Source organism: Pseudomonas purpurea (assembly GCF_039908635.1).
GTDB lineage: Bacteria > Pseudomonadota > Gammaproteobacteria > Pseudomonadales > Pseudomonadaceae > Aquipseudomonas > Aquipseudomonas purpurea.
In genome coordinates this window covers 5861341-5918408 of record NZ_CP150918.1, presented here as the reverse complement: position 1 = coordinate 5918408, position 57068 = coordinate 5861341, and the positions used below count along the sequence as shown (strand labels likewise).

The window sequence follows — 57068 nt, the reverse complement described above, 5'->3', positions numbered from 1 at the left end:
AGCGCGCATCCCGCGTATCCGAAGAGTACGTAGAGAAGTTCACCAACGGCGCAGTGACCGGCAAAACCGGTTCCCTGACCGCACTGCCGATCATCGAAACCCAGGCTGGCGACGTTTCCGCGTTCGTTCCGACCAACGTGATTTCCATCACCGACGGTCAGATCTTCCTGGAATCGGCCATGTTCAACTCCGGGATCCGTCCTGCAGTGAACGCCGGTGTTTCGGTATCCCGTGTGGGTGGTGCCGCTCAGACCAAGATCATCAAGAAGCTCTCCGGTGGTATCCGTACCGCTCTGGCTCAGTACCGTGAACTGGCAGCATTTGCCCAGTTCGCTTCTGACCTGGACGAAGCGACCCGTAAGCAACTTGAGCATGGTCAGCGCGTTACCGAGCTGATGAAGCAGAAGCAATACGCACCAATGTCGATCGCTGACATGGCGCTGTCGCTGTATGCCGCTGAGCGTGGGTTCCTGACTGACGTTGAAATCGCCAAGATCGGCAGCTTCGAACAAGCGCTGATTGCTTTCTTCAACCGCGATCACGCCGATTTGATGGCGAAGATCAACGTGAAGGGTGACTTCAATGACGAAATCGACGCTGGCATGAAAGCCGGTATCGAGAAGTTCAAGGCCACCCAAACCTGGTAAGCCGCAGCGGGAGCCGCAAGGCTCCCGCTTGCTAACCTGATAGGTGTTACATGGCAGGCGCAAAAGAGATTCGCAGTAAGATTGCGAGCATCAAAAGCACGCAAAAGATTACCAGCGCCATGGAAAAAGTGGCGGTCAGCAAAATGCGCAAGGCACAAATGCGCATGGCTGCTAGCCGTCCTTACGCGGAGCGCATCCGCCAGGTTATTGGTCATCTGGCCAACGCCAACCCGGAATATCGCCACCCTTTCATGATCGACCGCGCTATCAAGCGCGTTGGTTACGTTGTGGTGAGCAGTGACCGTGGTCTGTGTGGTGGCTTGAACACCAACCTGTTCAAGGCCCTGGTCAAGGACATGGCGGTAAACCGCGAAAACGGCGTCGAGATCGATCTGTGTGTAGTGGGTAGCAAGGGTGCGGCTTTCTTCCGCAACTTCGGCGGTAACGTCGTTGCAGCTATCAGCCACCTGGGTGAAGAACCGTCGATCAATGATTTGATCGGCAGCGTCAAGGTGATGCTGGATGCCTACCTGGACGGGCGTATTGACCGCCTGAACGTGGTGTCCAACAAGTTCATCAACACCATGACGCAACAGCCTACCGTGGAGCAGTTGATTCCATTGGTGGCGACCCCGGATCAAGAGCTCAAGCACCACTGGGACTACCTCTACGAACCGGATGCCAAAGAGCTGCTTGACGGCTTGATGGTCCGCTACGTGGAGTCGCAGGTCTACCAGGCGGTGGTCGAGAACAACGCGGCTGAACAAGCTGCGCGGATGATCGCGATGAAGAACGCTACCGACAACGCCGGTGATTTGATCAGCGATTTGCAGCTGATCTACAACAAGGCGCGTCAGGCTGCGATCACCCAAGAGATCTCGGAAATCGTCGGCGGCGCTGCCGCGGTTTAACGGTTCAAATATTCAGAGGATCCAGCTATGAGTAGCGGACGTATCGTTCAAATCATCGGCGCCGTTATCGACGTGGAATTTCCACGCGACAGCGTACCGAGCATCTACAACGCGCTGACAGTACAAAGCGCGGCCGCAACCACTCTGGAAGTTCAGCAGCAGCTGGGCGACGGCGTGGTTCGTACCATTGCGATGGGCTCCACCGAGGGCTTGAAGCGTGGTCTGGACGTCGTCGACTCCGGCGCAGCCATCTCCGTACCAGTCGGTAAAGCGACCCTGGGCCGGATCATGGACGTACTGGGTAACCCGATCGACGAAGCTGGCCCGATCGACACCGAAGAGCGTTGGGGCATTCACCGTCCTGCGCCATCTTTCGCAGAACAAGCAGGCGGCAACGACCTGCTGGAAACCGGCATCAAGGTTATCGACCTGGTTTGCCCGTTCGCGAAGGGCGGTAAAGTCGGTCTGTTCGGTGGTGCCGGTGTAGGCAAAACCGTAAACATGATGGAACTGATCCGTAACATCGCCATCGAGCACAGCGGTTATTCCGTGTTCGCAGGTGTGGGTGAGCGTACTCGTGAGGGTAACGACTTCTACCACGAGATGAAGGATTCCAACGTTCTGGACAAAGTGGCACTGGTTTACGGTCAGATGAACGAGCCGCCGGGTAACCGTCTGCGCGTAGCACTGACCGGCCTGACCATGGCCGAGAAGTTCCGTGACGAAGGTAACGACGTTCTGCTGTTCGTCGACAACATCTATCGTTACACACTGGCCGGTACTGAAGTATCCGCACTGCTGGGCCGTATGCCTTCGGCAGTAGGTTACCAGCCGACCCTGGCTGAAGAGATGGGCACTCTGCAAGAGCGCATCACTTCCACCAAAAACGGTTCGATCACTTCGATCCAAGCGGTATACGTACCTGCGGATGACTTGACTGACCCGTCGCCAGCGACCACTTTCGCCCACTTGGACGCCACCGTCGTTCTGTCCCGTGACATCGCTTCCCTGGGTATCTACCCGGCAGTAGATCCACTGGATTCGACTTCGCGCCAGCTGGACCCGAACGTGATCGGTCAGGACCACTACGACACCGCTCGCGGCGTTCAGTACGTTCTGCAGCGTTACAAAGAACTGAAGGACATCATCGCGATCCTGGGTATGGACGAGCTGTCGGAAGCCGACAAGCAGTTGGTTAACCGTGCTCGTAAGATCCAGCGTTTCTTGTCGCAGCCGTTCTTCGTGGCTGAAGTCTTCACCGGTGCATCGGGTAAATACGTTTCCCTGAAAGACACCATTGCTGGCTTCAAAGGCATCCTCAACGGTGACTACGACCACCTGCCAGAACAAGCGTTCTACATGGTCGGCGGCATCGAAGAAGCGATCGAGAAAGCCAAGAAACTGTAATCCCGGCGCCCGGAAACGGGCGCTAATCAGGTTGAGGCAAGCAGATGGCTATGACAGTCCATTGCGATATCGTCAGCGCGGAAGGAGAAATCTTTTCCGGTCTGGTCGAGATGGTGATTGCGCACGGCAGCCTGGGTGATCTTGGTATCGCTCTGGGTCACGCTCCGCTGATCACTGAACTCAAACCAGGTCCGATCCGCCTGATCAAGCAGGGTGGGGAAACCGAGGTGTTTTACATCTCCGGTGGTTACCTCGAGGTTCAGCCGAACATGGTCAAGGTTCTTGCCGACACCGTGCAACGTGCTGCCGACCTGGACGAAGCCTCCGCTCAGCAAGCCGTCCAGGCTGCCGAGAAGGCCTTGCACGAAAGAGGCGCCGAGTTCGACTACGGTTCCGCTGCTGCACGTCTGGCCGAGGCGACAGCTCAGCTGCGCACCGTCCAGCAGATCCGCAAGAAGTTCGGCGGTTAAGTACCGTCGGTTTGTTGTGTGATTGATTAAAAAGGGTAGCCTCGGCTACCCTTTTTCTTTTTCTGCATTTCTCTATTGGTCGCAGCCGCTGACCACCCAGGATTGGTAGCCAGTCATGTCTCTTGAAATCGTTATCCTCGCTGCCGGTCAAGGCACTCGCATGCGTTCTGCCCTGCCGAAGGTTCTGCACCCGATTGCCGGCAACTCCATGCTCGGCCATGTTATCCACAGCGCCCGGCAACTCGATCCTCAGCGCATTCACGTGGTGATCGGCCATGGCGCCGAGCTGGTACGCGAGCAGTTGGCCGCCGATGACCTGAACTTCGTGTTGCAGGAAAAACAACTCGGTACGGGCCACGCGGTGGCTCAGGCCGTGCCGTTCATTACCGCCGACACCGTACTGATCCTTTACGGCGACGTACCGCTGATTGAAGTCAAAACCTTGCAGCGCCTGCTCAAGCTTGTCGTGCCACAGCAGATGGGGTTGTTGACCGTCGAACTCGACGACCCGACAGGTTACGGCCGTATCGTGCGCAACGCCGATGGCCGGGTCACTGCTATCGTCGAGCACAAGGATGCCAGCGAGGCCGAGCGTACGATCACGGAAGGCAACACCGGCATTATGGCGGTGCCGGCCGATCGTCTGGGCGACTGGATGAGCCGGCTCTCCAACAACAATGCCCAAGGCGAGTACTACCTGACCGACGTAATCGCCATGGCGGTCAGCGACGGCTTGGTGGTGGACACCGAACAGCCTCACGACGCGATGGAAGTGCAGGGCGCCAACGACCGTAAACAGCTGTCTGAGCTGGAGCGTCACTACCAGTTGCGCGAAGGTCGCCGTTTGATGGCCGAAGGCGTGACGTTGCGCGACCCGGCCCGTTTCGATGTGCGCGGTGACGTGACCGTTGGTCGCGATGTGCTGATCGACATCAACGTGATTCTCGAAGGCAAGGTCGTCATCGAGGACAACGTGGTGATCGGCCCGAACTGCGTGATCAAGGACAGCACCTTGCGCAAAGGCGTGGTGATCAAGGCCAACAGCCACATCGAAGGCGCAGTGTTGGGCGAGGGCAGTGATGCTGGTCCGTTCGCGCGTCTGCGTCCAGGGACCGTGCTTGAGGCTCGCGCCCATGTGGGTAACTTTGTCGAACTGAAAAACGCCCACCTGGGTCAAGGCGCCAAGGCCGGTCATCTGACTTACCTGGGCGACGCCGAGATTGGCGCACGGACCAACATCGGCGCGGGCACCATCACCTGCAACTATGATGGCGCGAACAAGTGGAAAACCGTGTTGGGCGAGGATGTGTTTATCGGTTCCAACAACTCGTTGGTGGCGCCTGTGGATATTTCTTCGGGTGCGACCACGGCAGCCGGTTCGACCATTACCCAGAATGTGGATAACCGTCAGTTGGCCGTAGGTCGTGCACGGCAGAAGAACATCGACGGCTGGAAGCGGCCGGAGAAGATCAAGAAGGCCTGAGTTATCCACAGCAGTTTTGTCAGGCTGAGTTATTCACAGCCTGATTTATTGCCTTCGCGAGCAAGCTCGCTCCCACATTCGATTTTTTGTGGACACAAGTTTTGTGTTCGACAACGATCCAGTGTGGGAGCGGGCTTGCTCGCGAAGGGGTTAACCACAGATCTTTTTTCTTGAGCTGGCTTGACGAAGTTTCGCCAATAGGTTTTGATTGCTTCCGTTATCTTTCGAATCGAAACTTGCCAGCCCATGTCGAAGCGCAATACACCCCAACGTCGCCATAACATCCTCGCCTTGCTCAACGAGCAGGGCGAAGTCAGTGTGGATGAACTGGCCAAGCGCTTCGAAACCTCGGAAGTCACGGTTCGCAAGGACCTGGCGGCCCTTGAAAGCAATGGTCTGTTGTTGCGCCGCTATGGCGGCGCAATCACCATGCCTCAGGAGTTGGTGGCGGATCCTGCCCAGCCTGTTTCCGCGCACAAGCAAGCCATTGCCCGCGCCGCAGTGGCGCGGATTCGCGAGCATGCACGGATCATCATCGACAGCGGCAGCACCACCGCCGCGATGATTCCGCAACTGGGTCAACAGCCGGGGCTGGTGGTCATGACCAATTCCCTGCATGTCGCCAATGCGCTGAGCGAGCTGGAACATGAGCCGGTGCTGCTGATGACCGGCGGCACCTGGGACCCGCATTCCGAGTCCTTCCAGGGTCAGGTCGCCGAGCAGGTACTGCGCTCCTACGACTTTGACCAATTGTTCATCGGTGCCGATGGCATCGATCTGGTGCGTGGCACCACGACCTTCAACGAACTGCTCGGCCTCAGCCGGGTGATGGCCGAAGTGGCCCGTGAAGTGATCGTGATGGTCGAATCCGACAAGATCGGCCGCAAGATTCCCAACCTGGAACTGCCCTGGAGCAGTGTCCATACCCTTATTACCGATGATCGCCTGCCACTTGAGGCTCGCGACCAGATTCAGGCCCGGGGCATTAACGTGATATGCGCGGCTGTCAGCCAGGAGAAATAGCATGTGTGGAATTGTTGGCGCCGTTGCAGAACGTAACATCACCGCCATTTTGCTCGAAGGCCTCAAGCGCCTGGAATACCGTGGCTACGACAGCGCCGGTGTGGCGGTCTTTACCAATGACGAAAAGCTTGCGCGCATGCGTCGTCCGGGCAAGGTCGGCGAGCTGGAGCAAGCCCTGACCGCAGAGCCGCTGGTCGGGCGCCTGGGCATCGCCCACACCCGCTGGGCCACCCACGGTGCGCCGTGCGAGCGTAACGCGCACCCGCATTTCTCCGGCGACCTGGCGGTGGTGCACAACGGCATCATCGAAAACCACGAAGCCCTGCGTGAGCAACTCAAGGCTCTGGGTTACGTGTTCACCTCGGACACTGACACTGAAGTCATCGCGCACTTGCTGAACCACAAACTCAAGGACCTGAGCGATCTGACCGTGGCCCTCAAGGCCACCGTTAAAGAGCTGCACGGTGCTTATGGCCTGGCGGTGATCAGCGCCGATCAGCCGGATCGTCTGGTTGCGGCCCGCAGCGGCAGCCCATTGGTGATCGGCCTCGGTCTGGGCGAGAACTTCCTGGCGTCCGACCAACTGGCGCTGCGTCAGGTCACCGACCGTTTCATGTACCTGGAAGAAGGCGATATTGCCGAGATTCGCCGCGACAGCGTGCAGATCTGGGATGTCGACGGCAAAGTGGTTGAACGCGAAGCCGTGCAATACCGCGACAGCGCCGAGTCTGCCGAGAAGGGTGAATTCCGCCACTTCATGCTCAAGGAAATCCACGAGCAACCGTCCGTGGTGCAACGCACCCTGGAAGGTCGCCTGAGCCAGAACCAGGTGCTGGTGCAAGCCTTCGGCCCACAAGCGGCTGAACTGTTCGCCAAGGTTCGCAATGTGCAGATCGTTGCCTGCGGCACCAGTTATCACGCGGGCATGGTTGCCCGTTACTGGCTCGAAGAACTGGCTGGTATCCCGTGCCAGGTCGAAGTCGCCAGTGAGTTCCGCTACCGCAAGGTGGTGGTGCAGCCCGACAGCCTGTTTGTGACCATCTCCCAGTCTGGCGAAACCGCCGACACCCTGGCCGCGCTGCGCAATGCCAAGGAACTGGGTTTCCTTGCCAGCCTGGCGATCTGCAACGTCGGCATCAGCTCGCTGGTGCGTGAATCGGACCTGACCCTGCTGACCCAGGCCGGCCGTGAAATCGGCGTGGCATCCACCAAGGCGTTTACCACTCAGTTGGTCGGTCTGCTGTTGCTGACCTTGTCCCTGGGTCAGGTTCGCGGCACCTTGGCCAAAGGCGTCGAGGCTCAACTGGTAGAAGAACTGCGTCGCTTGCCGACCCGCCTGGGCGAAGCCCTGGCCATGGACGGCACCGTCGAGAAAATCGCCGAGCTGTTCGCCGACAAGAACCACACCCTGTTCCTGGGACGCGGTGCGCAGTACCCGGTGGCGATGGAAGGCGCGCTCAAGCTCAAGGAAATCTCCTACATCCACGCCGAAGCCTACCCGGCCGGCGAGCTCAAGCACGGTCCGTTGGCGCTGGTCGACAACGACATGCCGGTGGTCACCGTGGCGCCGAACAACGAGTTGCTGGAGAAGTTGAAGTCCAACCTTCAGGAAGTGCGCGCCCGTGGCGGCCAACTGATCGTCTTTGCTGACGAACAGGCCGGCATGACCAACGGCGAAGGCACTCACGTCATCAACATGCCGCATATCCACGACGTTCTGTCGCCGATCCTCTACACCATCCCGTTGCAGTTGCTGTCGTACTACGTCGCCGTGCTCAAAGGCACCGATGTGGATCAGCCGCGCAACCTGGCGAAGTCGGTCACGGTGGAGTAAGCCACCGGCCGAACCCGGCCAGACCGGTTTGCACCCGTAGCGTCAGACGCACTGCCCAAGCCCCCGATGATCGGGGGCTTTTGTTTTTCCGAAAGCGCCTCGGAAAACGGCCGTACCCGGCTCAGCTGTCGAGCCACCAATACAGCAAGGTTTCGTCATCGTCATCGTCGAGATTTTTGTAAATGTTGGCGTAGTACCACTGGATGCCTGTTCTTTCGCGGAACCGGTCGAAGAACTTATTGATGGCGTCCATGCCGTTTTTTGCCGGGACGGCCAGCGACAGGTTCCCTTCGAAGACACCATCCAGGGTGCCATTGAGTTCACGAATCACATCGTTTTCGAGGGTTTCTATTTCGTGTTCGGGAATGCTGTCGGCGTAGATCTGAATGCAGAAGTTACCCCCGCGTTTCACAACCACGGCCGGGGCATTCTTGTCCTTGATTGAAACAACATCTCCCCGCGCCAGGTTCAATATCAGGCCAGGGGAAGAGAGTAACTCGTAGGTGTCATCTCCCAACGGGCGAGCAGGCAGCTCCTCAAGAAACGGCCCGTCTTTTTCTGCGGCGTATAGCTGAATCAGCAGCGGCGTGTGTGTATCGTCCATGTGTTGCTCCGTAACCATTATTCCTTGCACCAAGCTTACACAATGAACCCTCAAGGTCTAAGGGCTGGGCCGTTATTTGGTTGGCTTCAACGACCAGCCAATGTTGGGTGTTTTACGGGTACTATCGGTGCCTTCGTCCAGCTCATCCAGGGAACAGGAGCCTTTAAATGCTCATTACACAGGGCCAGCGCGTACCGTTGGCGACCCTCATCCAGGGCGACTCGCTGACGCTGTCGATCAAGATCGATTCGCGCGATGTCATCGACTACGTCTGCTTTGGGGTGGATGCTCAGGGCAAGCTCTCTGACGACCGCTACATGATTTTCTTCAACCAGCCGGCGTCACCGTGCAACAGCCTGAAGCTGTCCGATGGCGGCGACTTCCAGATCAACCTGGCAGGCTTGCCGGCAACGATTGATCGCATGGTGTTCACCGCGTCGATCGACGGTGGCGGGGCGATGCGCGACATTCAGTCGAGCCGTTTCAGCATCCAGGCCAACGGCCACGAAGTAGCCAGTTGCGGCTTCAACGGTGCGACGTTTGACGGTGAGAAGGCGATCATGGTCGCGGACATCTACCGCAAGAATGGTGAGTGGCGGATGCTCTCCAATCTCCAGGGGTTCAATGCCGGCCTGGCTGCGCTGGTCGAGCATTTCGGCGGCTCGGTTGCGGATGAACCGGTCCCGGCCCCAGCGCCCGCGCCACCGCTCGCTACGCCAAAAATCTCCCTTGAGAAGAAAGTCGCGGCGGCGGCACCCGCGCTGGTCAGTCTGGCCAAGAAAGCCCAAATCAGTCTGGAGAAAGCCAAGCTCACTGACGTCAAGGCACGGGTCGGGCTGGTGCTGGATGCCTCGGGTTCGATGACGGGCCAATATTCGGGTGGGCACGTGCAGGAAGTGATCAACCGCCTGTTACCGCTGGCGGTGCATTTCGATGATGACGGTGCGCTCGACTGCTGGGCGTTCGGCGCCAAGCCGTGCCAGTTGTCGTCGGTGACGCTCGGCAACTACCAGGATTACGTCAATCAGGACAATGGCGGCTGGAAAAAATGGAATGTGGGCAGTCGGGTCAACGACGAGCCTAAAGCCATGCGCCAGGTGATCGACTACTACAAGAATTCCGGTGACCGCACGCCGATCTACGTGCTGTTTATCAGTGACGGCGGCGTCCACGAAAATCGGGCCATCACCAAACTGATGAAAGAGGCGGCCAAGTTGCCGATCTTCTGGCAGTTCGTCGGGTTGGGCGGTTCTGGCTACGGCATTCTGGAGAAGCTCGACGACATGGACGGCCGGGTTGTGGATAACTGCAACTTCTTTGCCCTGGATAACCTCAACGACATCAGCGAAGAGCAGTTATATGACCAACTGATGGAGGAGTTCCCGGACTGGCTCAAGGCCGCCAGGGACGCCTTCATTCTGTGTTGATCGGCTGATCGCTGCCAGGTTATCCACAGGTCACCTGGTAGCGCCCGGCATGCGATGACTGAAGCTCAAGGCGTGGTTTGCCCTTCCAGATAAACCCCCAGCGGGGTGAACCGGCGGTCCCGGCACAGCCAGCCCGAGAGCAGCACGAACAGCGACGTGATGGCGGCTATAGCCCGGCGTTTGTTGCGTGCCTCGCGCTGGGTGCGTGACTTGCCGATGATCAGCACGATCATCACGATGAGGTAGGCGCCAATCATGATCATCTTGGCCATGAGCGCCATCAGGAAGTACACCGACACGCCGTTGCTCTTGTAGGTCTGGCGGACCACTTGAACCATCATCAGGCTGAACAGGATGCCCGCAGCGATCAGGGCGTACGGGTGCGGTATCTCAAAGAAGCGGAACACCCAGTACGAAACGATCCCCAGCATCGGCGTGACGCTGGTCCAGGTCGCATCGGTGTAATCGGCGTAAATGGTCAGCGTTCCGCGGTGGTGCAGCCAGATACTCGCCAACACCACGATCAGCATCGCCAGGCCGGCCAGTTTGGCGGGCAGTAACGAGGGGTCTTTGCGCGGTGCCTGCACCGGAGCGGCGGCAGAGGGTGCGGGTGCAGCGGGGTGGGTGGCTTGTGGGGCGACTGTCGGGGCGTGCACCGCAGGTGGCGTGATCACCGGCGCTGGCGCCGCAATGACCGGTGCAGGGGCGGGAACCGGCGCCATGACAGAAGGTGCAGGTGTGAGGCCTGCCCGATAGTCTTGCAGGAACTCGACCCGCTCGCGCAGTTGCTCGCCGACACAGGCGGCGGTGGCGCAGGTGTTGCGGGAGGCCAGCCAGTCGCGCTGATCCTGGCGCAAGGCGGCTTTTTCGTCCGTCAGTTCCATGCTTTGGGTAAACAACGAGCTGATTTTTTCATCGAGCCTGGAAAACGCTTCGTTCGAGCAGATGGCGTTTTCCGAGTAAGTCGTCGCGTTGGCGCAGTTGAAGCTGGCGGCCCAGGCGGTGTTGCAAATGACCAGATAACCGAGGGCGGCCAGGCATAGGCGCGCCTTGAGCAAGAGGTTCATGTTCATCCTTGCTGATAGATCGGCCTGTGCAGGCCGTTGGCAAATACGCTCGATCCATGCCGAGCTCCTTGTTGTTTCGTCCCTTGGCCAGTATCGGCGCCAGTAGAAACAGCGGTATTGCGAGGTTGTGGCAGACAAGAAAAAGCCCCTGCCAATCGGCAGGGGCTTTTGGGGCACCCTTGCGGGTTAGCCGATGCTCACGCCGTGAGCTTCAGCCAGAGGCTTGAGGCCGCCAGCGAAGCCTTGGCCGATGGCCTTGAACTTGAACTCGGCGCCATTGCGATAGAGCTCACCGAAGATCATTGCGGTCTCGGTGGAAGCGTCTTCCGACAGGTCGTAGCGCGCCAGTTCCTTGCCGTCAGCCTTGTTCACAACGCGGATGTAAGCGTTGGAAACCTGGCCGAAGCTTTGCTTGCGGGCTTCAGCGTCGTGGATAGTGACCGCGAACACCAGCTTCTGGACGGCGGCTGCCAGGGAGGTCAGCTTGACCACTGCCTGCTCGTCGTCACCTTCGCCTGCGCCGGAGCGGTTGTCGCCCAGGTGCTCGACGCTGCCATCGGCAGACTTCTTGTTGTTGTAGAAAATGAAGCTGTTGTCATCGAGGACTTTGCCATTTTCGCCAACGATGAAGATCGAAGCGTCCAGGTCGAACTCTTGACCGTCGGTCACGCGCGGATCCCAACCCAGGCCCACGATGACTTCGGTCAGGCCCGGAGCCTCTTTGGACAGGGAAACGTTGCCGCCTTTGCTCAGACTTACCGCCATGATTGATTCCTCTTTTAAATGGGGTGGGACAGCTTAGAAGCTCATGCCGTATTGGTTGGCGGTAGCTTTCAGGCCACCGGCATAACCTTGGCCGACAGCACGGAATTTCCACTCGCCATTGTTGCGGTACAGCTCGGCGAAGATCATTGCGGTTTCAACGCTGGCGTCTTCGGCCAGGTCATAACGAACGATTTCAGCGCCAGTCACTTCGTTGACGATGCGGATGAACGCATTGCCCACTTGGCCGAAGTTCTGCTTGCGTGCTTCAGCGTCGTGGATGGTCACGGTGAAGGCAATTTTGTCGACGTCAGCCGGTACACGGCTCAGGTCGACCTTGACCACTTCGTCGTCACCGTCGCCGGCGCCGGTACGGTTGTCGCCGGTGTGTTCAACCGAGCCATCAGCACTTTTGAGCTGATTGTAGAAAATGAAGTCCGCGTCGCTACGTACCTTGCCGTTGGCGCCAAGCAGAAATGCACTGGCGTCCAAATCGAATTCAGCTCCGTCTGTAGCGCGTGGGTCCCAGCCCAGACCGACCAGAATCTTGGTCAGCGAAGGGTCGGTTTTCGAAAGGGACAGGTTTCCGCCTTTCTGAAGGGTCAGTGCCATTTCTCTGTTACTCCTTTAGGTTTGGACTTAAGCGTTTTCTGCCTCGTCTTCCTTTGCAGGGAAGATCAGGCTGGCGACGATACCGATGGCCAGCACGATCAGCACGACAAACAGGCTGGTGTTGGCATCGATGCTGTAACCGTGGTGAAACAGGTGATCGGTTGCATTGAGGCCCAGTTTGGCGGCAATGAAGAACAGCAGTGCGATGACGGCTTTCTCCAGGTGCACCAGGTAGCGTTTCAGTGCTTCGAGGACGAAGTACATGGTCCGCAGGCCCAGAATCGCGAACAGCATAGCCGAGTACACGATCAACGGTTCACGGCTGACCGCAATAACTGCCGGTACCGAGTCGAAGGCGAACAGCACGTCGGAGATTTCCATCACGAATACGCAAAGGAACAGCGGCGTGGCGAACAGTGCGCCTTTGACCGGCAGGCTGATGCCCTTGTTCTCGGGTTTGTTCAGCTCTTTTTCAAGGACCGAACGACGCACGAAGAAGTTATGGCCATGCAGTTTTGGCCATACCGGGAACAGTTTCGCGGCGAAGCGGTAGGCCATGTGCTTGGAGTAGTCCTCTTCCTCTTCGTCGTCACCGCCCGCTCTGAGCATCATGACCGCGGTCCAGCCGACGATCAGGGCAAAGATCACCTCGACCCACGGGCCGAACATCAGCAGACCGGTACCGATGGCCACGAAGATCAGGCGGAAGACGATCGCGCCGATAATGCCCCAGTACAGAACACGGTGGCGCAGGCCATCCGGGATCTTGAACCAGGCGAAGATCGCCATGAACACAAACAGATTGTCCACGCTCAGGACTTTCTCCAGGGCGTAGCCGGTGATGAACAGGCTGGCCACAGACGGGCCGTGTTCGACATACAGATAACCGGCGAAGCCCAGGGAAATCAGAACCCAGAACACCGACCAGACAGCGGCTTTGGTGAGCGAGACCGGCTTGTCACCCCGGTGGGTCAGCATGTCGAGGACCATGGCCGACAAGGCCAGGCCTACGAAGACCGCGATGGTGAGGGGCGGGAAGCCCAGAGCAGTATTTTCCACAGGTGTTTACCTTAGAGATCGAAGTCAGCGGGGCTCAGGCCCAGCTCATTGCAGATGGAGCGGCAAACAGCACGTTCGCTTTCGTCGAAGGAACCGTCGGCACCCCCGATTGCGCAGCAAACGCGAACCAACAGACGCGCTGCGTCTGGTTTGCTTTTGATTTTTGCGATGACCTTCAACGCTTCGGCACGGCCGATGGCGTTGTCGAATTCAAACTTGCCGCAAATTTCCTGGAACGATTTGATGACATCCTTGGCGTCGAACACCTTGAGCTCTTGCGAGTTCTGGATGTAACCCATCATTTTCTGTTTTTCTTCGGAGCTGATGTCGCCATCGGCTGCCGCGACCAGTGCACAACCGGCGACCACGGCGTCCATGAACTCACGGTTCTTGAACTTGGTGACTTCGCTGGCCAGTTTGTCGCGTGCCGCTGTGGCATTTGTCTTCAACCATTCGAGCATTTTGATTCTCCCAATACGCGGGGCCGGAAGGCCCCGCGGTGCTGATGATTTATTTGGACCCTGCGGACCACTTCATGCCCCAGCCGTAAGCCTTGTCCATGTCGGAGTGCCCACGGAAGAAGTCGACCCGACGGGAGACCTTGACCGCGCCTGCGTCGTTTTCCAGGAGTGCGATTGCACACATGCCCTGGCGTCCACCTTCCTCGCTGACCCGCACTTCAATCGGCGGCTGGCCCGGCACATAGATGGTCACAACCCCATCGGTGGCCTTCCAGTTCGGCGCGCCTTCGTAAATGAAGGCGTACACCAGGATGCGTTTGATGTCTTTCCACTGCTTGCCGTTGATGCGCAGCCATTCGCCGTCGCTGACCGAACCGGTCCGGTCATCGCCCATCAACTGGATGTACGGTTCATTGTTGAAATCACCGAACGAGTTACCCAGGGCCTGCACGGCACCTTTATAACCGTCGGCGAGTTCGAACAGGCAACCGACGTCCAGGTCGATGGCATCGGACTTCAGGCGCGAGAAGAAGCCGCCACCGCCGCCATTGCTGGCACGGTTCCAGTTCAGGTTGATCTTGATCTCGCCGAAATCGCTGCTGCCCTTTTCCAGGCTGATGCTGGAGCGGGTCTTGTCCAGGGTGATCTTGCTCAGGCTGATGCTGGACTTGACCGCTGCCGGCGCTGGCGTCGGAGCAGGTGTTGGCGTTGGAGATGGCGCTGCGACTTCAACACCAAAGTGTTTAGCCAGGGGCTCCAGGCCACCGGCAAACCCTTGGGCGACACAGCGGAACTTCCAGGCACCCTGGCGACGGTAAAACTCGCCGAGGATCAGTGCGGTTTCCTGCATTCCGTTGGTAGGAATACTGGCTTCGATCCCACCGCTGACACTCAACGACAGGTGGGAAACGCTGTCGAACCGCGCCTTGTTTTCGTAGATGGTGGCCGTCAGGGCGACTTTTTCCACGACAGCGTCGATCTTGCTCAGATCCAGGGTGAAAACTGTACGGCCAGCGGCCGTTTCCGTCAGTTGGACGGCCCCGTTATTGACGCTTTTTTGTCCGTAGAAACACATGTCCTGATCGCCGCGGACTTTGCCCGCGTCGTTCAGTACAAACGCCGATACATCAATGTCTGCGCCCGGGAGCTGGGAGAAGCTGACGGTAACCGTCAGCTGGCCCGTGGCTACCGGAGCATTCGCGCCAGGAGCCAGGTTTGTCATGTGCGCACCGCCGCGATTGCCAGGTCAACCAGGTCGTCTGCGGTACGGCCGTTGGTGACTTCGCCCACGGTGGTGAAATCCCAGCCGCCTGCATTGCGGGCCAGATAGGCCATGACGATGCCGGTGTGGCGACCTTTCTCGGACAGGTCGAAACGGCCCAGTTCTTTACGGCCGGCGTCATCGACGATGCGGCAGTAGGCATTGGCGACTTTTTCGAAGTTCTGGCCAGTGAACGAGTTCACGGTGAACACCAGGTACTTGACCGAACCCGGCAGTTTTTCCAGGTCGACGAAGATGGTTTCGTCATCGCCCGCGCCTTCACCGGTGCGGTTGTCGCCGGAGTGGCGGATGGCGCCATCACGGGACATCAGTTGGCGGAACCAGACCAGGTCGACCGGCTTCTTGCTTTCATCCAGCAGAATGCAGGAGGCGTCGAGGTCGATGTCGTTGGTGCTGCCCATCAGCTTGCCGAAGAAACCACCGGCTTTCTCCGGGTCCCAACCCAGGCCCATGCTGACTTTTTTCAACCCGGTTCCAGCGGTCTTTTCCAGCGAGATAGTTTGGTTTTTAGCCAAAGTAAGTGCCATGTTTACTCTCCATGTCGATGCTCAGAATTGGTAGGGGTGCTGCTGTTGCCTTCAACGCGTTGCGCAGTGCTTGTCGTGCTGACGTTGTCGGCATTTTGAAAACGTACTTTACGAAGACGACGCCAGGCCGGGTGAAACACCCGCCAGTGCGGGTCCTGGGCGGCGGCCAGCAGTTCATGATCGCCACGGGTGTCGCCCCATGCACGGATGCGAAACTGCGTCAGTGAACCGTAGACACTTTGCAGGCGCAGGACCTTGAACAGGCTTCGGCAGTTGTTACCGACGATGGTGCCGGTCAAGGTGCCGTCGATGACTTCCAGTTCCGTCGCGATCAGTTTGATCCCCAGGCGCTCGGCGAAGGGTTTGAGTACCAGCGCGGGCGAGGCCGAACAGAGCGTCACGATGGCGCCGGATTCAACTTCGGCAGCCACCGCCACCAGGCCGTTGGGGCGCAGCAGCCGGGTCCAGTACTGCGCGCAGAAGGCTTCGGCCTTGGCGCTGACCCATTGGGCGCTTTCGCCGGTCAGGAACACCCGGATCAGGTGGGCCTTGAGTTCGTCGCGGTTGAGGCCGCCCACCAGATAGCGCAAACCGGGAAACAGCATACGGGTCATGCACAGCGCGAAACGGCCGTTGCCGTAGGCGAACCTCAGGAATGGTACAAAGCTGTCATGGCGGGTCAGGGTGCCGTCAAAGTCGAAAACCGACAGCACCGGGACGGGCGTTTGCTCTTGAATATCCATGGTAATCAGTGCGCAGCCTCGGCGAGCAACAGGGAGTCCATCACCACGGCGGGGGCAGGCACGACGCCGTGCCATTTTGCCCGCTCAATGATGTTGGTCGCCCATTTGAAATGGGTGGCCGGCTCGCACATCGCATCGTTGAACTTGAACACTGCCGGCGCCACCGAGTTGAGGATCATGCGAGCGGAGTTCAAATCATCGAGGTTGACGCGCAAGGCGTTGTGGATGATGTGGATTTGCGACGGATGAATAGCGGTTTTGCCGACCAGCCCGTGGGAAATGTCGATGGCCAGTTCCTCCTCCAGAATGTGCGGCGTTGCCAGTTGTTCGAACACGGGGGCTGTCAGGGCAAACCCCTGGGAGCCCATGACGCCGGCAAGCATCGGGATCACGTAACTCATCGGCGTGCCGTACAGCGTGGTCGCGGGGTTGCGACGCAGGCCCAGGCAACCCATCAGGTCGTTGCCGCCAATGCGCAGCGCGATAATCCGCTCGTTGAAACCCGCCTTCAGGGCCTGGCCCAGTTCAACCATCGCGGCGGGGTTGAACACTTCAGCGGTTTCCAGGGTCGGCATCAACGCCAGTTTTGGATTGGTCACCGCGTCTTCCCAGCTTTTCAGGCTGCTGAGCGAGAGCTTGGGCAGCACGAAGCCGTCGACGTAATCCATCAGCGGCCAATCGTTGAGAATCGCCGCCATGGCCGCGTCACGCGGGCGCACGAACAGCAGCGGGCCGTCGGCGGGGCGCCCGACACGGTCCTTGATGCGGCGCAGCAAGTGGTGAAGGTTGCGCAGCGCGTCTTCGACTTCAACCTCGGCAACGGCGTCTTCCAGGCACACCACCAGCGAACGCAGTTCAGGCAATCGTTCCTTGAAGACGATCTGCAGAATGTCGTTGCGCGTCGCTGGCATGTAGAGCGTGGCGCCCAATGCATAGGGTGAGTACTTGTTGCGCATCAGCTCACGCTCCGGATGATGGTGACCGCACGATAAGGACCGAGCTCGGCGCCCACTTCCTCGATGGCAATGCCGGCCTTTTCGGCGAGGTGCATGAGCAATTGCACATCATGGTCCGTGCGGTCGCGCACCAGCACGTGGTCGGGCACCCGGCGCAACACGGCGCGCGTGGCTTCGGCGATGCCGGGCTTCACACGGTTGAGGTTGGTGATCCCGAAACGCTTGGCCAGTTGCTGCACCACGTCGTCGGCAGCGCCCTGGAGCTGGAGTTTTTGCGCCTCGGACCAAGGCGTGGCGGGCGTGACTGCGCCGAGCTTCTGGCGCTCGGCTTCGATCTGCTCGATGAACGGCCGCGTCACGTCATGTTCATGAAGGTGGTTGTACACCACGCAACCGTGCAGACCGCCGTTCGCGGGCCAGATGGAGCGTGACACCAGCCCCGACACCGTTGCGCCGAGAATGCCTGACGGGATCACCCAGTCTTCGGCAGACGCAGCGAGCCAGGCCCGACCGCAGGGGTCGGCCAACACCACCAGGCGAGGCTCGGGCGGGAAGCGCGAGTCGCCCTTGAGGCTGCGTTTGATTTCGCCGCTGATCGCGCCTTTTCCGGTCCAGCCGTCGACGAACACTATGTTTTCGGCGCCATGCAGCGCAATGATCGCGTCCAGCGCCACGTTGTCGATGCCACGGTCGCGGATGATGCTGATGCCGTAGTGAGACGTCTCGCGACCCATTTGCACCAGCGCCCGGCGCAGCAGCACGCCCAGCGGCAGACCCGCGCGCACGAACGACACCAGCGCGATAGTCGGCCCGTCGCACGCCTGATCCAGCGCCATTGCCAGTGCCTGGACATCGGCGGCCATGCGTGCGCCGTTCTGGCTCAGGGCCCGCTCGTACAGGGCCTGATGCACGTCAGTCGGTGCGTTTTCCTGGCTGATCATTTCCGAATAGTGGCGGGTTTTCGACTGAATCAGCCGTTCCTTCTCCGCAACGTCGGTGACTTCGATTTCCAGCGGCTGGAGCAGGAAATGCACGTCATCGACGGCATAGCTGCCGCTGCCGACGGTGCTCAGGGCGTGGATAGAATTACTCATTGAGGCCGGCTTCCAGTGCTTTGGCCAACTGGCTGCGGGCGGGTGTGCCCCAGAAGTGGCAGGCATCCATGAAGCCCAGGTCGGTGATGCTGTCACCGAACCCCATGACCGGGCGTTCGCCATTGATCGCCTTGTCGCGGCGCAGCCATTCTTCAACCGCCAGACGCTTGGACAAGCCCTGGGGCAGGAAGGCCAGGTTGTTACCGTTGCCGTGCACGCTCATGCCGTCGAGCAGGCCCTGTTCCTTGACCTTGGCCAGGACCTCGTCCAGCACCTGGTCGTTGTTTTCGTTGTGTTTGGTCACGACGTAATTGGCCAGTCCGGCTTCTTCGACAACCCAGCCGCGTAGCGAGTAGCCCAGTTGTTCACCGATCGCCAGGGTCGCCAGGCTCAACTCGGGCAACCGCGCCTGGGCGTTGGCCAGTGTGCGGGTCATGTGCGCGTGCCAGTCGCGGTCCAGGCTGCCATCGGCCGCGAGGATCACGCCACCATGGGCGCAGACGGCGCCAGCGGTGAATGGCAATTGCACGCGGCTGTACGCCTCGACGCTACGGGCGGTCACCGGGACCACGTCGGCGCAGGCCAGCAGCCATTCGATAAAGGCTTTCTGGACGGCGTTCATGTAGCCGTTCGGTTGCCCGTCGACATCCAGGGTAGCCACGTGACGCTCAATGCCTTCGGGCATCTTGCGTGCGGTCTGGAACAGCGTGTCGTCGAGGTCGATCAGGACCAGTGGGCGCTTACTCGGCATCGCAAACAATCTCCGCGTTCAGGGTTTCGATCAGCTCGGCAGGAATCGCCTGGGCGGGTGTTTCGGTGCAGATCAGCACCCGGTCGAACTGACCGGGTTTGACGTTGTAGAGGAAATTGGGAATGCCCAGGCCGTAGTTGTCCGAGAAGGACAGCGCGTGGTCGATGGCATGGCCCAGGGCAATGGGCGAGCGGCTGGTGGAGCTGAAATGAACGTCGGCCCCGGCTTTTTCCAGGCGCTCGGCCAGCAGGAACGGACGCCAGACGAACTCGCTGGTGCCGACCACCAGAATGCGCTCGCCGGGTTTCACTTCAAGGCCTGGCGCCAGCGTATCGGCCACCGACCGAACGCCCAGTCGGCCCCAGTCATTGGCAGCCTTGAGCGGCCAGTCGCCGATGGCCACCGTACCGACTTGCGGCATGTCCGGCAGGGGCGCGCTGCTGTCTTCGGTGAAGCGATAGGAGCCTTGCAGCAACGAAACCTGTTCCGCGGTTTCGCCCATGTGCGCGCGAACCGCGCCGTCCGACCAGTCGGTCAACACGCAGGTCACGACACGTTCGACCTGGCTCAGGCCGGCATCGACCAGCGCCCGGTGCAGGTTGATGAAGGTCTTGCCGGTGGATGCTTCATCGTCCACCAGTACCAGCGAACGGGCCTGCAACATCATGGCCTTGACCTCGGGGTCCTGCGGCAGGTGAATCAGGTGTGCGCTGGCGTGGCTGTGTTCTTCTTCGAAGCGGGCGAACAGTTCGGTGCCCAGTGGGTGCCGGGTACTGACCAGGTAAACGGTGTCCGGGCGGGTCGCGCTGTAGGCGCGGTGTACACCGGCGCCCAGGCCCACGGCGGTTTCGGCCATGCCGATGACCAGCACCGGCCCCGGCAGGTCGGCCGGTATTTTGGTCGCCAGGTGTTCGAAACTCTCGAGCATCCGCGAAGGGCGTACCGGAATGTGGCGGCCCAATACGCGCGAAACGAACAGGAAGGCGCGTTTCGGGTTGCGTCGTTCGGCAAAGCCGAAGAGAGACTCGGGCGCGATGGAGGATGACTCGATATGCACGTCCAGGCGACCGCGAAGCAGGTCGGCATGAAGTGATGTCGGTTCAAGGGTATCTACGCTGCAGTCCATGGAAAGCATTTCCTAAAAGTGTGTACAGGCCGCAGACCAGAGGGCCTCGCTTAAACCTTTGAAAACTGAAAAAAGGGCTAGGTGTTGCTGGCCTCGACGAGCCACAGCGAGGGCTGTGCGGTCTGCGTGATTTCGCTGGTCGTGAACGTCTTGCCCGACGCCTCTCGGGTGGTGGCCACGCGACAGGCATCCAGAAACGCCGTGAGCAGGCCGGCCTTGACGGCAAAGTTCATGTTTTGCGCATCCGGGATCGTCGACGTCACCATGCCGACCACCGCACCGCGGGTATCGAACAACGGGCTGCCGCTGGAGCCTGGCTGAATCGGCGCAGTGAACTGGAACAGGCTTGAGTCGCTGTGCAGGCCAAACAGCCCGGAAACGCCACCTTGGGTGACCTGCAAACCGCCGCCGGAAATGCTCGCCAGCGGAAAGCCCAGCGCCACCACGGTTTCGCCCAGGGCGCAGCCGCTGCCATCGCTGAACGCGACGGACTTGAGGGCGGGTGCTTCATGGACCCGGAGCAGGGCAATGTCGTTTCGCCGGTCGACGACCACGGGTTCAGCCCGGTAGCGGCCTTCGAACGAGGTGATGTACAGGCTGCGCATGTCTTCGATGACATGGGCGCAGGTCATGACGTGGCTGGTGCCGACCGCAAAAGCGGTGCCGGTTGCGGAGTCGCAGCGTCGCCCGCCATCGCTTGCGCGGCGGGTCGGATGGCTGTCATCGACGTCCAGGCCGATGCGCCGGCCAAAGGCCGACAGCCCATAGGCAGAACCTTCGGACAGCGCACGGAATTTCCACTCGGCATTGCGGCGGTAGAACTCGCCGAGAATGATCGAGGATTCGCCGTTGTCGCGCAGGTTCAGTTTGAATTCGATGTCGCTGCCAATGGTCAGCCGCAGACCCTGCATGTCGCTGACCGGACCGGCCGCCGAATAGGTGTAGGCCAGCAACAGGACCCGATCACTGCCGACGGGGAGTTTGTCCAGCTTGAGGGAACAACCGACCTTTTCCGGGCCGTCGCTCCACTCCATCCATGACTGTTCCCGATGCAGCAGGGCAGGCTCACCTTTGGACTGGCGTTTGTCGTCGACCGGGAGCAGCGCCACGGCGGCGAACTCGCCGAAGACCGAAGTCCGTTCACACTCTAGTATCCATGTGCTCTGTGCACCTGGAAGAGGGGTGTTTGCGCCAGGCGCGAGCACCTTCATCCGAATCTCTCCTTGAACAGGCACACAGTGAGATCACTGATGGCAAATTCCAATTATAAAATCAAGCCGTTGCCGAAACGGCAACGGTAATTGCTTTGACACAAACATTATTGCGCCAATTTGTTTCCGGCTCTGTAAGCCCCAGGCGCCGTGTGGCGAAAATCCCGGCCAGGTTCACGCCTGCGTGCCGCGTATAACCCACGCCACCGGAATACCTCGGGTTGATTTCCAGCAGGTGAGGCTGCCCATTGTCGTTGTCGCGGGTCTGTACATTAACCAGACCGTCGCACTTGAAGTGCTCGGCAGCCCGGATTGCCAGACGAACGGCATCGGTATCACGCTCGAATGTCTGGTTCAGCCCTTCTTTGCGACGGCCGACACTGGCGATAACCCGGCCATTCTCGCACACCATGTCCACGGAACACTCGCTTCCAGCCATATAGGGCATGACCAGCATCGGCGGGCGCTCGGCGGCCTGTTGATAAGCGTGCAGGTACGCCTGGAAACTGGTTTGCCGGGCATCCGGGTCGGCGAAGCAACTGAAGGCGTCCGCTTCGGCTTTGAAACGCCAGAAGCCCTGGCCATAGATGCCGACGGTCGGCTTGATGCAAACCTCGCCAGAGGCTGCCAGGGTTTCATAGGCGCTGATCAACTCGGCGGTGTTGGTCGCCGTGATGGCCGGTACGCACGCCAGGCCCGCGGCTTCGCACTCGGCGGTAAAGCGGCTTTTGTCATCGACACAGGCGAACGTCTCCATCGACATGCCGCCCGTGACCAGGGTGATGCCCTGGGCCTCGAACAGCGCCCGCCGCGCTTCGTAGAAACCACCGATGCGCCCTGCCAGGATCACTTTGATCCCGTGTTCCCTGGCGGTTTGCAGGATCCAGTCGATGCGTTCCTCGTTATCCAGCGGCTCTTGCAGGCTGACATCCGCCTGGCTCGTGATCTCCGGGCGCTGGCGGCGGTGCGAGGCGAAAATCCGTACATCGGCAGGCAATGCCTCGCGTGCGCCCATGAGCACGTCACGCTGGCTCGATTGTCCCTCAAGAAACCAGATCACTAGGATCTCCTTAAAAACCGTGTTGCCTGAAAAAGGCTGATAGAGGCCGGCCCGGTGCAAAGGCACCGCAGACGAAAGGGTGTGTATCGGTTGACGTGGCAACCCCGGCAAGTGGCAGGGTACGCAAAACGTACACCGGGACTGTCACCGGTGAAAGTGTGAAAAGTGTTACACAATCAGCGTGCAAAGTGTCCATGGAATCCGGGTCAGTTTCGTCTGGGGTTGCATGAAGACGCCCCGCTGGCAGGCGATGCAGGGCTTGGGTAATTCCTTTTGACAGAGGTGGGTCCTTGGACAGATTTCAGGAAATGCAGGTTTTCGTCGCGGTTGCCCAGGACCAGGGGTTTTCGGTGTCGGCGCGGCGCCTCGGGATGTCGGCGGCCAGTGTCACGCGGGCGGTGGCCGCGCTGGAGGCGCGCATCGGCACGCAGTTGCTCACGCGCACCACCCGCCGCGTGTACCTCAGCGAGGCCGGCCAGCGTTATCTGGAGGATTGCCGGCGCATTCTCGCGGAAATCCAGGAAGCCGAGGCCTCGGCCGCCGGCAGTCATGCCCAGCCCCGGGGGCAACTGACGATCACCGCGCCGGTGTTGTTTGGCGAGTTGTTCGTCACGCCGGTGATGGTCGGTTATCTGGACCGCTTTCCTGATGTCAGCATTAATGCCTTGCTCGTCGACCGTGTGGTCGGGATGGTCGAGGAGGGCGTCGATGTGGCGGTGCGTATTGGTGAGCTGCCGGACAGCGGCCAGCACGCGATCCCGGTCGGCGAAGTACGCCGGGTGATCTGTGCATCGCCGGCGTTTCTCGCGGCCCATGGTCGGCCTCGACACCCCGAGGAATTGCGTCAGGCCCAAGTGGTGGCGCCGTCTTCGATCGGGCAGTTCAAGAGTTGGCAGTTCCTTGAGGACGGCCAAATGCTGAGCGTTCGCCCCGAGCCGCGTTTGGTGGTCACCGCCAATCAGGCCGCGATCACGGCCGCGTGCCTGGGCTGGGGGCTCACGCGGGTGCTGTCCTATCAGGTGGCCAGCAAAGTGGCGGCCGGTGAGTTGGAAATCGTCCTGCAAGACTTCGAACTGCCGCCGTTACCAATCCATGTGGTGTATCAGGGTGGGCGCAAGGCGCCGGCACGGGTTCGCAGTTTTGTGGATTTCGCCGTGAAGGCCTTGCGGGAACACCCGGCGTTGCGGGGCTGAGGCGTTATTGCGCAGGCTGAAATAATGGATTGTGTTTTCTGGCTATTCTGTTGTTTTTCTCGCGGGTAGAAGATGACTCCCAGCCGCGCGGCTCCTTCCCTGGCTGTGCGATCACCCTGCGGAGTCGACCATGCCCCAGCACGCCATCAAGCTCTATCACTTCCCGTTGTCCGGCCACGCCCACCGCGTCGAGCTGATGTTGTCGCTGCTCGGCCTGCCGACCGAAAAGGTGTTCGTCGATCTGGCCCACGGCGCCCAGAAATTACCGGATTTCCTGGCATTGAACCCGTTTGGCCAGGTGCCGGTCATCGACGATCAGGGCATGGTGCTGGCCGACTCCAATGCAATTCTGGTGTATCTGGCGCGCCAGTACGGCAATGGCCGTTGGCTACCCGGCGATCCGGTCGGTGCCGCCAGGGTTCAGCGCTGGTTGTCGGTGGCTGCCGGGCCGATAGCCTCGGGGCCGGCCACTGCACGGTTGATCACCGTGTTCGGCGCGCCCTACAACGCTGAAGACGTGATCGCACGCTCCCACAACTTGCTCAAGGTGATGGATCAGGAACTGGCCAACCGTCGTTTCCTGGTCGGCGACGAACCGACCATCGCCGACATCGCCGCTTACAGTTACATCGCCCATGCACCGGAAGGCAATGTCTCGCTGGCCGACTACGGCAACGTGCGGGCCTGGCTGGTGCGGATCGAAGCCTTGCCGGGGTTTGTCGGCATGCCGCGTACCGTGGCGGGTTTGCAAACCGCCTGATGAGGTGATGGCCCGGGCCGTCGGGCTGACCACACTGCGCCGCGCGCAGAAGGAGAACCGTGATGGACGTGTCACCTTGGCATGCTGGCGAGAAACGGTTGCAAGCGCATGTTGGCGTTGCCGAGCGCATGGAAGCCTTGGGGCCCAGGGTGATTCGACACGAGCTGCCGGATCAGCATCGCCAGTTTTATCGGCAATTGCCGTTCATGCTCTTCGCCAGTGTGGACGTCGACGGCAACCCTTGGGCCAGCCTCCTCGAAGGTCCGCCGGGGTTTGCCCATTCTCCCGATCCTGCGCTGTTGCAACTCGACAGCCTGCCGGCAGCCGATGACCCGGCGCAGGTCCAAGTGGGGGCGGCGATAGGTTTGTTGGGGATCGAATTGCACACGCGTCGACGCAACCGCCTCAACGGCCGGGTCAGTGCCATCGACGGCCAGGGCCTGAGCGTGGCGGTCGAGCAGGCGTTCGGCAATTGCCCGCAGTACATTCAGTTGCGCCAGTTTGAACGGGTGCCGCTGGCCGCCCCTTCGACCCGCCCCGCACAACGCCTGAACACGTTGGATGACGCGGCCACGGCGATGATTCGGCGTGCCGATACCTTCTTTGTCGCCAGTTACGCGGTTGTGGATAACTTGCGCTGGGTGGACGTTTCCCATCGCGGCGGGCAGGCCGGGTTCGTTCGGGTCGATGGCAATTGCCTGACGATCCCCGATTTTGCCGGCAACTTGCACTTCAATACCTTGGGCAACCTGTTGCTTAATCCGCGTGCCGGGTTGCTGTTCATCGATTTCACAACGGGCGATGTGTTGCAGGTCAGCGGTCGCACGGAAATTATCCTCGACGGGCCGCAGGTCGAGGCCTTCCAGGGCGCCGAGCGTTTGTGGACGCTGCACGTCGAGCAGGTGGTTCGGCGGCCGGCTGCATTGGGTTTGCGCTGGCGTTTCGACGGTATGTCGCCCAGCAGCCTGAAGACCGGCACCTGGACTCAGGCGTAGGAAAAGGTTTTTTCCTCCAGCAACTCTTCATACAACTCGGTCCATTTGCGGCCCATTTCGTCGGCGGTGAACAACTGCCGATAGCGCGCCTGGGCCTTGGCGCCCATTTCGGCGGCCCGCACGGGGTTTTCCCACAGGCTGCGCATGGCTTCGCGAAAGGCCTGCGGGTTGCTGGGTGGGACCACCAGGCCGGTTTCGCCGTGGATATTGATGTAGCTGGTACCGGTGCCGATTTCGCTGGAGATCATCGGTTTGCCGTACATCGCGCCTTCCAGCAACGAAATACCAAACGCTTCGGAACGCAGGTGTGAGGGGAAGACCACGGCGTAGCTCAATTCCAGCAACGCGACTTTGTCTTCGTCTCCCAAGCGTCCCAGGAAGTGCAGGTTCTGCAATCCAAGGGCGGTGGCCTGAGCATGCAACTGCGCTTCAACAGGCCCCGCGCCGACGATCACCACCGGGTAGTTCAAGCCCTGCATGGCTTCGAGCAGGATGTGCAGCCCTTTGTAATAGCGCATGACGCCGACGAACAGGAAGAACCGATCGCCCAATCGTTCCCGCCACTGGGCCTGACGCTCGGGCGAGGGCTGTGGATAAAGTGCTTTGTCCAGGCCATAGGTGATCACCCGGGTTTTCTCTCGGTAGGCTTGCAACACGTCACTGGTGTGCAGGTAGTTGGGGGAGGCCGCGACGATTCGGTCGGCGCTGTCCAGGAACCGGCGCATCAGCGGGCGGTAGAGCTTGAGCAGGTTTTTCTGGCGAATGATGTCCGAGTGATAACTCACCACGCAGGGTTTCTTCATTGCGGTACAGAAATGCACCACGTCCATGAACGGCCAGGGAAAGTGGTAGTTGACGATGTCCGCTTCGGCCGCCAGCTCGCGAAACTGTTTGATGACGCTGTAGGAAAACCCGCTGGAGGCCAATTGCAGGTCAAGTCTGGCCTGATGCACCTGATGCTGGCCGATGTGCAGCGGAACGGGCGAGGGGGCCGGGCTCAAGGTCAGGACGTGGCTGTCCACGCCGTGGCGTGCGCTGCTTTCGCACATCTGGAAAATGACCTGTTCGATCCCGCCCATCGAGTCGGGCAGGTACGTTTTGTAAAAGTGCAGGACACGCATTCAACCTCCCATAGCCTGACGGTACGCTTGAGCGGTGACGCTCGCACAGCGTTGCCAGGAAAACAGCTTCGCGCGCTGCAAGCCTGCCTCGCGACAGTGCAGCCAATACACGTGATCGTCGATCAGGCGTGCCATCGCCTGGCTCAACCCGTCGACATCGTCCGGTTCAATGTAAGTGCCGGCATCACCCGCAACCTCCGGCATCGCCGAGCGGCGGGTCAGGATCACGGGTGTTCCGCTGGCCATGGCTTCTAGCACCGGCAGGCCAAAGCCTTCATAGAGCGACGGAAAAACCAGCCCACGGGCACCGGCCACCAGGTGCGCGACCTGTTCGTCCGGCAAGTAACCGAGCAGCCGCACGTGCCCCGAGGCCAGGCTTTTGCGCAACGCGTCACTGAACTGCCCTTGCTCCCAACCGGCCATGCCGATCACCAGCAACGGGAAACGCTGACGCACGGCTTCAGGCAGTTGCCCGTGGGCTCGCAGTGCCAGTGACAGGTTTTTGCGCGGCTCCAGGGTCCCCACGCACACCCAATATTGCTGTGGCTTTACGCCGAGCGGACGCAAGGTCGGCAGCAGGGTTTCATCGCTGCGTGGATGAAAGCGTGCGCCCACCCCGAGCGGTGCGACCACGAAGCGCTCGGAGGGAAGGCTGAAGTGCTGCCGGGCCTCGTCGGCGATGAACTGCGAGTCGGTCAGGATCAGCCGGGCGTGCTGCACGCCATGGCTCAGCCGCCGTTCGATTTCTTTCAAGCGTGCCGGGGGCTGGGTCGCGGGGAAATGCAGGTGGGTCAGGTCATGCAGGGTGATCAGGGTCGGCCCCTTGAACGCCAGCGGCCACAGGCTCGGCTCGTGATAAAGGTCAATCGCCTTCGGCAGGCCGTTGTCGAAACGCCGCTGCTCCAGCCAGCGCCGGGCCTGATAGGCGCCGGGGATCTGGCGCAGCCAGGGCGTCAGGCGCGAGTAACCCGGCATCGCGGCCTCCGGCAGCGCGGCGTTCCAGCCCCAGCCGTGAAACAGCGACAGCTCAAGGTCTGGCTCATGCCGCAGGGCCGTGACCAACTCGGCCAGGTAATGGCCGATGCCGGTGCGCGGTGCCTGGAGCACCCGGGCGTTAAGGGCAATCTGCATGTTGCCTCTGCCCCTTCGGTGTTTTCTTCAGGTGGCGCATCACCCGTTCGACCAGTTGCGCACTGGCCTCGCGCCAACCGAGCCAGTGCCATTGGTCAACGCTGCGAGGCGCCGGGAAGGCGCCCGTGCGCTCCATGTCGAGCACCAGCGTGGTCAGGCTTTGCGGGTCGGTCAGGTCGAAATAGACCATGAACTCGCCGCCAATTTCGCGAAACACCGGAATATCGCTGCCCATCGCCGGCAAACCGCGCTGCATCGCTTCCACCAGCGGCAAGCCAAAACCTTCGACATAGGACGGAAACACCAGTGCTGTGGAGCGGGAATACGCGTGCTCCAGGCTACGGTCCGAGAGGCTGTTGAACATGAACAGGCGCGTGTTCAACTCGGGGTGGCGGCGGATACGTTCAATCAACGCGTCGCACTTCCAGCCAATGCGCCCGGCAATGCACAGGCGTGCGCGTGAACCGCTGGCCCAGGCCCGTTCGAACGCATCAAGCAGGTATGCATGGTTCTTGCGCGGCTCAATGGTGCTGACCATCAGGAACACCGGGTCCGGGCTTTGGAACATCCGCTCAAGGCCTGGATCGACCGCAGCGGTTTCGTCTGTCAGGTCCAGCTCGGAGCCCAGGTGGAAGTAGTCGAACCAGCGTTGCTCGACCTGTTTGGCACCCACCCGGCGTAGCATTTCTTCGCGCACCTGGTCGCGAATGGTCGTGGAAATGGCAACGTAGCCGTCAGCGGTACGGGCGATCCAGTCGAACCAGTCGTTGAACACGCGCACCAGCCCGGCGTCGCAGAACTGCGGATGGGTCAGCGGGATCAGGTCATAGATCACCGACACGATGCCCACGCCGTCACGCTTGAGCTGCTCGGCCAGGGGAAAGAAATCGGCGTGCCACGACGAGTCGAGCAGCACCAGTTGATCCCCTGGCTGATGCTGCAAGGGCGCGCAGCGTGCCGGGATGTCGTCCTTGTTCAGCTGCCGGTCGAGGATGCGCATCGGGATGCTCAGGCACAGCGCCGCCGCCACTCGGCAACCCACGTACAGCAGCCGCCGGGCGAGCCGTGACCGGTGAAATGGCCAGCGTCGCTCAAGGGTGCGCTGGCGCAACCAGAAGGCGTTGGCCCAGTGTTCCAGGCGCACCCGCAGGCTCATCAGGTCAAAGGTCGGCGTGGGCAATGGTGTCAGGCTCAGCACCCGGTACAGCTTGCCGTTGAGCATCACCACGGGAATGCATTCGCATTCACCGTCGGGTTCGGGCAACTCGCGGATGACGTTGCGCACCACGCGCTGAATCCCGGAATTGGCCTGGGGATGCTCGAACACGTAAGTGCATTCGACCAACAGTCGCGTCATGGTGCGATCTCCCGTGTGGCCGGTTCGCGCGGGGCGGGAAGGGCGCGGCTGATGCTGGTTTGCGCATCGAGCCAGGCGCAGCCGACGAAGTCTTCCTGACGGTTGTTGATGACGTGGAACACCAGGCCGTAGTCGCGCCATTCAAAGTTGCGGTCCAGGTGTGAATCCAGCCGCGACAGGCTCAGGGCCACCGAGTAGCTGCCCTTGCCCAGGCGCAGGGTGAAGGCAAACCGGTAGGTCACGTGTTCGCCGGCCTTGAGGTCGGTCAGCGCCTGATCCAGCCGGTGGGTGTTGATGCCGTACATGGGCTGGCCGAGACGGTCCTTGATCATGAAACCAAGCACCAGCCGCTCGATGTCCTGGCGCACCTCGACCTGCACCTCCAGCACCATCGGCTGGCCGACCTCGGCAACTTCCACCGAGCGCTGGCGCTGGTCCAGCAGGCGCACGCTGAGAATGCCGGCCTCGCCGGTGCCGGAGATGGTTTGCACCTGGCCGTTGGCGAGCATTTCCTGGCGAACGGTCTGGCCCTCGCGTTCGGCGAGCATGGCGTTGTAGTAGTCCATCACTTCTTCGGGTTTGCCGCGCAGGGCAACGCGGCCCTGTTCCAGAAGGATCGCGGTGTCGCAGATCGACTGGATCGCCGAGCGGTCGTGGGACACGATCAACAGCGTGGTGCCGTCCCGACGAAAGCTGCGAATGCGTTCGAAGCTCTTGTGCTGAAAGTAGGCATCGCCCACCGACAGCGCTTCGTCGACGATCAGGATGTCCGGGCGCCGCGCGGTGGCGACACTGAATGCCAGGCGCATCTGCATGCCGCTGGAATAGGTGCGCACCGGGTGATCGATGGCTTCGCCGATCTCGGCAAAGGACTCGATGTCCGGCATCAGGGCTTCAATGTCTTCGAGCTGCATGCCCAGCAACTGACCGGCCATGAAGGCGTTCTGGCGTCCGGTGAAATCGGGGTGGAAACCCATGCCCAGCTCCAGCAGCGCGGCGACCCGGCCTTGTAGCTGGATATGCCCGCAGGTGGGTTGGGTGGTGCCGGTGATCATTTTCAGCAAGGTGCTTTTACCGGCGCCATTGACCCCGACGATGCCCACCGCTTCGCCCGGCTGGATCTCGAAGTCGACGTCTTGCAGGATCCAGTGCAAGTGATGCCGTGGTCGGGAGAACGGCACCAGCCATTCGAACAGCCGACTCCAGCGGGTGGGGTATTGCTTGTAGGCCTTGCCCAGGCCCGTGACGCGTATGTGTCCCATCAGAGTTCGTCCACCATTTCACCGACCCGCTGGCGGAAGAGCCGCAGCCCCATCACGCAGAACAGCACGCCGATCACCAGCAGCGGCGTCAACGAACTCCAGACCGGCCACTGGTTGTAGAGAAACAGGTTCTGGTAGCTGTGCATCAATGCGGTCATGGGGTTGAGCGCCAGCAGGCGCTGGATCGGTTCGGGCAGGATGGTCATCGGGTAGACGATCGGCGTCAGCCAGAACCAGAACTGCAGGCAGATCCCGAAGAACTGCCCGACATCGCGAAAGAACACGTTCAGCACCCCGAGAATCATCCCCAGCCCGGCGCAGAAGATCACTTGCAGGAGCAGCAGCGGCACCAGCGCCAGCAATGCCATGCCGGGCAGGCGCCCGGTGATCAGCAGAAAGCCCAGGAACAGCCCGAGAATGATCGCGAAGTTGACGGCCGCATTGAGCAGCACGATCACCGGCAGGCAGATGCGCGGGAAGCTGATTTTTTTCAGCAGGTTGGCGTTTTCCAGAAACATGCTCTGGCTGCGCAGGGTGATTTCGGAAAACAGCCCCCAGGTCAGCAGGCCGGCGCACAGGTAGACGCTGTAGGCCAGGCCGTCATCCACGCCCGGTAAACGGGCGCGCATGATCTGGGAAAACACCACGGTGTAGACGAGGATCATCGACAGCGGGTTGAGCACCGTCCAGAGGGCACCGAACAGCGAGTTACGGTAACGCGACTGGAACTCCCGCTTGACGCTGCCCAGGATGAAACCCCGGTAACTGCGCAGCGAGCGGTACAGGTTGAGCAGCATTCAGACCGTCCTGCCGTACTGGTCTTCGAAGCGCACGATGTCGTCTTCGCCCAGGTATTCACCGCTTTGCACTTCGATGATGACCAGATCGATGACCCCGGGGTTTTCCAGGCGATGCTTGTGGCCGGCGGCAATGAAGGTCGATTCGTTCTTGGCCACCAAATGGGTGCCGGTACCGTTGTTGGTGACCTTGGCCATGCCTTCGACCACCACCCAGTGTTCGTTGCGGTGGTGGTGCATTTGCAGGGACAGCGCGGCACCGGGCTTGACCACCAGGCGCTTGATCTTGAAGCGCAAACCTTCCTCGAGCACGGTGTAGGTGCCCCACGGTCGGCTGACCGTGCGGTGCAGGCGATAGGTTTCGTGCTGTTTGTCCTTGAGCTGCTTGGCCACGCGTCGCACATCCTGCGTGCGGTCGGCATGGGCGATGAGCACGGCGTCGGCGGTGTCGATGACAATCAGGTTATCCACACCTACGGTGGCCACCAGTCGGCCGTCGCTGTGTACGAAGTTGTCATGGCTGTCGATGAACAGCGCATCGCCGCTGGCGCGGTTGTTTTGCGCATCGGCCGGGACCAGCGCCGCAACCGCGCCCCAGGAGCCGATGTCGCTCCAGTCGAAAGCGGCCGGGATCACCACAACCTTTTCGGAGCGCTCCATCAAGGCGTAGTCGATGGAGATGTCCGGCATGTCGGCGAAATGCACCGCCGACAGCTCTTGTTGCAGGCAACCACCGGCCTGCACTGCGGCGCTGGCCGCCATGCATGCACGGGCCTGCTCCAGCAGTTGTGGCGCGTGGATTTCCAGCTCGGCCAGCAAGGTCACGGCCGAGAAGCAGAACATCCCCGAGTTCCACAGGAAGTTGCCGCTTTCCAGGTAATGGGTGGCGGTTTGCAGGTCGGGTTTTTCGACGAAGCGCAGCACGGCAGCCGCGCCGCGTTCGTCCAGGCGTTCGCCGCGCTCGATGTAGCCGAAACCGGTGTCCGGCGCCGTCGGGATCACCCCGAATGTCACCAGGTATCCATCCTTGGCCAGGTTGACGGCGTGTTCGACCGCGCTGTTGAGCGCCTCTTCGTTCTGGATCAGGTGGTCGGCGGGCATCACCACCAAAATGGTGTCGTCACCGTGCAGTTCATGCAATGCCAGGGCAGCGGCTGCGATGGCGGGGGCGGTGTTGCGGCCCATGGGCTCAAGGATGAAATGCCCGCGATGGCGGTCCAGCCGTGCGTCCTGATAGTGATCCTTGCTCTGGAAGTAATAGTCGCGGTTGGTCACCGTGACGATATCGCCACTGCTGCCCTGCAACCCGGCAGCCCGTTGATAGGTTTTACCGAGCAGCGTCTGGCCGTCGGGCAGCATCATGAACGGCTTGGGATGATCTTCGCGCGACACCGGCCAAAGCCTTGTCCCGGCCCCGCCGGAAAGAATCACTGGGATGAGCATGGCCTACTCCTTGGCGACGCGTTTCATGTCCGCATCCATCATCATGCGGATCAGGGTGTCCAGGTCGGTCCTGGGTTTCCAGCCGAGAATTCGCTGGGCCTTGGCCGGGTTGCCCAACAGCACGTCGACTTCGGCCGGGCGGAAAAACGCCGGGTCGATTTTTACGAAGTCACGGTAGTTCAAATCCACGTGTTCGAAGGCAATCCGGCACATTTCGCGCACCGTGGTGGTGACCCCGGTGGCAACCACGAAATCATCGGCCTTGTCCTGTTGCAGCATCAGCCACATGGCTTCGACGTAGTCACCGGCAAAGCCCCAGTCGCGTTTGGTGTCGATGTTGCCCAGGCGCAGTTCCTGCTGCTTGCCCTGCTTGATGCGGGCGGCGGCGTCGGTGACCTTGCGGGTGACGAACTCGATCCCGCGCAGTGGCGATTCGTGGTTGAACAGGATGCCGCTGCTGGCGTGCAGGTTGAAGCTTTCGCGGTAGTTCACGGTGATCCAGTGGCCGTAGAGCTTGGCCACGCCATACGGGCTGCGCGGGTAGAACGGCGTGCTCTCGTCCTGCTGTTCGGCCTGGATCAACCCGAACATTTCACTGGTGGACGCCTGGTAAAAACGGGTGTGCGGGCTGAACTGGCGGATCGCTTCAAGCAAGTGGGTCACACCCAGGCCGTCGACGATGCCGGTCGTGACCGGTTGATCCCAGGACGCCGCGACAAAGCTCTGGGCGGCCAGGTTGTAGATTTCATCCGGCGCCGACTTGATCACCGCACGCTGCACCGAACAGGCGTCGGCCATGTCGCCGTCCAGGTAATGAATATCGCCCTCGACGCCCATTTCACGCAGACGCCAGCGTGAATCGCTGCTGCGCCGGGCCACCAGGCCAAAGACCTGATAACCCTTGTCCAGCAGCAGTTTGGCCAGGTAGGCGCCGTCTTGACCGGTGATCCCTGTGATCAATGCACTTTTTGTCATTCTTGTCGTACCCGTGACGCCCAGTCGGACAGGATCGCCCGCAGGGATTGTTGTGTAGTGACTTCAGGTGCCCATCCGGTGGCGTGTGAAAGCCTGGCGGGGCTGCCACAGACACGACGCTGTTCTGCGCGACGAAGGCGCGCAGGGTCCTGAACCAGTTGCAGATCGACCTGGGCGATGTCGGCCAGTTGTTCGATCAGGCTGCGAATGCTTTGCTCGACCCCCGAGCAGATGTTGTAGACCTGACCCGCTTCGCCGCGCTCGAGCAGCGCCAGGTAGGCCGACACCACGTCACTGACGTCGAGAAAGTCTCGCGTCACGTCGATGTCGCCGACCTCCAGCACCGGCGCTTGCAGGCCTTGTTGGATGCGGCAGATCTGCCGCGCGGCACTGGCAATGGCGAAACTGTCTTTCTGCCCGGCACCGATGTGGTTGAACGGGCGTGCGACCTGCACCGGCCAGCCTTCGCTGAGGCCCCACTGCAACGTCAGGAATTCGGCCGAGAGCTTGCTCACGGCATAGGGATTGCGCGGGCACGGCAGTTGCTGCTCGGTGATCGGCAGGTCGCTCTCGCTGACCTGGCCATAGACATCGCCGGAGCTGACGTACAGGAAGGTGCCGTTGAAGCCACGGGCCTTGAGCGCTTGAAGCAGGTTCAGGGTGCCCAGCAGGTTGACTTGCAGGGTCTTGGCCGGGTCGCGAAAAGCGTCGGGGACGAAGGTTTGGCCGGCCAGGTGAATCACGGCGTCGGGCATCTGCGGCCATAGCCCGTCGAGGCTGTTTCGATCGCACAGATCAAAACGCGAGTTGACGGACAAGAGTTCCCAACCCGAGTCGGGAGTGGTCAGGCGGGATTGGATGTGACGTCCTACGAATCCACTCAGACCCGTAACGAACAGACGCTTTTTCAAGCAGCGACCCCTCATTCAGCAAACTTCGTCCATGCCCATTTTTCATGGCGTTCATCCGCAGAGCGTGAGCCGCTCCTACGGAAAAATCTGACACGCGAAGTCTTTGTTGTAGTTGTTTGGCCGCCAATCTGTGCCAATTACGCGGTAATTTCAACAGGTCCAACCGTGACCGGTCAGTTCTCGTCAGCGTAGCCTGATTTATTCACGACGGGCTGTTCACGAATCCCCAACGGATGTGTTTAGAATGCCCCTCGTCACGACCGCCCAGGGATCCGCGTGGCTGCTTTTTCGCCAGGCGAAACTGACTAATAAAACAAGAACGTAGACGGGCATGAAGACGATGGACGAGCACTGACGACCTCAGGCCCGATCCGTGGCTCGACCGTCATAGAGTGAAGCTGCCGGGATGGCGGCTTCATCGTGGGATGCCATGAATTTCATTCTCTATTCGGACGTCAACGACCACTCGATCAGCCAGAGCCTGGGGCTTCCCGAGTACAGCTATTACTTCGTCCTCAAGGCCTACCGCCCGGTGCTCGAAAGCCTTGGGCAGGTTCACGTGGTCGCGTCCACCGCCGAGGTCGATCCGCTCTATCGGCAACTGCTGCTCCAGGGCCAGGACAGCCTGTTCCTCTCGTTCGCCCCGCCTCACAAAACCCCGACCGACCTGCAATGCCCGACCTTGTGCGTGGTGGCCTGGGAGTTCGACACGATCCCCGACCAGCAATGGGACAACGACCCGAATCAGGACTGGAGCCGGACCCTGGCCCGCCACGCCCGGGTGATTACCCTGTCCAGCCACACCGCCCGCGCCGTGCGGCAAGTGCTGGGCGAAGACTTCCCGGTGCTGGTGCTGCCTACGCCGTTGTGGGAACGCTATGCCGAGGTGCGCAGCCAGTTCGCGAGTATACCGGTCAATCCCGGCACGACCTTGCGGATCAAGGGTTTTATCCTCGATAGCCGACCGCTGGGGTTGTCGGCGGACGGTTTGATTGCGCCACTGCTGGAGCCGACGGAACCTGTGGCCGAGGTCGAACCGCCGCCACTGACCTGGCGTCGGCGCGCCTTTATCGCCCGGCACTACGTGCGTGAAAGCCTGCGTGAGAGCACCGGCCAAACGCTGCCACGCCGTTTGTTCATTGCCCGGCATTACCTGCGCGAAGCCTACCGCGAAGGCTTCCGTGACCTGGTGCCCGAGCGCCTGCAAGCGCTGATCGCGCGGCTGCGCCCGGCGCAGCCAACGCCTGTGATTGCACCGCCACCGGAGCCTGTCGAGGAACACCCGCAAGCCGTGCTGCCCGACACCACGCAGTGGGTCGAAACCCAGGTCGACGGGGTGGTGTACGTCAGCGTGTTCAACCCCGATGACGGGCGCAAGAACTGGCATCAACTGATCAGCGCTTTCTGCTGGGCGATGCGCGATGTCGAGGACGCGACGCTGGTGCTGAAGATGACCCAGAGCGACCTGTCGACCTATTACGTGCACCTGCTGACCCTGCTCTCGCAGTTGTCGCCGTTTGCCTGCCGGGTGGTGGTCATGCACGGCTACCTGGACGACGAACACTATGCGCGGCTGTACGGCGCGGCCAGTTTCTATGTCAACGCCTCGCGTTGTGAAGGCTTGTGCCTGCCGCTGATGGAATTCATGTCGTGCGGCAAACCGGTGATTGCCCCGGCGCATACCGCGATGCTCGATTACATCGACGAGCGCGTGGCTTTCGTCGTCGCATCCAGCCATGAGCCAGCGGTCTGGCCGCAGGACTCGCGCATCCTGTTCCGCACCTTGCGTCATCGCCCCGATTGGGGCTCGCTGAAAACCGCTTATCAGGACAGCTATCGCATGGCCAAGGAACGTCCCGCCGATTATCAGGCGATGGCCTCGGCGGCGAGCGAACGCATGCGTGACTACTGCGGCTTTACTCCGGTGCAGCAAAGTCTGGCCGGATTCCTGCGGCTGGCCCCGTTAACCGAGACAGCCGACGCGCCGAGTGTGGCCGTCGCGGGGAGCGCCTCATGCTGATCATCATTCATTCGGAAACCAACAAAAGCACCATCGCACAGAACCTCGGGCGCCCCGAGTACAGCTACTACTTCGTGCTCAAGGAGTTTCGCCCGGTGCTGGAACGCCTGGGCCAGGTGTTGGAAGTCAGCAACCCGGACGAACTGGTGGACCGCTTGTACGCCGACTGCCAGAGCCGTGGCGAGGCGTGTGTGTTTCTGTCGTTCTCGCCGCCCCATCGCACACCGATGCACTACGCCTGCCCGACGTTGCCGGTGTTCGCCTGGGAGTTCAGCACCATCCCCACCGAAAGCTGGCACGGCGAACCGCGCCACGACTGGCGCCGGGTGTTGGGCGCGTGCGGGGCGGCGATCACCCATTCCAGCTACACCGTCAACGCGGTGCGTGACGCGATGGGCGCGCAGTACCCGATCTGCGCGATCCCCGCGCCGGTCTGGGACCGTTTCGCCACGCTCGGCCGACAACTGGAGCGCAAGCCCCAGGCCGATCAGGTGACCTTGCGTCTGCGCGGGCTGTTGATCGACAGCCGCATGCTGGACCTCGGCGCTTATGGCCCGCAGGCCCTGGTCGACGGTTTCCCGCCCGTGCCCACTGCCAGTCCCGATTGCGAGTTGCTGCTCGACGGCGTGGTCTACAGTGCAGTGTTCAACCCCTACGACGGGCGCAAGAACTGGCAGGACATGATCAGCGCGTTCTGCACCACGTTCCGCGACACCGAGGACGCCACGCTGGTGCTGAAACTGACCCACCATGACATCGATGTCGCCCTCAACGACATGCTGCATCACCTCTACAAGAACCAGTCTTACCGCTGTCGCATCGTGCTGATCCACGGTTACCTGGCCGACGCCGATTACGAGCGGCTGGTGGAAGCCACGTCGTATGTGGTCAACAGCTCCTTCGGCGAAGGCCAGTGCCTGCCGCTGATGGAATTCATGTCGTGCGGCAAACCGGCTGTGGCGCCGTGCAACACGGCGATGGCCGACTACATCGACCACGACAACAGCTTCATCGTCGACTCCACCGATGAACTGACCGCGTGGCCCCACGACCCGCGTGCGGCCTACCGGACCCTGCGTTACATCACGAATTGGGATTCGCTGTGCTCGGCCTATCAGGCCAGTTACGACGTGGCGAAAAACGACACCGCCCGTTACGCGCAGATGTCGGCCAGCGCGGTGGCCAGCCTCGAACATTTCTGCAGTCAGGCCCGTGCCGAGCAACGCCTGGAAGGGTTCCTCGCGCAGGTCTTGCAGCGCCACGCGGGCACCTCGGCATGATTGGCCGGTGGCTGCGGCGCTTGCGCCCATTGTCGCCGCCGATGCCTGCACCCGTGACGCTGGCGCCTCCCAGCGTCGGCTCGCCGCGTGACTGCGGTTTGCAGGACGCAGTGCTCGACGGCTGGTTTCTCGGTGACAGTGGTGAGTTGCTCAAGGGTTTTGCCATCGGCCCCGACGACACCTTGCTCGATGTCGGTTGCGGTGAAGGCGTGGCGACGTTGTTCGCGGTACGGCAGGGCGCCTCGGTGATCTTTACCGACAGTGAGTTCGACAAGGTCCGCGACCTCGCGGGTCAGGTCCAGGCGCAGAGCGCGAAACCGTCGTTGGGCGTGGTCAGCAATAGCCTGCCGTTACCGCTGGCCGAGGGTTGCGCGAGCAAAATCGTTTGTATGGAAGTGCTGGAACACGTCGAGCACCCCGAGCTGTTCATGGCGGAACTGGTGCGCATGGGCCGTCCCGGTGCGCAATATTTGCTCAGCGTCCCGGACGCGGTGGGCGAGCAGTTGCAGCAAGGCATCGCGCCACCGGCCTATTTCCAGGCGCCGAACCACATTCAAATATTCACCCGCGAGCGCTTCACCGAGCTGGTGGAAAGCGTCGGGCTGGTCATCGAGCATCGCCAGGGCAACGGGTTCTTCTGGGTCATGGGGATGATTTTCTTCTGGGCCAGCGAACGGGCGGCCGGACGCGACCTCGGCGGCGCGGTACGTGACCGGATCCAGGCCCCGTATCCGCCGCTGATGGAGAGTTGGGCCAGGACCTGGCAAGACTTGCTGGCGCAGCCTGACGGGCTGGCGATCAAGCAGTTGCTGGACCAGTTCATGCCCAAGAGTCAGGTCATCATTGCCCGCAAACCGGCCCCGGCCGATTCCTCATCCACTGGAGCCACCGCATGCTGAGCCGTTTGAAAAACCTCACGAAGGGCAAAGACCCCGTTCCGGCGCCGGTCGTGGCCCACGTGCCGCCAGCGGCCAAGGTCGATGCCTATGAGCTGGGGCTGATGGACGCTGTGCTCAGCGGCTGGTTCAACCAGGCCACGAACGAGCTGTACACCGGGTTCCGGATTTCCCCGGAAGACACCGTGCTGGACGTTGGCTGCGGTGACGGCGGCAATGTGCATTTCTGTGCCATGCGCGGGGCGAAAATCATTGTCGCCGACATCGACGCCGAGAAAATCGCCGCCACCGCCGAGCGCCTCAAGGACACCCCGGCCCGTGACGTCGAATGCCACGTCACCGACGGCAATCCGCTGCCGCTGGCCGATGCGACGGCCACGCGGGTGGTCTCGACCGAAGTCATCGAGCACGTCGACGACCCGGCGCAGTTCCTGGCTGAACTGGTGCGCGTCGGCAAGCCGGGCGCGTTGTACCTGCTCAGCGTGCCGCACCCCAGTTCTGAAAACCTGCAAAAAGACATTGCTGCGCCGCAGTACTTCCAGAAACCCAACCACATTCGGGTCATCAGCGAGGACCAGTTCAAGCAGATGGTCAGCGACAGTGGCCTGGAGGTGCTGAGCCACAGCCAGTACGGGTTTTACTGGTCGCTGTGGATGCTGTTGTTCTGGGACGCGAAGGTCGATCTGCACAATGCCGATCACCCGTTGCTCAATCATTGGGCCGAAATGTGGCAGATGATTCTCGCCTCGCCCCGTGGGCCGCAGCTCAAACAGGCGCTGGACTCGGCGGTGGCGAAAAGTCAGGTGATCATTGCCCGAAAGCCCTTGGCTGAGTAGGCTGGCGCGTATTGCAACCAGGGCCGTGAAGGCCCTTTTTGCGTTCAGGGATTACGTGTCGGTTCGAAGGGGTTTATGTCCGCGTCTTTTTTTGTTCGTTGTTTGGTTTTGCTCGCGGGCCTGTGGTTGTTGGGCGGGTGCCAGCCTCAGGAGGCGCCGCCGCTGGACCAGCAACTGTACGTGTGGCAGCGCCAATGGACCGAGGCCCATGAGGATGCGCTGGCCCAGACCCGCTCCGACTTTTCGACCTTGCGCGTGTTGGCCTTGCAGGCGTTCCCTGGCGCTGGCTGGAGCCGTGCCCGGATCGATCCGGCGCTGTTGAAACGTGATGGCCGCCCGTTGATCGCGGTGATTCGCCTGGATGGCCAGCTCAAGCAACTGGACCACGCCGAAGTGCGCACACAGATCCTCAACGTACTGACTGACTGGCAGGCTCAGGGCCTGACGCTGGCGGGCGTGGAGATCGACCACGACGCCGGCAATGCGCGGTTGCCGGCCTATCGTGAGTTTCTTGTCGACCTGCGCAGCGTGCTGCCCGCGTCGTTGAAACTGAGCATCACCGCATTGCCGGCCTGGCTCGACAGTTCCACGTTGCCGGCGCTGTTGGCGGTGGTCGACAGCAGCGTGTTGCAGGTGCACGCGGTGAGCGACCCCGAGCAAGGGTTGTTCGACCCTAAACAAGCGAAACAATGGGCCGAACGCTGGAGCCGAATCACCCCCCATCCTTATTACCTGGCCTTGCCGGCCTACGGCGTGGCGTTGCTGCCGAATGCCGATGGCGTCCCGACGGTGGAAAGCGAAGTGCCAATCGAGGGTGCTGGTCTGCGCCGGGAATTGCTCGCCGACCCGCAGCAATTGTCGCGCCTGGCGGCCCAACTACGCGCCGAGCCACCGGCGCATCTGGCCGGGCTGATCTGGTTTCGCCTGCCGCTCAAGGGCGACCGTCGGGCCTGGAGCCTGGCCACCTTGCGCGCCGTGGCGCGGGGCGATGCCTTGAACAGTCAATTGACGCTGAACCTCGCGAACACCGACGGTCTGTACGACATTGCCGTGAACAACACCGGCAACCTCGACAGCGCCTGGCCCGAGCGCGTGACGCTGGCGGTTTCGCACTGTGACGGTGCCGACGCTGTGGGCGGATATACGTTGCAACAAAGCCCCGAACAGCTCACCTTCACTCGCCTCAAAGAAGGCCGTTTGCCGGCAGGTGCGGCGCGTGTTGTAGGTTGGGCACGCTGTACATTTATTGATCAAGGAGGTTCTCATGTTTATCCGTAACGGCCTGCTGTGCCTGACCCTTAGCCTGCCGCTAGGCTCGGCGCTGGCCTGCGGGCCGGACTTCCCCCTGCGTTTGCTCAGTGATCGGGCGCATACCCTGGCCGAGCTGCCGGAGGGCAGCTTCCAGTTCGAAGCCAGCCGTTTGGGCAGTGCCATCGCCGGGTTGAAACCGGCCACCGCTGCCACGCTGGGCTACGGCTACTACGGTGACGGCGACCCTTATGTGCAGGAAAAAACCAAGGCCGAACAGGTCAGCCTGAGCGATGCCCAGCAAACCCTGGTGGCGCAATTGCGCCAGCTCAAGGACCCACAACAAGCGTTGATCCAGGGCGCGAGCCTGCCGGCCGAATTGAGCCTGTACAGCGCCGGGGCCGTGGCCTTCAATGCGGGCGAGTATCAGCAGGCCACGGAGTATTTCCGTCAGGTGCTGGCGCTGCCGGCCGATCAGCGTGCCTTGCGCAGCACTTGGGCCGCGTACTCGCTGGGCCGTGCCTTGTACGCCATCAGCGTGCAAGCCAATGATCTCGATGAACTGGCCCGCCGCGACATGTTGCTGCTGGCCCGCAAGGCCTTCCAGCAGACGCGGCAATTGAGCGTCGACGGTTTCAGCGACCCGCAGGAATTGGGCATTTCCAGCCTGGGCGAAGAGGCCCGGTTGCTCCTGGAAGACGGTAACTGGAACGGCGCCATTGGCCTGTATGCGACGCAATCCCTGCACGGGTCACCGGTGGGCCTCAGTTCCCTCAAGCAATTGGTCGCGCAACTGAGCGCGATGCCAGACGCGGAACTGGCGCAGTTGCTGGAAGGCAAACCGGTGCAGCAACTGGTCACGGCGGCGCTCATCAGCCATATGGGCTGGTCTTACGGCGAGCAACCGCCGTCTGAGCAAAAATTGATCAAGGCGCTGATTCTCAGCACCGCCGCCAGCCTTGAAAATGCCGACCGACTGGCCGCGCTGAACTATCAGATCGGTGATTACACCACCACCCAGACCTTGCTCGAACACGCTGGCGACGGTGGCCTGGCCTGGTGGCTGCGGGCCAAACTGGCGCTGCGTGCCGGCGACAAGGCTGCGGCGGCCAGCGCCTATGCCAAAGCCGCCAAAGCCTTCCCGCAGACTGAGAGCTGGGGCTATCGCACCGACGACAACGGCTATTACGAAACGCTCAAACCCGGTTGCCGGGTCGAGGGTGAAAGCGCGGTGCTGGCACTTGAGCGCGGTGACTACCTGCAAGCTTTCGATCAGCTGTACCGCAGCGATGATGTGTATTGGCAGGACACCGCAAGCATCGCTGAGCGTGTGCTGACCCTCGACGAGCTCAAGCAGTACGTCGACAGCCATGTGCCCGCGCCACCGCCGACCCCCAAGCAGGAAAGCGGTTACTACACGACCTTGCCGATTGCCGCGCAATTGCGCGAGCTGCTGGGCCGCCGCTTGTTGCGCGAGGGTCATTACGATCAGGTATCGGGCTACTTCGACAGCCCCGAGCTGCAAGCGAAGGCCAAGGCCTACGGCCAGTATCGTCAGGACGCCGAATCGCGCTGGCTGCCCACCGCCCGCGCCGAAGCCTATTACCAGGCAGCCAAACTGGCTCGCGAGTCGGGCATGGAACTGTTGGGCTACGAGATGGGGCCGGACTTTCACGCGCTGGAAGGCATGTACAGCCTGGAGATCCCGCCGGTTGAGGCCGGCCCGTTCATCACCGCTGCCGAAGTCCAGCGTCAGCAAGCGACCCAGGCCGCGCCGGATGTGCGTTATCACTATCGGTACGTGGCCGCCCAATTGGCCAATGACTCAGCCAACTTCCTGCCCCACAGCAGCCAGGCGTTCGCCGCCGTGCTGTGCAAAGCCGCGCGCTGGACCCGTGGCAGTGACGATGAGCTGGCTTACTACCAGCGTTACATCAACCAGGGGCCGTACGTGCAGTGGGCGGAAAACTTCGGTGAGAACTGTGAGGAACCGACCTTCGACACGGCCAACAAGCGCTACGTGACCCAGGTTGTGGACGCGGTTCGTTCGGCATTGCGGCCGTTCAAACTGGCGCTGATCGCTGGCGCCAGTGTGTTGGTGCTCGGGGCGGCGTTCCTGCTCTGGAACCGTCGCCGCGCCAAGCGTTAAGGTCAGGCCTGCTGGACGAACGTCAGGCGCAGTGCGAAACCGATCAGCAGGCTGCCAAACAGCCATTGCTGAGCGCGCTGCGCCGATGGGCTGCGCTCCAGCCAGCGGCCGAGCCATGCGCCGATCAGCGCGTAAACACTGTCGAACATCAACCCGGCAATCACCAGCAGTGCCCCGAGGCTGGCGAATTGCGCCAGCACGGAGCCTGCCTGCGGGTCGATAAATTGCGGCAGCAGCACCGAGCAGAACAGCAGCGCCTTGGGGTTGAGCAGGTTGGTCAGCACGCCGCGCGCAATGGCCTCGCGCCACGCCAGTGTCGGGGCGGCTGCGCCAGCGGTGTTCAGGGTGGGCAACATAGTAGAGCGCAGGCACTGGACCCCCAGCCATAACAGGTAGGCGGCCCCGACCAGGCGCACCACGTCGAAGGTCCAGGGCGCTGCCTTGAACAGCGTCGCCAGGCCCAGCGCGGCCAGCACCACGTGGCAACTGCGGGCGATGGCCAGGCCGATGGCCGTGGCCAGCGCGGCGGTTTTACCCTGCCGGGCGCCGGTTTGCAGCAGCAGGATCATGTCCGGCCCGGGCAACAGGTAAACCACCGCCACGGCGATAAAGAACATCCAGAGCTCTGCCACGCTGCACCCCATTCGTTGTCGATTTGGTCAGCCCAGTCTAGAGCGCAAGGGCGGGGCAGGTGCTTGCGTAATCCGCCCGCAGAGCCGCTAGACTTGGCAGCTTCTGCCAATCGATGACTGAAAACAGTCGGGAACTGCCAAATCATGAAACTGGATGCCTATGACCGCCGAATTCTCGCCGCACTGCAACGGGACGGACGCCTGAGCAATGTGCAACTGGCGGACGAAATCGGTCTGTCCGCCTCGCCATGTTTGCGCCGGGTGCGGATGCTGGAAGAGGCGGGGGTGATTCGCGGTTACCAGGCCAACCTCGACCGCGACGAAGTCGGGTTGGGGCTGACGGTGTTTGTAGGGATCAAGGTCGAACGTCACAACGAAGAAGAAGCCGATGCCTTTCGCTTGGCCGTGACCGCGTTGCCCGAGGTGATTTCGGCATTCCTGGTGTCCGGCGAGTCGGACTTTTTACTGCAAGTGGTGGTGCCGGACCTGCGCGGCTATGAGCGTTTCCTCACCGGCAGCCTGCTGAAGTTGCCGGGCGTGAGCGATATCCGCAGTAACTTCGCGATCCACACCGTGAAAACCCCAGGGCCGCTGCCGTTGGGGCATTTACCGGCGTGATGCGGTGCCGGTGTTGCCCGTCTTCCAGGCATCACCGGCGAGCTGTCTCAGGTCCACCAGTACCGAACCAGGTGGAAGAAGATCGGCGCTGCGAAACACACCGAGTCGAGTCGGTCGAGCATGCCGCCGTGGCCTTCGATCATGTGGCCCCAGTCCTTCACGCCCCGGTCGCGTTTGATCGCCGACATGACAATGCCACCGGCAAACCCCAGCAGGTTGATCAACAGCGCGATCAGGAACGACTGCCAGATGTTGAACGGGGTGATCCACCACAGTGCCGCGCCGATCATCGAGGCCAGCAGGATCCCGCCAACGAAACCTTCAACGGTTTTCGACGGCGACAGGTTTGGCGCGATCTTGTGTTTGCCGAACAGTTTGCCGCAGACGTACTGCAACACGTCCGACAGTTGCACGACGATCACCAGGTAGGCGATCAGCAACAGGTTGCGGCCTTCGTAGCCTTCGATGTCGAGGGTCAGCAGCGCGGGCACGAACGACACGCAGAACACCGCGATCATCAGCCCCCATTGCACCTTCGAGGCCCGTTCCAGGAAGTGCGTGCTGTCACCGCCCAGCGAAGCGAGGATCGGCAGCAGCAGGAACACGTAGACCGGAATGAAGATCGAGAACAGCCCGTACCAGTCTGAGTAAATCAGCACGTATTGCAGCGGCAGCGCCAGGTAGAACGCCGCCACCAGCGCGGGGTAGTCACTGCGCCGGGTCGGGGTCAGGGTCAGGAACTCGCGCAGGGCGTAGAACGACACCGCGTAGAACAACAGGATCACCGCGCTGGTGCCGAGCCAGAAGGCGATACCGATCACCACCACCATCACCCACCAGGCGTTGATCCGGGCGTTGAGGTTGTCGATCACCGAGTTCGGCGTGCCACGGGTTTTGAGTTTGAGGATGAAACCGATCAACGAGGCCAGCACCAGAATCGCGCCGATCCCTGCGAACAGCATCAGGGTTTGCTTATCCATTCAGGAATGCTCCGGGGCCAGGGCCAGTAATGCGTTGCGGCAGCGTTCGACAAACTGCTCTTTGCTTTCGTCTTCGGCGAGCACCTGTGGTGCCCCGAAACGGGTGGTACACAGCAGCGGTAACGGCAGCACGCGCCCTTTGGGCATGACGCGGTTGAGGTTGGCGATCCACACGGGGATCACTTCGACCTGTGGATAACGTTTGGCCAAGTGATAAATCCCGCTCTTGAAGGGCAGCAAGCCGTCTTCCAGGTTGCGCGTGCCTTCGGGAAAAATGATCAGCGAATCGCCGTTCTCCAGCGCGTCGATCATGGGCTGCAAAGGGTTATCCACAGGGTCCTTGCGTTCACGCTCGATCAACACCCCGTTGAACACGCGGTTGATGATGTAGGGCCGGACCACGCCTTTTTTCCAGTAGTCGATCCCGGCCACTGGCCGCGTGACTTTGCGCAATGCCTTGGGCAGCGAGGCCCAGAGCAGCACGAAATCGCCGTGGCTGCTGTGGTTGGCGTAATAGATGCGCTGCACCATGGTGGGCGCGCAACCGAGCCACAGGCTGCGTGCGCCCGTGACCGTGCGGGCGGCGGAGGTGATAAGGCTAGCGACCACGGGTTCGAACATGAGGGTTCCTTATCGAATGAAGCCCAGCGCAGGGCTGGCAATGATGGCGGCGACGGCCAGCAGCGCTTGCGCCGCGAGCATTTGTGTCTGGTTGCGCAACAGCTTCAGTGCGCCACGACTGCGCTCGTCCCAGGGTCGGTCTGCACCGTTGGCCGGTTTCAGGCGCAGGTTTTGCAATACCTGATCGAGTGCGAGGGTGCATTCCGGCAAGGGCTGCGTAGAGTCGGCCATGAGTTGGAACAGGTCCGCATCGAAGGCCACCCGCAGCGCCCAGTATTTTTGCAGCAGGCCGAAAATCACCAGCGCGGCGCACAGGCCGTGCATCCACAGGCTGCCGTAGACGAGCATCGGGATCAGGCCAATGGCCGCGCCGATCAGCGTCAGCCCTGTGGATAACTGATCCAGTGCCTTGCCACGTCGCAGCAGGCTGGCGACGACGGCTAGTTGCAGGTCAACGGCCATCGGTGTTCCTCAACTGTTCCAGGGCGTGGCGGTGGGCGGGGTGCAAGACGATCTGCGGCCGCGTCCGTTGAATTTGCACCACGGCGGCATCGACGCTGGCGGCCCGGCCCGTGTGCAGCAACCAGGCGGCAATCGCCGTGGCGCTGCGCGAGTAACCCAGTGCACAACAGACCAACAGCGGCCCGTGCTGACGCAAGCGTTCGATGGCCAGCGCTGCTTCCCGGCACTGCTCGGCGGTGGGAGCCGTCAGGTCGAGCACCGGCAGCGCGTGGTACGGTCGGCCTTGCGGGTCCAGCGACAGCTCGGCGCACAGGTCGAGCACCGCGTCGAACGGGCTGTCCTGCAATTGCCGGGCAGTGGGAATGCGCCCCAGCCAAACGTTATCCACAACCTGATCGGGCTGTGGATGACGGCGTGTCCACAGCCGTGAATTGATCCACGCTGCGGCGAGGTACGGAGCGAATAACCAGCGAGCGGCCGGGCTCAGGCGACCATCGGCCCGTTTCTGAAACCCGGCGGCGTCGAACCATTTGTAGTTCAGCGCCACCATCAACAGCGCCGCCGCCGGCCACAGCAACCACAGCCAGGCACCACCGAAGGCAAAGGCCGGCACCGCGAACAGCGCGGCGCCCAGCGCGTAACGGATCGCCAGTTGCCAGCGTTTGCGGTCGTGGGTCAGGCGTGCCGATTGCAGCGGGCTCGGCCGGTCCAGTGGCCACAGCCAGACGCACAACCAACCGGCCAGCGCGCCTGTGGGTAAGTCAATAAAGTGGTGTTGATAAGTGGTCAGCACCGAGACGCCGATCAAGCCGAACCAGCCGTGCACCAGCCAACGCCACACCCCTTGGGTATGCCGCTGAAAACAGACCCACAGCACCACCAGCAATGCGATGTGCAGCGAGGGCGCCTGGTTGAACGGTTTGTCGAACCCCGCGAGTACTTCGAACAGCCAGCCAAACAGGCCGTCCATGGGCGGACGGTCGAAGGTGAACCGCAGGGGCCAGATCAGGAAGCAACTGACCGCGATCAGTTGCGCCGTGAGCAAGCGCAAGGCGTGGCGCTTGAGTTCCACGCGGGTGTTGGGCAACAGCAGCGAGAGACCGTAGAGCAGGTCAATGGACCAGTAGGGCACGATGGTCCAGGCCCAGAACGGCATGTGGGTTTCCCAGTCGAACACCATCGTGCCGACGTCGCTGCGCTGGCTGGTGACCCACGTCGCAAAACCGTAGGTGCTGAAGAACAGCGGTGCCAGCAACAGCAGCCAGAGCACCGCGGGTTTCAACAGGCCGGGCTCGCGCGCCGGCAGAGCGGCGTGGCTCATCATCGCACCCGTTGCGCCAGCGACACGCTGAAGATGCCCCACTCATCTACTCGCATGGTGATCTTGCGGAAACCGGCGGCCTCGACCAACTGATCCATTTCGGCCTGCGTGCGGCGGCGCATGACCCAGGCCTGACCCTGACGGTGACTGGTCAGGGCGCGGGCGATCAGTTCCAGCTGCGGGTGCCACGGCTGGCCGGTGTACACCAGGTAACCGCCAGGCTCGACCGCTTCGGCCAGACCGGCCAGCGAACCGCCGACCATGGCATTGTCGGCGAACAGTTCATACAGACCGGACACCACCGCCAGGCTTGGCTTGGGTTCCAGCGCAGCGAGGTCAGCGCGGTCGAAGGCATCGCCTTTGACGAAGCGGGCAATCTCGCCCAGGCCTTTCTCGACGATCAATGCGCTGCCGTCGCGCACGTTGATGTCGCTGTAGTCGCGCAGCAGGATCGATTCCGGCAACGGGCTCACACCCTGCAAGGCTTCGAGGATGTAGCGACCGTGGCCGGCGGCGATATCGACGATGCGCACCTGGCGCTGCTCTTCGCGCAGTTTGCCCATGGCCAGGCGCAGCAGTTCTTCGACATTCAGTTTGCGTTGGCGAATGCCGCGCCAGCCGATGGAGTTCAGGTAGTTCTGGTCGATCATCTTGCCCAGCGCCGTGTGGCCGGTCGGCTGGTTGCGGTAGACGTAGTCCAGGGTGCTGCCGGAGTCGAAACCGGTGTCGAAGCCCAGTTTGACCCCGGCCGACAGCTTGCTGCCCAGGCGCATGCTGGCGCGGGTCATGCGCCAGTACAGGTCACGCAGCGAGTTGTGCGGCAGCGGCGCGGCCAGCGACTCGGATTCGGCGCAGGTCGGGCCCATGCGGTCGGCGTCGAGCAGGGCAGGGCGGTTCAGCGGGTGCAGGAAGTTTTGCAGGATGAAGCGCTTGGCGCTTTTCACCGCCACTTCGCGGCCACGCTCGCCCAGTGTGTCGTGGAAGAACCCCGGCAGGATGTGTTTTTCCTTCTGCAAACTGCCCAGGCGTTCGAAGAACTGTTCCTGGGGTTTGCGGTGTACCACGAAGTCGGAGCCGGAAATCAGCAACTGCGTCGGCACCTGAATCGCCTGGGCATCGGCCACCACGCGGTCGGCGGCTTCGTACAAACCCAGCAGCACGTTGACCGAAATGGCTTTGGTGATCAGCGGGTCGCTGTCGTAAGAAGCAACGCGTTCCGGGTCATGGCTGAGGAAGCGAGCCTTGACGTAACTGTTGACGAAAAAGTTGCCGCGAAAGGTCCGCATCAACGCCAGGCCCGTGCGCGCGAACGGCACGTACAGTTTGACTTTGAACGCCGGCGAAGCCAGTACCAGCGAGCGAATGCGGGGCGCGTAGTCGTGAACCCAGGTCGACACGATGACCGCGCCAACGCTTTGGGCGATCACGGCCAGGTTTTCTTCGGCGATCTGGTGGGTCGCACCGATGTGATCGCAGAAGGTCTGCACGTCGCGCACGCTGGTGGCGAAGCTCGGGCTGTCACCACGGGCGCCGGGGGACTGGCCGTGGCCACGGGCATCCCAGGCAAAAAAGTCGAACTCGGGCATGTCCAGTTCGTCGACCAGGTGGGCAATACGCCCCGAGTGTTCGTGGCCACGGTGGAACAGCAGAATCGCTTTGCGTGGCTCGCCGGTCGGCGCGGCGCTGGCGGGCCAGTGACGGTAGAACAGCTCTACGCCGTCGTGGGTCGTGAACGTCTGATGCTGAGCGTCGCGCATTGCAAAATCCTTATGCCGAGGGAGCGTTGTCGTTGACTTCTTTAAGGCCCTGACGGACCCGATTGACCAAGGTGTACACCAGCAGCGCCGCGACCAGCAGCATCACGCCGTTGACCCAGATTGCGCCGAGCCAGCCCAGCGCTACGCCGGTGGCCAGCACGCCGAGCACGAATGCCCGGTCGCTTTTGCCCATCGGGCCGTCATAGCGCCGGGAGGCTCCGACCATCGGACCGAGCACGCCGGTGTATTCACAGAACAGCGCCAGCAGCGTCACCAGCAGAACCGCCAGCAGGCTGACGTCGGGGAGCAGGGCAAACGGCAGGATCAGCGCGCTGTCGGCGACGATGTCACAGAGTTCGTTGAGGTAGGCGCCCAAGCGCGATTGTTGGCCAAACTCGCGAGCGAGCATGCCGTCGATGGCGTTCAACGCCATGCGCAGAATCATCCACACTGGAATCAGCGCAAACACCCAGGCGTGGCTGGCGAAGCAGGCGATTGCCACACCCACCAGCACCGAAATGACCCCGGCCAGCACGGTGATCTGGTTGGCGGTGGTGCCATTGTCGAACAGGCGTTGGACCAGGGGTCGCAACAGGTTCTGAAAGGCCGGCTTGAGTTGATAGATGGAGGGCATTGAAGAGACGGGTCCTTGTCGATCATGAAATTCCCGAGGGCGGCGCCGGCCCGGGATTTGTTGCCGATTATTGCCGCAAATGCGTGGCGCGCACAGTAGCAGTGTCGGCCGTCCGGCGGTGAATGTGATGGGTATCGAACAAAATATTCACTACTCTTGTTATATCGTAACGAATTGTGACCCGCACAACGACAAAACACCGAGGTGGTATGCAAGTCGATCTGGAGGCTGAGGGGACGAACGTAGCAGGGCTGCCGCGTTTTCAGCAGGCGTTGTTTCACGGACGACGGTTGAAACGGGTCGGGTTTGGCCTGGTTGGTCTGGCGGCGCTGGGCTTGCTGCTCGCGTTCTTTGTCGGGGTATTCGCCCCGCTGTCGGTGTGGCCGGCGCTGCTGGTCAATCAGTCAGCGGCGCTCATCGTGGTGATTGCCGGGCTGCAATCGGCCGGCTGGGTGACCCAGTGGCGAGCGCGAACCCTGAACCCGCCGGCAATGCCGGTCGAGGTTGTCGAACCCCCTGAAATCCACGGCTGGTACGAGCGATTGCTGGAGCGCCTCAGCCAGCGCGGGGTCGGGCTGCTGCGACAGATCGGAGCACCGATGTTGTGGCTGGCAGGCTGGGCGCTGCTGGCGTTGCTGTGCATCGGGCAAGCCTGGAACCTGGGTTTGCCAGCGGCGGCGGTCGGTTTGTCGGCCAGTGTAGGCGCGGCGTTGTCGTTGTTGCTGGCGTTCGGCTTGCTGGTGTTCGAACGCCAGCTGGCCCAGGAACATCCTGCGCAGTGGCCGGAAGCGGGGCAGTTGGCGCAACTGCTGCGCGTGGCGATCATCTGCCTGATCCTCGGCGCGTTGTGTCTGTTGTTCGCCAGCGAAACCGCCATTTGGCCGGTGCGGCTGGCGGTACTGATCGGGCTGCTGCCGGGGCTGGTCGCTGCTGAGCTGTTGGTACGTGCGCTGTTGTCGCTGTTCAGCCCGCGCCGCGATCAGCTCGAACCGCCGCTGCTGGCGCAGAGCTTCATCGCCGGGATGCTGCGCTGGCCACCTCAACCGTTGCTCGCGTTGCAGCACGAACTGCACAACCGTTTTGGCATCGACCTGCGTCAGATCTGGGCATTCACTTACATGCGTCGGGCATTTCTGCCCGTGCTGGCGGTGGTGCTCGCGGTCGGCTGGTTGCTCACCGGGCTCCATGAAATCCCGCTGCAAGGGCGCGGTATCTACGAGCGCTTCGGCAAACCCGTGGAAGTCTTCGGGCCGGGTTTGCATGCCGGTTTGCCTTGGCCGCTGGGCCGGGTATTGAATGTCGAAAATGGCGTGGTTCATGAGTTGGCCACCAGCGTGGGAGACACCACTGCGGCGCCTCTGGCTGCCGATCCGGCTGAAGGCCCGGCGCCGGCCATCGCCAACCGCTTGTGGGACGCCAGCCATGTGAACGACAAGTCGCAGGTGATCGCCAGCAGCAGCAACGACAAACAGAGCTTCCAGATCGTCAACATGGACGTGCGGTTCGTCTATCGCATCGGCCTGACGGATCAGGCGGCGTTGGCCGCGACCTACAACAGCGCCGATGTGCCGACGCTGATTCGCAGCACCGCCAGCCGCATTCTGGTGCACGACTTTGCGTCGCGAACCCTCGACGGTTTGCTTGGCGCCGACCGTGTGGGGCTGGCCGAAGACATTGGCCGGTCGGTGCAGGCGGACTTGCAGAAACTCGACAGCGGAGTGGAAATCCTCGCCACGGTGGTCGAGGCCATTCACCCGCCGGCCGGCGCCGCCAACGCTTACCACAGCGTGCAAGCGGCGCAGATCGGCGCCCAGGCGTTGATTGCCCGCGAGCGCGGCGCCGCTGCCGAGCAGACCAACCAGGCGCAATTGCAGGCCAGTGTCGCGCGCGACCAGGCCCAGGCCACGGCCCATGAAGTCAACGCCACGGCCCGGGCCGCCGACTTGCGCTTTGCCGCTGAGCGCAAGGCGTTCGCCAGCGCGGGTCAGGCCTTTGTGCTGGAGCAGTATTTCAGCCAACTGACCCAAGGCCTCGCCAGCGCCAAATTGTTGGTGCTCGATCATCGTCTGGGCGGCGGCAACGCGCCGACCATCGACCTACGCACGTTCACGCTGCCGGCTGATCCGTCGTCGCTGCGTAAAACCGTTCAGCCAGGAGCCGTCCATTGAGCCTCTCGCCTTCTCACGATCATCATGACCACGCTGGGCATAATCACGGCCACGCGGGTCATCATCACGGCCATCATCACCACGGTGATCCTCAAGAAGCAGGGCCTTTCCCTTGGCGGCGCATGGCCTGGGCGGCGTTGCTGGTGGTGTTTGCCATCGCAGCGGCGAGCCTGGTGCAAGTGCGCTCCGGTGAGGCCACGGTGATCACCCGGTTTGGTAATCCGTCACGGGTGTTGCTGGAACCCGGTCTTGGCTGGCGCTGGCCGGCACCGTTCGAGGCGGCGATCCCGGTGGACCTGCGGCTGCGCACCACGTCCAGCGGCTTGCAGGATGTGGGCACCCGCGACGGCTTGCGCATCATCGTTCAGGCTTACGTGGCGTGGCAGGTGCAGGGCGACCCGGACAACGTGCAGCGTTTCATGCGCGCCGTGCAAAACCAGCCCGATGAAGCGGCGCGGCAGATCCGCACTTTTGTCGGCTCGGCGCTGGAAACCACCGCCAGCAGCTTCGACCTGGCCAACCTGGTGAACACCGACGCCAACCAGGTGCGCATTGCCGATTTCGAGGCGCAACTGCGCAAGCAAATCGATCAGCAACTGCTCACCACTTACGGCGTGCGCGTGCTGCAAGTCGGCATCGAACGACTGACCTTGCCGTCCGTCACCTTGAGCGCCACCGTCGACCGCATGCGTGCCGAGCGTGAAACCATTGCCACCGAACGCACGGCCGTGGGCAAACGCGAAGCCGCGCAAATCCGTTCGGCCGCCGAGCGCGACGCGCGGATCGTGCAAGCAGATGCCACGGTCAAAGCGGCGGACATCGAAGCCCAATCGCGAGTTGAAGCGGCGCAGATTTATGGCAAGGCTTACGCCGGTTCGCCGCAGCTGTACAACTTGCTGCGTTCCCTCGACACCTTGGGCACGGTAGTGACGCCGGGTACAAAACTGATTCTGCGCACGGATGCCGCGCCGTTTCGGGTATTGGTCGACGGCCCGCCGACGCTGGATAACAAATCCGGGTCGCAGCCATGAGTGAAGTTCCACGTGGAACAATTGAACTCAGCAGCCCGTGGATTCAGGCCGGACGGCTGACGTTTCTGGCGTTGTATGCGGTGACGGTACTGGCCGCGTTGGCGTGGGCATTCTCCAATGTGCGGCAGATCGATCCGCAGAATCGTGCGGTGGTGTTGCACTTTGGTGCTCTGGACCGGATTCAGAATGCCGGTTTACTGCTGGCCTGGCCGCGCCCCTTCGAGCAGGTGATTCTGTTGCCCGCCGCAGATCGCGTGATTGAACGCCGCGTCGAAAATCTGCTGCGTTCCGACCCGGCGTTGCAGGCCGATCGTCAGGCCAGTTTCGCCACGCCGATCAGCGATGCCCTGGCTGGCTCTGGTTATTTATTGACCGGTGATGCAGGCGTCGTGCAACTGGATGTGCGGGTGTTCTATAAGGTCACCGAGCCCTATGCCTTCGTGCTTCAGGGTGAACATGTGTTGCCGGCGCTGGACCGTTTGGTGACGCGCAGCGCCGTGGCCCTGACCGCGGCGCGGGACCTGGACACCATTCTGGTGGCGCGCCCGGAATTGATCGGCGCCGACAATCAGGCGGCCGAACGCCGTGAACGTCTGCGCGGCGATCTGGTGCAGGGCATCAATCAACGCCTGGCCGAGTTGAGTGCGACCGGGCAAGGGTTGGGCATTGAAGTGGCGCGGGTCGACGTGCAATCGAGTCTGCCTGCACCGGCGGTGAACGCCTTCAACGCGGTACTCACGGCCAGTCAGCAGGCCGACAAAGCCGTGGCCAATGCGCGAACCGAGGCCGAAAAACTCACCCAGGCCGCCAATGAACAAGCGGACCGTGCGCTGCAAGTCGCTCATGCCCAGGCCCGCGAACGCCTGGCCAAAGCCTCGGCCGACACCGCCACCGTGTCGAGCCTGGCGCAGGCCCAACAGCAGGGCACCGACCCGGGCATGTTGCTGCGTATCTACCGCGAGCGGATGCCGACGATTCTGCGTCAGGCCGGCTCAGTGACCACGGTTAACCCCAAAGACGATTCCCGCCTGATTATTCAGGGAGCCGAACAATGACCGCTCAAACCGCCGCCGTGCCCAGCATGCTGAGCACGGCCGAACAACGCAGCGCCGCGCGCCAACTCACCCTGGCGATGCTTGCCCTCGGCTTGCTCGGTCTGGGGCTGGTGTGGCGCTGGCAATCGCCGGAGCAAACCGGGGTCAGTCAGGTGTTGCTGGGGGTCGCCTCGCTGTTGGTGGCCGTGCCGGTCATGCGTTCGGCCTGGTACAGCCTGCGGTACCCGAGCCTGCACGGCATTACCGATCAACTGATCGCGCTGGCGATGATGGGCGCTTGGGCCACCGGCGACTTGCTGACCGCCGCGTTGCTGCCAATCATCATGATCTTCGGCCACGTGCTGGAAGAGCGCAGCGTAATCGGCTCGCAGGAGGCGATTCACGCGTTGGGCCAATTGACCCGCAGCCATGCGCGCAAGGTTCAGGCCGACGGCTCGATTGTCGAAGTCGACAACGCGACCCTCAAGGCCGGCGACGTGGTGGAAGTGCGGGCCGGGGATCGGGTGCCGGCCGATGGCCTGGTGTTGTCCGGGCAGGCCAGCCTCGACACGGCACCGATTACCGGTGAGTCGGTGCCGCTGGAGGCGACGGTCGGCGTTCAGGTGTTTGGTGGCGCAATCAACCTCGACGGCTTGCTGCGCCTGGAAGTGACACGCACCGGCCATGAATCGACCCTGGGCAAAGTCATCGCCCTGATGCAGAGCGCCGAGCGCTCGAAACCGCCCATCACCCGGTTGCTCGAACGTTATGCCGGCAGCTACATGGTGTTGGTGTTGCTGTTGGCCGCGGTGACCTGGTTCGTCACCAACGATGCCCAGGCGATGCTCGCGGTATTGGTCGCGGCGTGCCCTTGTGCATTGGTGCTGTCGGCACCGGCGACGGCGATTGCCGGAATCGCGGTGGCGGCGCGTCATGGCATCCTGATTCGCAGCTCGGCGTTCCTGGAAGAGTTGGCGGACCTCACGTCGCTGGTGGTCGACAAGACCGGCACCCTGACCTTCGGTACCCTGCGTTTGCAGTCGATTGAAAGCCCGCTGGAAGACCGCAGCGAGCTGCTGAAACTGGCGGCCAGCCTCGGCTCTGCCAGCAGCCATCCGGTCAGTCGGGCGCTGGCCGGGTTGGTGACGCAGGAGCACTTTCTGCTGCTCTCGGACATTCGCGAACGCCAGGGCCTGGGGGTTGTGGCCATGACCGGGCAGGGCGAGGCGGCGCTCGGGCGCCCGGAGTTGTTCGCACAATTGGGCATTGAAACGTCGACGGTGCCTGAACACGATGGGCCGATTGCCGGTCTGGCGCTGGGCGGGCAGTTCCTCGCGTGGCTGTTGCTGGCCGACAGCGTTAAACCCGAAGCACGGTTTGCCTTGAGCGAACTGCGTGAGCTGGGGCTGGGTCGGCAGTTGTTGTTGACCGGTGACCGCCACAGTGTCGCTCACAGCCTGGCAGCGGATGTCGGCATCAGCGATGTCGAGGCCCAGGCCTTGCCTGAAGACAAACTCAACCGCGTGCTGGCGGAAATCGGCAGCGGTTTTCGGCCCATGGTGGTCGGCGACGGCATCAACGATTCGCTGGCCCTCAAGGCCGGCGTGGTCGGGGTGGCGATGGGCGCGGGCGGTGCGGACATCGCCTTGGCGTCGGCAGACATCGTGCTGATCGGCAGCGACCTGCGCCGGCTCGGCACCTGTGTGCGCCTCAGCCGCCAATGCCGGAAGACCTTGCAGGTCAACGTCATCATCGGGCTGGGCTGGACGCTGGCGATTGTCGCGTTTGCCGCGTTTGGCTGGCTCGGTGCGGCAGGGGCGATGATTGCGGCGGTGCTGCACAACCTCAGCACGTTGCTGGTGCTGGGCAACGCCGGGCGCTTGCTGCGGTTCCAGGAGCCGTTGCTCAAGCTGTAGGTGTGAAGCGTGCGTCGCCCCAGTGGATTGGGGTGATGCTTTCGCGAGCAAGCTTTGCTCCTACATGGGGTAGGGGGTGGAATTATTTTTTGTTTTTTTTCATGTCGGTTGTAACGCCCTTGGGGCAGCGCTCTCTAGTGCCATGTCGGGACTGAACAACCTTCCAGCCGACACCCCTGGCTACTATCGAGGATAAAAAAATGAACATTAAAACCGCCGCTGCTGGTGCCGCCCTTGCGTTGGCCGCTGCCACCCTGTTTGCCGGTGTTGCCACCACTGCGACTGCTGCCGATGCTCAGGTTCACTGCTACGGCGTGAATGCGTGCAAAGGTCAGAACGACTGCAAAACCAAAGACCACGCCTGCAAAGGCATGGGTGCCTGTAAAGGCCAGGGTTTCAAAGCCATGGCCCAGGCAGCCTGTGATAAAGCGGGTGGCAAAGTCGGCGAATAACCGGCCTGCCGCAGTGGTGCCCTCACCACTGCGGCCACTCGGCGAGGAGCCCGACATGTCTGTATCCAATTCTTGCCTGGGCTATGGCCTGGGTTTGCGCAGCGCCTATTACCAACAGATTCTTGAACAGTTGCCGGCCGTGGACTGGTTCGAGATCGTTTCCGAGAATTTTCTCGTCCAGGGCGGTAAAGCCCTGTACTACCTGGACGCCATCGCCGAGCGCTATCCGCTGGTGATGCATGGTGTTTCCCTGTCCATCGGCGGCCCTCATGCCCTCGATCCGGAGTACCTCAAGCTACTCAAGCAATTGGCCAAGCGGGTTCAGCCCGCCTGGATCTCCGACCATTTGTGCTGGAGCCGTGGCAACGCCCATCAACTGCATGATCTGCTGCCGCTGCCTTACACCGAAGAAAGCCTGACGTACGTGGCCGACCGGGTGCAGCAGGTGCAGGACGTGCTGCAACGTCCGTTGGTGCTGGAAAACGTCTCCAGTTACGTCCGTGCCGCCCATGACTCCTTCAGCGAGTGGGAGTTTCTTGCGGCCCTGAGCC

At 61.8% G+C, this 57068-nt stretch carries 53 protein-coding genes and 1 pseudogene (2 of these 54 only partly in view); 24 read left to right on the top strand and 30 right to left on the bottom strand.

Annotated elements, in window-relative coordinates; all coding sequences use genetic code 11:
* The 7 genes from atpA to glmS all read left to right on the top strand — a co-directional run.
* Positions 1 to 647, top strand: the 3' portion of a protein-coding gene (atpA, locus tag AABM54_RS26825) for a F0F1 ATP synthase subunit alpha (protein WP_347902905.1). The gene continues 898 nt to the left of window position 1, outside the view; only the last 647 of its 1545 coding nucleotides appear in the window; its start codon lies beyond the left edge, outside the window; its stop codon occupies positions 645 to 647.
* A gap of 50 nt (positions 648 to 697) precedes the next feature.
* Positions 698 to 1558 carry a F0F1 ATP synthase subunit gamma gene (gene atpG / locus AABM54_RS26820; protein ID WP_347902903.1) on the top strand — a complete coding sequence of 287 codons (861 nt, stop codon included), beginning with the start codon at positions 698 to 700 and terminating at the stop codon, positions 1556 to 1558.
* 27 nt (positions 1559 to 1585) lie between these two features.
* On the top strand, positions 1586 to 2965 hold the full coding sequence (gene atpD / locus AABM54_RS26815) for a F0F1 ATP synthase subunit beta (protein ID WP_347902901.1): 1380 nt from the start codon (positions 1586 to 1588) through the stop codon (positions 2963 to 2965).
* A 44-nt stretch (positions 2966 to 3009) separates the two neighbouring features.
* On the top strand, positions 3010 to 3435 hold the full coding sequence (locus AABM54_RS26810; protein WP_347902900.1) for a F0F1 ATP synthase subunit epsilon: 426 nt from the start codon (positions 3010 to 3012) through the stop codon (positions 3433 to 3435).
* Between the two features lie 115 nt (positions 3436 to 3550).
* On the top strand, positions 3551 to 4918 hold the full coding sequence (gene glmU / locus AABM54_RS26805) for a bifunctional UDP-N-acetylglucosamine diphosphorylase/glucosamine-1-phosphate N-acetyltransferase GlmU (protein ID WP_347902898.1): 1368 nt from the start codon (positions 3551 to 3553) through the stop codon (positions 4916 to 4918).
* A gap of 246 nt (positions 4919 to 5164) precedes the next feature.
* On the top strand, positions 5165 to 5941 hold the full coding sequence (locus AABM54_RS26800; RefSeq protein WP_347902897.1) for a DeoR family transcriptional regulator: 777 nt from the start codon (positions 5165 to 5167) through the stop codon (positions 5939 to 5941).
* Position 5942: 1 nt separating this feature from the next.
* On the top strand, positions 5943 to 7775 hold the full coding sequence (gene glmS / locus AABM54_RS26795; RefSeq protein WP_347902896.1) for a glutamine--fructose-6-phosphate transaminase (isomerizing): 1833 nt from the start codon (positions 5943 to 5945) through the stop codon (positions 7773 to 7775).
* Positions 7776 to 7896: 121 nt separating this feature from the next.
* Here glmS and AABM54_RS26790 read toward each other — a convergent pair whose 3' ends face one another.
* On the bottom strand, positions 7897 to 8379 hold the full coding sequence (locus AABM54_RS26790) for a DUF4265 domain-containing protein (RefSeq protein WP_347902895.1): 483 nt from the start codon (positions 8377 to 8379) through the stop codon (positions 7897 to 7899).
* A 167-nt stretch (positions 8380 to 8546) separates the two neighbouring features.
* On the opposite strand from AABM54_RS26790, the gene AABM54_RS26785 reads away from it, so the two are divergent.
* Positions 8547 to 9806, top strand: coding sequence for a VWA domain-containing protein (locus tag AABM54_RS26785; protein ID WP_347902894.1), 1260 nt, complete (start codon positions 8547 to 8549; stop codon positions 9804 to 9806).
* A 65-nt stretch (positions 9807 to 9871) separates the two neighbouring features.
* Here AABM54_RS26785 and AABM54_RS26780 read toward each other — a convergent pair whose 3' ends face one another.
* The 14 genes from AABM54_RS26780 to AABM54_RS26715 form a co-directional block, all read right to left on the bottom strand.
* A complete protein-coding gene (locus AABM54_RS26780) occupies positions 9872 to 10873 on the bottom strand; it encodes a hypothetical protein (protein ID WP_347902892.1) in 1002 nt (333 codons plus the stop codon).
* Positions 10874 to 11059: 186 nt separating this feature from the next.
* Positions 11060 to 11638, bottom strand: a complete 579-nt coding sequence (locus AABM54_RS26775) for a TerD family protein (protein WP_347902890.1) — start codon at positions 11636 to 11638, stop codon at positions 11060 to 11062.
* A gap of 33 nt (positions 11639 to 11671) precedes the next feature.
* Positions 11672 to 12247 carry a TerD family protein gene (locus tag AABM54_RS26770; RefSeq protein WP_347902888.1) on the bottom strand — a complete coding sequence of 192 codons (576 nt, stop codon included), beginning with the start codon at positions 12245 to 12247 and terminating at the stop codon, positions 11672 to 11674.
* A 27-nt stretch (positions 12248 to 12274) separates the two neighbouring features.
* The gene (locus AABM54_RS26765) at positions 12275 to 13306 is read right to left on the bottom strand and encodes a TerC/Alx family metal homeostasis membrane protein (protein WP_347902886.1); all 1032 of its coding nucleotides are present in this window, start codon (positions 13304 to 13306) and stop codon (positions 12275 to 12277) included.
* Between the two features lie 11 nt (positions 13307 to 13317).
* Positions 13318 to 13767, bottom strand: coding sequence for a tellurite resistance TerB family protein (locus tag AABM54_RS26760; RefSeq protein WP_347902884.1), 450 nt, complete (start codon positions 13765 to 13767; stop codon positions 13318 to 13320).
* 49 nt (positions 13768 to 13816) lie between these two features.
* Complete coding sequence (locus AABM54_RS26755; RefSeq protein ID WP_347902882.1) at positions 13817 to 14989, bottom strand: TerD family protein; 1173 nt, start codon at positions 14987 to 14989, stop codon at positions 13817 to 13819.
* Positions 14986 to 15576, bottom strand: a complete 591-nt coding sequence (locus AABM54_RS26750; RefSeq protein WP_347902881.1) for a TerD family protein — start codon at positions 15574 to 15576, stop codon at positions 14986 to 14988. Before AABM54_RS26750 ends, AABM54_RS26755 begins: the two co-directional genes overlap by 4 nt.
* Positions 15577 to 15578: 2 nt before the next feature.
* Positions 15579 to 16319 carry an HAD family hydrolase gene (locus AABM54_RS26745; protein ID WP_347902880.1) on the bottom strand — a complete coding sequence of 247 codons (741 nt, stop codon included), beginning with the start codon at positions 16317 to 16319 and terminating at the stop codon, positions 15579 to 15581.
* Between the two features lie 5 nt (positions 16320 to 16324).
* A complete protein-coding gene (locus AABM54_RS26740; RefSeq protein ID WP_347902878.1) occupies positions 16325 to 17275 on the bottom strand; it encodes an HpcH/HpaI aldolase/citrate lyase family protein in 951 nt (316 codons plus the stop codon).
* Entirely contained in the window at positions 17275 to 18369 is a 1095-nt protein-coding gene (locus AABM54_RS26735) for a cysteine protease StiP family protein (protein WP_347902877.1), read from the bottom strand. The genes AABM54_RS26740 and AABM54_RS26735 overlap by 1 nt, the downstream gene beginning before the upstream one ends.
* Positions 18362 to 19120, bottom strand: a complete 759-nt coding sequence (locus tag AABM54_RS26730; protein WP_347902876.1) for a trehalose phosphatase — start codon at positions 19118 to 19120, stop codon at positions 18362 to 18364. The genes AABM54_RS26735 and AABM54_RS26730 overlap by 8 nt, the downstream gene beginning before the upstream one ends.
* Positions 19110 to 20246, bottom strand: a complete 1137-nt coding sequence (locus AABM54_RS26725; RefSeq protein ID WP_347902874.1) for a phosphoribosyltransferase domain-containing protein — start codon at positions 20244 to 20246, stop codon at positions 19110 to 19112. The genes AABM54_RS26730 and AABM54_RS26725 overlap by 11 nt, the downstream gene beginning before the upstream one ends.
* 77 nt (positions 20247 to 20323) lie before the next feature.
* Positions 20324 to 21457, bottom strand: coding sequence for a trypsin-like peptidase domain-containing protein (locus AABM54_RS26720; protein ID WP_347902873.1), 1134 nt, complete (start codon positions 21455 to 21457; stop codon positions 20324 to 20326).
* A 61-nt stretch (positions 21458 to 21518) separates the two neighbouring features.
* A complete protein-coding gene (locus AABM54_RS26715; RefSeq protein ID WP_347902871.1) occupies positions 21519 to 22517 on the bottom strand; it encodes an ATP-grasp domain-containing protein in 999 nt (332 codons plus the stop codon).
* Between the two features lie 290 nt (positions 22518 to 22807).
* Here AABM54_RS26715 and AABM54_RS26710 point away from each other — a divergent pair, with 290 nt between their 5' ends.
* The 3 genes and pseudogenes from AABM54_RS26710 to AABM54_RS26700 all read left to right on the top strand — a co-directional run.
* Positions 22808 to 23710 carry a LysR family transcriptional regulator gene (locus AABM54_RS26710; RefSeq protein WP_347902869.1) on the top strand — a complete coding sequence of 301 codons (903 nt, stop codon included), beginning with the start codon at positions 22808 to 22810 and terminating at the stop codon, positions 23708 to 23710.
* Positions 23711 to 23840: 130 nt separating this feature from the next.
* Positions 23841 to 24470 (top strand): glutathione S-transferase, encoded by a 630-nt coding sequence (locus AABM54_RS26705; protein WP_347902868.1) that lies wholly within the window; start codon positions 23841 to 23843, stop codon positions 24468 to 24470.
* A 62-nt stretch (positions 24471 to 24532) separates the two neighbouring features.
* A pseudogene (locus tag AABM54_RS26700) lies at positions 24533 to 25462 on the top strand (pyridoxamine 5'-phosphate oxidase family protein); the annotation flags it as partial.
* Here the strand turns inward: AABM54_RS26700 and AABM54_RS26695 are convergent.
* Genes AABM54_RS26695 through AABM54_RS26660 form a run of 8 tightly spaced genes read right to left on the bottom strand, consistent with a single transcriptional unit; the run spans position 25456 to position 34462 of the window.
* The gene (locus tag AABM54_RS26695) at positions 25456 to 26586 is read right to left on the bottom strand and encodes a glycosyltransferase family 4 protein (protein WP_347902867.1); all 1131 of its coding nucleotides are present in this window, start codon (positions 26584 to 26586) and stop codon (positions 25456 to 25458) included. The pseudogene AABM54_RS26700 and the gene AABM54_RS26695 sit on opposite strands and share 7 nt — an antisense overlap.
* Positions 26587 to 27717 (bottom strand): glycosyltransferase family 1 protein, encoded by a 1131-nt coding sequence (locus AABM54_RS26690; RefSeq protein WP_347902866.1) that lies wholly within the window; start codon positions 27715 to 27717, stop codon positions 26587 to 26589. It lies immediately after the preceding gene.
* Positions 27701 to 29074, bottom strand: a complete 1374-nt coding sequence (locus AABM54_RS26685) for a glycosyltransferase family 1 protein (RefSeq protein WP_347902864.1) — start codon at positions 29072 to 29074, stop codon at positions 27701 to 27703. Before AABM54_RS26685 ends, AABM54_RS26690 begins: the two co-directional genes overlap by 17 nt.
* Positions 29071 to 30336 (bottom strand): ABC transporter ATP-binding protein, encoded by a 1266-nt coding sequence (locus AABM54_RS26680; RefSeq protein WP_347902862.1) that lies wholly within the window; start codon positions 30334 to 30336, stop codon positions 29071 to 29073. Before AABM54_RS26680 ends, AABM54_RS26685 begins: the two co-directional genes overlap by 4 nt.
* Complete coding sequence (locus tag AABM54_RS26675) at positions 30336 to 31133, bottom strand: ABC transporter permease (protein WP_347902861.1); 798 nt, start codon at positions 31131 to 31133, stop codon at positions 30336 to 30338. The genes AABM54_RS26680 and AABM54_RS26675 overlap by 1 nt, the downstream gene beginning before the upstream one ends.
* Complete coding sequence (locus tag AABM54_RS26670; RefSeq protein ID WP_347902860.1) at positions 31134 to 32576, bottom strand: mannose-1-phosphate guanylyltransferase/mannose-6-phosphate isomerase; 1443 nt, start codon at positions 32574 to 32576, stop codon at positions 31134 to 31136. It lies immediately after the preceding gene.
* A gap of 3 nt (positions 32577 to 32579) precedes the next feature.
* Positions 32580 to 33551, bottom strand: a complete 972-nt coding sequence (locus AABM54_RS26665; RefSeq protein ID WP_347902859.1) for a GDP-mannose 4,6-dehydratase — start codon at positions 33549 to 33551, stop codon at positions 32580 to 32582.
* Positions 33548 to 34462, bottom strand: a complete 915-nt coding sequence (locus tag AABM54_RS26660; RefSeq protein ID WP_347902858.1) for a GDP-mannose 4,6-dehydratase — start codon at positions 34460 to 34462, stop codon at positions 33548 to 33550. The genes AABM54_RS26665 and AABM54_RS26660 overlap by 4 nt, the downstream gene beginning before the upstream one ends.
* A 430-nt stretch (positions 34463 to 34892) precedes the next feature.
* Here AABM54_RS26660 and AABM54_RS26655 point away from each other — a divergent pair, with 430 nt between their 5' ends.
* The 6 genes from AABM54_RS26655 to AABM54_RS26630 all read left to right on the top strand — a co-directional run bounded on the left by AABM54_RS26655 (position 34893) and on the right by AABM54_RS26630 (position 42891).
* Positions 34893 to 36482, top strand: coding sequence for a glycosyltransferase (locus AABM54_RS26655; protein ID WP_347902857.1), 1590 nt, complete (start codon positions 34893 to 34895; stop codon positions 36480 to 36482).
* Complete coding sequence (locus tag AABM54_RS26650; RefSeq protein WP_347902856.1) at positions 36476 to 37762, top strand: glycosyltransferase; 1287 nt, start codon at positions 36476 to 36478, stop codon at positions 37760 to 37762. The genes AABM54_RS26655 and AABM54_RS26650 overlap by 7 nt, the downstream gene beginning before the upstream one ends.
* A complete protein-coding gene (locus tag AABM54_RS26645; protein ID WP_347902854.1) occupies positions 37759 to 38661 on the top strand; it encodes a class I SAM-dependent methyltransferase in 903 nt (300 codons plus the stop codon). The genes AABM54_RS26650 and AABM54_RS26645 overlap by 4 nt, the downstream gene beginning before the upstream one ends.
* Positions 38655 to 39494, top strand: a complete 840-nt coding sequence (locus tag AABM54_RS26640; RefSeq protein ID WP_347902853.1) for a methyltransferase domain-containing protein — start codon at positions 38655 to 38657, stop codon at positions 39492 to 39494. The genes AABM54_RS26645 and AABM54_RS26640 overlap by 7 nt, the downstream gene beginning before the upstream one ends.
* A gap of 75 nt (positions 39495 to 39569) precedes the next feature.
* Positions 39570 to 40772 carry a DUF3142 domain-containing protein gene (locus AABM54_RS26635; protein WP_347902852.1) on the top strand — a complete coding sequence of 401 codons (1203 nt, stop codon included), beginning with the start codon at positions 39570 to 39572 and terminating at the stop codon, positions 40770 to 40772.
* Complete coding sequence (locus AABM54_RS26630) at positions 40759 to 42891, top strand: hypothetical protein (protein WP_347902851.1); 2133 nt, start codon at positions 40759 to 40761, stop codon at positions 42889 to 42891. The genes AABM54_RS26635 and AABM54_RS26630 overlap by 14 nt, the downstream gene beginning before the upstream one ends.
* Before the next feature lie 2 nt (positions 42892 to 42893).
* On the opposite strand, the gene AABM54_RS26625 is transcribed toward AABM54_RS26630, so the two are convergent.
* Positions 42894 to 43523 (bottom strand): LysE family translocator, encoded by a 630-nt coding sequence (locus tag AABM54_RS26625; protein ID WP_347902850.1) that lies wholly within the window; start codon positions 43521 to 43523, stop codon positions 42894 to 42896.
* A gap of 144 nt (positions 43524 to 43667) precedes the next feature.
* Here AABM54_RS26625 and AABM54_RS26620 point away from each other — a divergent pair, with 144 nt between their 5' ends.
* Complete coding sequence (locus AABM54_RS26620; RefSeq protein ID WP_347902849.1) at positions 43668 to 44141, top strand: Lrp/AsnC family transcriptional regulator; 474 nt, start codon at positions 43668 to 43670, stop codon at positions 44139 to 44141.
* 47 nt (positions 44142 to 44188) lie between these two features.
* Here the strand turns inward: AABM54_RS26620 and AABM54_RS26615 are convergent, their stop codons facing one another.
* From AABM54_RS26615 to AABM54_RS26590, 6 genes are read right to left on the bottom strand one after another with little or no spacing between them, the layout of a single operon-like run.
* Positions 44189 to 45121 (bottom strand): phosphatidate cytidylyltransferase, encoded by a 933-nt coding sequence (locus AABM54_RS26615; protein WP_347902848.1) that lies wholly within the window; start codon positions 45119 to 45121, stop codon positions 44189 to 44191.
* The gene (locus tag AABM54_RS26610; protein WP_347902847.1) at positions 45122 to 45742 is read right to left on the bottom strand and encodes a lysophospholipid acyltransferase family protein; all 621 of its coding nucleotides are present in this window, start codon (positions 45740 to 45742) and stop codon (positions 45122 to 45124) included.
* A 9-nt stretch (positions 45743 to 45751) separates the two neighbouring features.
* Entirely contained in the window at positions 45752 to 46204 is a 453-nt protein-coding gene (locus AABM54_RS26605) for a hypothetical protein (RefSeq protein ID WP_347902846.1), read from the bottom strand.
* Entirely contained in the window at positions 46194 to 47525 is a 1332-nt protein-coding gene (locus tag AABM54_RS26600) for a phosphatase PAP2/dual specificity phosphatase family protein (RefSeq protein WP_347902844.1), read from the bottom strand. Before AABM54_RS26600 ends, AABM54_RS26605 begins: the two co-directional genes overlap by 11 nt.
* A complete protein-coding gene (locus AABM54_RS26595; protein ID WP_347902843.1) occupies positions 47525 to 49282 on the bottom strand; it encodes a bifunctional alpha/beta hydrolase/class I SAM-dependent methyltransferase in 1758 nt (585 codons plus the stop codon). Before AABM54_RS26595 ends, AABM54_RS26600 begins: the two co-directional genes overlap by 1 nt.
* A 10-nt stretch (positions 49283 to 49292) precedes the next feature.
* The gene (locus tag AABM54_RS26590; protein ID WP_347902841.1) at positions 49293 to 49916 is read right to left on the bottom strand and encodes a CDP-alcohol phosphatidyltransferase family protein; all 624 of its coding nucleotides are present in this window, start codon (positions 49914 to 49916) and stop codon (positions 49293 to 49295) included.
* Positions 49917 to 50125: 209 nt separating this feature from the next.
* On the opposite strand from AABM54_RS26590, the gene AABM54_RS26585 reads away from it, so the two are divergent.
* The 6 genes from AABM54_RS26585 to AABM54_RS26560 all read left to right on the top strand — a co-directional run.
* Positions 50126 to 52084, top strand: a complete 1959-nt coding sequence (locus AABM54_RS26585) for a protease modulator HflK (protein WP_347902840.1) — start codon at positions 50126 to 50128, stop codon at positions 52082 to 52084.
* The gene (locus tag AABM54_RS26580; protein ID WP_347902839.1) at positions 52081 to 53115 is read left to right on the top strand and encodes a protease modulator HflC; all 1035 of its coding nucleotides are present in this window, start codon (positions 52081 to 52083) and stop codon (positions 53113 to 53115) included. The genes AABM54_RS26585 and AABM54_RS26580 overlap by 4 nt, the downstream gene beginning before the upstream one ends.
* A complete protein-coding gene (locus AABM54_RS26575; RefSeq protein WP_347902838.1) occupies positions 53112 to 54170 on the top strand; it encodes a protease modulator HflK in 1059 nt (352 codons plus the stop codon). Before AABM54_RS26580 ends, AABM54_RS26575 begins: the two co-directional genes overlap by 4 nt.
* Complete coding sequence (locus tag AABM54_RS26570) at positions 54167 to 56065, top strand: cation-translocating P-type ATPase (protein ID WP_347902837.1); 1899 nt, start codon at positions 54167 to 54169, stop codon at positions 56063 to 56065. Before AABM54_RS26575 ends, AABM54_RS26570 begins: the two co-directional genes overlap by 4 nt.
* 200 nt (positions 56066 to 56265) lie before the next feature.
* Complete coding sequence (locus AABM54_RS26565; RefSeq protein ID WP_347902836.1) at positions 56266 to 56517, top strand: hypothetical protein; 252 nt, start codon at positions 56266 to 56268, stop codon at positions 56515 to 56517.
* A gap of 55 nt (positions 56518 to 56572) precedes the next feature.
* A protein-coding gene (locus AABM54_RS26560) for a DUF692 domain-containing protein (protein ID WP_347902835.1) crosses the window boundary here: on the top strand, positions 56573 to 57068 show its 5' portion. The gene runs 350 nt beyond the window's last position; only the first 496 of its 846 coding nucleotides appear in the window; it begins with the start codon at positions 56573 to 56575; its stop codon lies beyond the right edge, outside the window.

Bases quoted from the DNA above. Each gene is read 5' to 3' on its own strand.
- AABM54_RS26745 (WP_347902880.1), bottom strand. From the start codon at position 16,319: ATGGATATTCAAGAGCAAACGCCCGTCCCGGTGCTGTCGGTTTTCGAC.
- AABM54_RS26705 (WP_347902868.1), top strand. From the start codon at position 23,841: ATGCCCCAGCACGCCATCAAGCTCTATCACTTCCCGTTGTCCGGCCAC.
- AABM54_RS26690 (WP_347902866.1), bottom strand. From the start codon at position 27,717: ATGCAGATTGCCCTTAACGCCCGGGTGCTCCAGGCACCGCGCACCGGC.
- AABM54_RS26695 (WP_347902867.1), bottom strand. From the start codon at position 26,586: ATGCGTGTCCTGCACTTTTACAAAACGTACCTGCCCGACTCGATGGGC.
- AABM54_RS26680 (WP_347902862.1), bottom strand. From the start codon at position 30,336: ATGGGACACATACGCGTCACGGGCCTGGGCAAGGCCTACAAGCAATAC.
- AABM54_RS26685 (WP_347902864.1), bottom strand. From the start codon at position 29,074: ATGACGCGACTGTTGGTCGAATGCACTTACGTGTTCGAGCATCCCCAG.
- AABM54_RS26585 (WP_347902840.1), top strand. From the start codon at position 50,126: ATGCAAGTCGATCTGGAGGCTGAGGGGACGAACGTAGCAGGGCTGCCG.
- AABM54_RS26620 (WP_347902849.1), top strand. From the start codon at position 43,668: ATGAAACTGGATGCCTATGACCGCCGAATTCTCGCCGCACTGCAACGG.
- AABM54_RS26800 (WP_347902897.1), top strand. From the start codon at position 5,165: ATGTCGAAGCGCAATACACCCCAACGTCGCCATAACATCCTCGCCTTG.
- AABM54_RS26730 (WP_347902876.1), bottom strand. From the start codon at position 19,120: ATGCCGAGTAAGCGCCCACTGGTCCTGATCGACCTCGACGACACGCTG.
- AABM54_RS26615 (WP_347902848.1), bottom strand. From the start codon at position 45,121: ATGGATAAGCAAACCCTGATGCTGTTCGCAGGGATCGGCGCGATTCTG.
- AABM54_RS26725 (WP_347902874.1), bottom strand. From the start codon at position 20,246: ATGGACTGCAGCGTAGATACCCTTGAACCGACATCACTTCATGCCGAC.
- AABM54_RS26720 (WP_347902873.1), bottom strand. From the start codon at position 21,457: ATGAAGGTGCTCGCGCCTGGCGCAAACACCCCTCTTCCAGGTGCACAG.
- AABM54_RS26605 (WP_347902846.1), bottom strand. From the start codon at position 46,204: ATGGCCGTTGACCTGCAACTAGCCGTCGTCGCCAGCCTGCTGCGACGT.
- AABM54_RS26755 (WP_347902882.1), bottom strand. From the start codon at position 14,989: ATGACAAACCTGGCTCCTGGCGCGAATGCTCCGGTAGCCACGGGCCAG.
- atpG (WP_347902903.1), top strand. From the start codon at position 698: ATGGCAGGCGCAAAAGAGATTCGCAGTAAGATTGCGAGCATCAAAAGC.
- AABM54_RS26635 (WP_347902852.1), top strand. From the start codon at position 39,570: ATGTCCGCGTCTTTTTTTGTTCGTTGTTTGGTTTTGCTCGCGGGCCTG.
- AABM54_RS26735 (WP_347902877.1), bottom strand. From the start codon at position 18,369: ATGAGTAATTCTATCCACGCCCTGAGCACCGTCGGCAGCGGCAGCTAT.
- AABM54_RS26595 (WP_347902843.1), bottom strand. From the start codon at position 49,282: ATGCGCGACGCTCAGCATCAGACGTTCACGACCCACGACGGCGTAGAG.
- glmS (WP_347902896.1), top strand. From the start codon at position 5,943: ATGTGTGGAATTGTTGGCGCCGTTGCAGAACGTAACATCACCGCCATT.
- AABM54_RS26650 (WP_347902856.1), top strand. From the start codon at position 36,476: ATGCTGATCATCATTCATTCGGAAACCAACAAAAGCACCATCGCACAG.
- AABM54_RS26570 (WP_347902837.1), top strand. From the start codon at position 54,167: ATGACCGCTCAAACCGCCGCCGTGCCCAGCATGCTGAGCACGGCCGAA.
- AABM54_RS26645 (WP_347902854.1), top strand. From the start codon at position 37,759: ATGATTGGCCGGTGGCTGCGGCGCTTGCGCCCATTGTCGCCGCCGATG.
- AABM54_RS26640 (WP_347902853.1), top strand. From the start codon at position 38,655: ATGCTGAGCCGTTTGAAAAACCTCACGAAGGGCAAAGACCCCGTTCCG.
- AABM54_RS26775 (WP_347902890.1), bottom strand. From the start codon at position 11,638: ATGGCGGTAAGTCTGAGCAAAGGCGGCAACGTTTCCCTGTCCAAAGAG.
- AABM54_RS26750 (WP_347902881.1), bottom strand. From the start codon at position 15,576: ATGGCACTTACTTTGGCTAAAAACCAAACTATCTCGCTGGAAAAGACC.
- AABM54_RS26810 (WP_347902900.1), top strand. From the start codon at position 3,010: ATGGCTATGACAGTCCATTGCGATATCGTCAGCGCGGAAGGAGAAATC.
- AABM54_RS26790 (WP_347902895.1), bottom strand. From the start codon at position 8,379: ATGGACGATACACACACGCCGCTGCTGATTCAGCTATACGCCGCAGAA.
- AABM54_RS26670 (WP_347902860.1), bottom strand. From the start codon at position 32,576: ATGCTCATCCCAGTGATTCTTTCCGGCGGGGCCGGGACAAGGCTTTGG.
- AABM54_RS26785 (WP_347902894.1), top strand. From the start codon at position 8,547: ATGCTCATTACACAGGGCCAGCGCGTACCGTTGGCGACCCTCATCCAG.
- AABM54_RS26610 (WP_347902847.1), bottom strand. From the start codon at position 45,742: ATGTTCGAACCCGTGGTCGCTAGCCTTATCACCTCCGCCGCCCGCACG.
- AABM54_RS26575 (WP_347902838.1), top strand. From the start codon at position 53,112: ATGAGTGAAGTTCCACGTGGAACAATTGAACTCAGCAGCCCGTGGATT.
- AABM54_RS26590 (WP_347902841.1), bottom strand. From the start codon at position 49,916: ATGCCCTCCATCTATCAACTCAAGCCGGCCTTTCAGAACCTGTTGCGA.
- AABM54_RS26780 (WP_347902892.1), bottom strand. From the start codon at position 10,873: ATGAACCTCTTGCTCAAGGCGCGCCTATGCCTGGCCGCCCTCGGTTAT.
- AABM54_RS26760 (WP_347902884.1), bottom strand. From the start codon at position 13,767: ATGCTCGAATGGTTGAAGACAAATGCCACAGCGGCACGCGACAAACTG.
- AABM54_RS26600 (WP_347902844.1), bottom strand. From the start codon at position 47,525: ATGAGCCACGCCGCTCTGCCGGCGCGCGAGCCCGGCCTGTTGAAACCC.
- AABM54_RS26655 (WP_347902857.1), top strand. From the start codon at position 34,893: ATGAATTTCATTCTCTATTCGGACGTCAACGACCACTCGATCAGCCAG.
- AABM54_RS26665 (WP_347902859.1), bottom strand. From the start codon at position 33,551: ATGACAAAAAGTGCATTGATCACAGGGATCACCGGTCAAGACGGCGCC.
- glmU (WP_347902898.1), top strand. From the start codon at position 3,551: ATGTCTCTTGAAATCGTTATCCTCGCTGCCGGTCAAGGCACTCGCATG.
- AABM54_RS26630 (WP_347902851.1), top strand. From the start codon at position 40,759: ATGTTTATCCGTAACGGCCTGCTGTGCCTGACCCTTAGCCTGCCGCTA.
- AABM54_RS26770 (WP_347902888.1), bottom strand. From the start codon at position 12,247: ATGGCACTGACCCTTCAGAAAGGCGGAAACCTGTCCCTTTCGAAAACC.
- AABM54_RS26675 (WP_347902861.1), bottom strand. From the start codon at position 31,133: ATGCTGCTCAACCTGTACCGCTCGCTGCGCAGTTACCGGGGTTTCATC.
- AABM54_RS26565 (WP_347902836.1), top strand. From the start codon at position 56,266: ATGAACATTAAAACCGCCGCTGCTGGTGCCGCCCTTGCGTTGGCCGCT.
- atpD (WP_347902901.1), top strand. From the start codon at position 1,586: ATGAGTAGCGGACGTATCGTTCAAATCATCGGCGCCGTTATCGACGTG.
- AABM54_RS26740 (WP_347902878.1), bottom strand. From the start codon at position 17,275: ATGCGCAACAAGTACTCACCCTATGCATTGGGCGCCACGCTCTACATG.